Origin of the sequence: Luteimonas rhizosphaericola (genome assembly GCF_029888045.1) — a bacterium.
GTDB lineage: Bacteria > Pseudomonadota > Gammaproteobacteria > Xanthomonadales > Xanthomonadaceae > Luteimonas > Luteimonas rhizosphaericola.
In genome coordinates this window covers 56,336-114,006 of sequence record NZ_JARXRN010000027.1, presented here as the reverse complement: position 1 = coordinate 114,006, position 57,671 = coordinate 56,336, and the positions used below count along the sequence as shown (strand labels likewise).

The following is a 57,671-nucleotide window of genomic DNA, read 5'->3' as shown; positions in this document are numbered from 1 at the left end:
GGTGCCGGCGACCAGCGATTCCACGGTGTGCTGGGCGAAATAGCCGATGCGCAGGTCCGGATGCGCGTAGCGCTCGCCGTCGAGCAGCGGCAGCTCGCCCACCAGGGTCTTGACCAGGGTCGACTTGCCCGCGCCGTTGGGGCCGAGCAGGCCGATGCGGTCGCCGGCCTCGAGGCCGAAGCCGACGCTGGACAGGATGTGCACCGCGCCCTGCCCTCCCCCGTCCGCCCTTCGGGCACCTTCCCCCGCGGGTTGGGGCAGGACATAGCCGCACTCGCCGTGGTTGATGCGCAGCAGCGCGTGCGGCAGCTTCGCCGGCTGCGGGAACTCGATCCGGAACTCGCGCTCGGCGCGCACCGCCTCGGTGCCGGCCAGCTTGGCCAGCCGCTTCATCCGGCTCTGGGCCTGGCGCGCCTTGCTGGCCTTGGCCTTGAAGCGGTCGATGAACTTCTGCAGGTGCGCGCGCTCGGCCTGCTCCTTCTCGTGCGCGATCTGCTGCTGGCGCAGGTGCTCGGCGCGCTGGCGCTCGAACGCGGTGTAGTCGCCGACGTACAGCTTGGCCCGGCCGTCGTTCAGGTGCAGGGTGTGGGTGCACACGCCATCGAGGAATTCGCGGTCGTGCGAGATCAGCAGCAGCGTGCCGGGGTACTTCAGCAGCCACTGTTCCAGCCACAGCACCGCGTCCAGGTCGAGGTGGTTGGTGGGCTCGTCGAGCAGCAGCAGGTCGCTGGGCTTCATCAGCGCGCGGGCCAGGTTCAGGCGCACGCGCCAGCCGCCGGAGAATGAACTCACCGGGCGCCGATGGGTCTCGGCCGGGAACCCCAGCCCGTGCAGCAGCTTGCCGGCGCGCGCCTCGGCGTCGTACCCGTTGAGCTCGGCCAGCCGCTGGTGCGCCGTGGCCACCGCTTCCCAGTCCTCGCGCGCGTTGGCCTCGGCCTCGGCGCGGATCACCGCGGCCAGCTCGACGTCGCCGCCGAGCACGAACTCGATCGCGGCATCGGGCAGCGAGGGCGTTTCCTGGGCGACGCTGGCGATGCGCACCCGGCCGGGCACGTCGACGTCGCCGCGGTCGGGCTCGACCTCGCCGCGGATGGTCGCGAACAGGCTGGACTTGCCGGTGCCGTTGCGCCCGACCACGCCCACGCGCCAGCCGGCGTGCATCGCCAGGTCGACGTCGGACAGCAGCAGGCGCTCGCCCCGGCGCAGGGCGAAATTGCGGAAAGCGATCATGGGGCGCGGATTCTACCGGACCGCGTTCGAACCGGACCGCGGCCGCTTGCGGCACCGCTCATGCCGCACCGACATGAGCAGATGGCCAGCCGCGTTTTGTCGGATACGTGAAGGCGCGGTTAAATGGACCGCCCAACTCCCCCGGAAACGCCCATGACCCGCCATCCCCTGTCCGCGGCCGTGCTGGCCTCGCTGGCGACGCTGGCCTCGATCCACGCGTCCGTGCAGGCGCAGGACGCCGCACCGGCCTCGGCCAACACCCTCGACACCGTCATCGTCACCGGCACGCGCGTGTCCGACCGCACCGTCGCCGAATCGCAGTCGCCGATCGACATCATCAGCAGCGAAGCGCTGCAGGCCACTGGCACGACCGAACTGGCCACCGCGCTGGCGCGCGCCCTGCCCTCGCTGAACTTCCCGCGCCCGGCGCTCACCGACGGCACCTCGGCGATCCGGCCCGCGCAGCTGCGCGGCCTGGCGCCCGACCAGGTGCTGGTGCTGGTGAACGGCAAGCGCCGGCACACCTCGTCCCTGCTCAACCTCAACGGCACCATCGGCCGCGGCTCGGCGCCGGTCGACCTCAACACCATCCCGGTGTCGGCCATCGACCGGGTCGAGGTGCTGCGCGACGGCGCCTCGGCGCAGTACGGCTCGGACGCGATCGCGGGCGTGGTCAACGTGGTGCTCAAGGGCGCACGCGAGGGCGGCAGCCTGCTGGTGCAGCACGGCCGGTACTCGGCCGGCGACGGCGCGCAGTCGCAGATCGCCGGCGACAGCGGCCTGGCGCTGGGCGAGGATCGCGGCTTCCTGCATCTCTCCGCACAGCTCGGCCAGCAGGACGCAACCAACCGCGCCCGGCCCTTCGCCGGCACGCCAGGTCCGACCCAGCCGGCGCTGGGCCAGAAGGCCTTCGTGATCGGCGAGCCCGAGGTGGATGCCGGCGCGGTCGGCCTCAACCTCGACTACGCCCTCACCGATTCCCTGTCGCTGTACGCCTTCGGCACCGCCAGCAACCGCGACATCACCTCGTTCGCCTTCTTCCGCGCGCCGGGCAACCCGACCCAGAACATCCCGTCGATCTACCCGGATGGCTTCCTGCCCGAGATCAACAACGTCTCGAAGGACCGCTCGCTGGTCGCCGGCATCAAGGGATTCACCGCCAGCGGCTGGAACTGGGACCTGAGCCTGAACCATGGCTACAACCACCTGGAGTTCCATACCCGTAACACGCTCAATGCCAGCCTCGGCGCGGACTCGCCGACCTCGTTCTACGACGGCGCGCTGGAAACCACCCAGAACATCGCCAACTTCGACGTCAGCCGCCAGCTCGACTGGGGTCTGGCGTATCCGGCCACGCTCTCGATCGGGCTCGAGGCGCGCAACGAGAAGTGGAACCAGTCGCCGGGCGAGTACGGGTCGTACGCCGATGCCGGCCAGGGGCCCGCGGGTGCGCCGGGCGGCGCCCAGGGCTTCGGCGGATTCGCGCCGGAGGTGTCGGGCGCCTACGACCGCGACAGCTACTCGGCCTACGCCGGCCTGGAGGCCGACGTCACCGAGCGGTTCTCCGGCGGCATCGCCGCGCGCTACGAGGACTACGACGACTTCGGCAGCCAGGCCTCGGGCAAGGTGTCGGCGCGCTACGCCTTCAGCGACGCGGTGGCCCTGCGCGGCACCGTGGCGTCCGGCTTCCGCGCCCCGTCGCTGGCCCAGCAGTATTTCCAGACCGTGAGCACCGTGTTCCTGCCCGGCGTGGCGACGCCGTTCGAGATCCGCACCTTCCCCGCGAGCAGCGCGGTGGCGCAGGCCTTCGGCGCCGAGCCCCTTCAGCCGGAGGAATCGCTGTCCTACAGCCTGGGCCTGGTGCTGCAGCCGGCCGACGGCCTGTACGTGACGGTCGACGCTTACCAGATCGACGTCGACGACCGGATCGCGCTGTCGTCCAACCTCACCGGCGATGCGGTGCGCGCGCTGCTCGAATCGCGCGGCATCTTCGGCGTCAACGGCGGCCGCTACTTCACCAACGCCATCGACACCCGCACCCGCGGCGTGGACGTGGTCGGGACCTGGCGGGTGCCGCTCGAAGCCGGCACGCTGGACCTCACCGGCGGCTACAACCACACCAAGACCGAGATCACGCGCATCGCCCCGAATCCCGAGGAGCTCGAGCAGAGCGGCTTGGACCTGGAACGCATCGACCGGGTCGAGGCGGGGCGGATCGAAGCGGGTTTCCCGCGCAACAAGCTGCTGCTGGGCGGCACCTGGACCGGGCAGCGCTGGTCGTTCACCGCCACCACCACCCGCTACGGCAGCGTGCGCACCACGCCCAACAACCCGGCCCTGGACCAGCGCTACGGCGCCGAATGGCTGCTCGACCTGTCGGCCAGCTACCGTCCCGCGGATCGCTGGACGCTGACGGTGGGCGCGGACAACGTGCTGGACGCGTATCCGGACGAGAACAGCTTCGGCAACTCGACCAACGGGCAGTTCCCGTACAGCAACCTCTCGCCGTTCGGCTTCGGCGGCGCATTCGCGTACGGGCGCATCGGCTACCGCTGGTGAGCGCTTCCGGTCGCGGCGCGGCAATGTCCGCGCCGCGAACCGGCGAAGTGCAGGCATCGCGCGCGCGGACTGCGCGCGCATTTGATCGCTCCTGCGCGATCCGCCAAACTGCGTTCCCGGAAGACTCGAGCTGCCGCGAGCCTCGATGCACCATGACACCGACCTGATCAACATCGTCGCAGTCGGCCTGGCCGTGGCATTCGTGCTCGGCGCGCTGGCCAACCGGCTGCGCATGTCTCCGCTGGTCGGCTACCTCGTCGCCGGTGTCATCGTCGGGCCGTTCACCCCGGGCTTCGTCGCCGACCAGGACCTGGCCAACCAGCTGGCCGAACTCGGCGTGATGCTGCTGATGTTCGGCGTCGGCCTGCACTTCTCGCTCAAGGACCTGCTCGAGGTCAAGGCGATCGCCATCCCCGGCGCGGTCGCCCAGATCGCGGTGGCGACGGCGCTGGGGTGGCTGCTGGCCTGGGGCATGGGCTGGTCGCCGATCAACGGCTTCGTGTTCGGGCTGGCGCTGTCGGTGGCCAGTACCGTGGTGCTGCTGCGGGCGATGGAGGAACGACGCCTGCTCGATACCCGCCGCGGCCGCATCGCGGTGGGCTGGCTGATCGTCGAGGACCTGGCGATGGTGCTGGCGCTGGTGCTGTTGCCGGCGCTGGCGTCGGTGATCGCCGAAAGCGAGACCCTGGCCGACGGCGGCACCCTGCGCAGCATGGCCGGCACGATCGCCGTCGCGCTGGCCAAGACCCTGGTGCAGGTGGCGCTGTTCGTGGCGGTGATGCTGGTGGTCGGCCGCCGGGTGATCCCGTGGACGCTGGAGAAGATCGCGGGCACCGGTTCGCGCGAACTGTTCACGCTCTCGGTGCTGGCGATCGCGCTGGGCGTGGCGTTCGGCTCGGCGGTGCTGTTCGGGGTCTCGTTTGCGCTCGGCGCGTTCTTCGCCGGCATGCTGCTCAACGAGTCGGAGCTGAGCCAGAAGGCCGCCAGCGACTCGCTGCCGCTGCGCGACGCGTTCGCGGTGCTGTTCTTCGTTTCTGTGGGGATGCTGTTCGATCCGATGATCCTGGTCGAGCACCCGTGGCAGGTGCTGGCGACCTTCCTGATCATCGTGGTGGGCAAGTCGCTGGCGGCGTACGGGATCGTGCGGATGTTCCGCCATCCCAAAGGCACGGCGCTGACGATCTCGGTGAGCCTGGCGCAGATCGGCGAGTTCTCCTTCATCCTCGCCAGCCTGGGCGTGGCCTTGGACCTGCTGCCGGCCACCGGGCGCGACCTGATCCTCGCCGGCGCCCTGCTGTCGATCGTGGTCAACCCGCTGCTGTTCGCCTGGCTGTCCCGCCGGCAGGCGCGCATCGACGCCGAGGCCGCCCGCCTGGCCGAGGCGGAGCATCCACCCGAGCCGCCGCCCGTGCCCGCCGACCTGTCCGGGCACGCGATCCTGGTCGGCTACGGCCGCGTCGGCAGCCAGCTGGCCGAACTGCTTCAGCAGCGCGGCGTGCCGCTGGTGGTGATCGAGGACGACGGCGACCTGGTCGCGCAGGCGCGCGCACGCGGCCTGTACGCGGTGCGCGGCAATGCCGCCTCCGAACCGGTGATGCTGGACGCCGCGCCGGAGCGGGCGAAGATGGCGATCTTCGCCATCCCGCAGGCGCTGGAAGCGGGCGAGACCATCGAACGGATGAAGGCGCTCAACCCGACCATCACCGTGCTGGCGCGCGCGCACAGCGACGCCGAGGTCAAGCACCTGCTCGAACACGGCGCCGACGGCGCGGTGCTGGCCGAGCGCGAACTGGCGTTCTCGCTGGCGGAGATGGTGATGTCGACCCCGCCCTACCGGCCCGCGCGCAAAGGTGCCGACGACGACCGCGCGCCGCCGAGCGCGCCCGCGCCCGCGGCGGCCTGAGGCGCTGCCGCACCCACCCGCAGCGCATCCTGCGTGTTGACGGTCTGGACGCAGACGATCCCGACGCTCGAATGGGGCCGGTGGCGCCCTCCATCCGGGCGGCGCCGGCACCGCGTCGCCTGCGCCGGAATGATCGTTCCGGCGCGACGCGCGTGCTCGCGTTCTGCAACCGCGATGCGCGTGCCGGACGCGCCGCAATGCACGCGTCGGATCAGGCGGCCGCCAGCGCCTGCTCCAGGTCCGCGACCAGGTCGTCGAGGTGCTCGATGCCGATGCACAGGCGCACCGTGTCCTCGCTGACGCCGGCTTGCGCCAGCTCGTCGGGCGACAGCTGGCGATGCGTGGTCGAGGCCGGATGCGTGGCCAGCGAGCGGGTGTCGCCGATGTTGACCAGGCGCGTGAACAGCCCCAGCGCATCGAGGAACCGCGCACCTGCCTCGCGTCCACCCGGCAGGCCGAAGGTGAACAGGCCCGAGGCGCCCCCGTCGCGCAGGTACTTCCGCGCCAGCGCGTGTTCGGGATGGTCCGGCAGGCCTGCGTAGTTCACCCAGGCCACCTTCGGATGGGCCTGCAGGTACTTCGCGACCGCCAGCGTGTTGGCGTTGATGCGGTCCATCCGCAGCGCCAGCGTCTCGATCCCCTGCAGGATCAGGAACGCGTTGAACGGCGACAGCGCCGCGCCGGTGTTGCGCAGCGGTACCACGCGCGCACGGCCGATGAACGCGGCCGGGCCGAGCGCTTCGGTGTAGACCACGCCGTGGTAACTGACATCCGGCTCGTTGAGGCGGCGGAAGCGCGCCTTGTGCTCGGCCCAGGGGAAGCGCCCGGAATCGACGATCGCCCCGCCGATGCTGTTGCCGTGGCCGCCGAGGTACTTGGTCAGCGAATGCACCACGATGTCGGCGCCGAAGTCGATCGGGCGCAGCAGGTAGGGCGTGGCCACCGTGTTGTCGACGATCAGCGGCACGCCGTGCGCGTGCGCGACCTTCGCCACCGCCTCGATGTCGGTGATGTTGCCCAGCGGGTTGCCGATCGACTCGACGAACACCGCTTTCGTGCGTTCGTCGATCAGCCTGCCGAAGGAATCCGGGTCGCGGTGGTCGGCGAAGCGGGTCTCGATCCCGAACTGCGGCAGGGTGTGCGCGAACAGGTTGTAGGTGCCGCCGTACAGTGCCGCGGAGGAGACGATGTTGTCGCCGGCTTCGGCGATGGTCTGGATCGCGTAGGTGATCGCGGCCTGCCCCGACGCCAGCGCCAGCGCCGCGATGCCGCCTTCGAGCGCCGCCACGCGCTGCTCCAGCACGTCGGTGGTCGGATTCATGATCCGGGTGTAGATGTTGCCCTGGACCTTGAGGTCGAACAGGTCCGCCGCGTGCTGGGTGCTGTCGAAGGCGTAGGCCACGGTCTGGTAGATCGGCACGGCGACCGAGCGCGTGGTGGGATCGGGCGTGTAGCCGCCGTGGACGGCGATGGTCTCGGGCTTCCAGTTCGGGTTCTGGTCGGGCATCGGTCGGCTCGCTGGGTGGTTGCACGTCGGCCCGCGACGATAGCCCACGCGGCCGGATCGCGGGCACATGGTTTCAGGAACAACGGTTGTCGCGGCGGCGTGCGCCGCGCGAAGGCTTCGACCGGGCGCGCCCCGGTGCGGACGCGTTGCACCCCGATGCGGCTGCGTTCCGGATGGATTGCGCCCCGGATGCGCTGCGCTTGTCCGGGCTACGACGCACGGCGAGGGGCGGCGTAGCCCGGATAAGGCCATCGGCCGCATCCGGGGTGGGATGCGGCCGATGGTCATGCAACGCGGCTCGCTTCGAGCGGGCGCGCCTCGTTACGGACGCATTGCGTCCCGGATGCGCTGCGCTTATCCGGGCTACGAAGCACGGCGAGACGCGTCGCCCGGATGAGGCCAACGGCCGCATCCGGGGTGGCTGCGCCCGGCGTCAGCCGGCGACGAACACCAGGTGCCCGCCCTCGGCGTCCACGCGCACCGTGTCGCCGTTGCCGAATGCGCCCGACAGGATCTTCTGCGCCAGCGGGTTTTCCAGCTGCTGCTGGATCGCGCGCTTGAGCGGGCGGGCGCCGTAGACCGGGTCGAAGCCGACGTTGCCGAGCAGGTCGAAGGCCTTGTCGGACACCTCGATGCGGATGCCGCGTTCGCCCAGGCGCTTCTCCAGTCCGCGCAGCTGGATCCGCGCGATCGACCGGATCTGCGCCTTGTCCAGCGGATGGAATACCACGATGTCGTCCAGCCGGTTGATGAACTCGGGCCGGAAGTGCGCCTGCACCACGCCCATCACCGCCGCCTTCATCTGGGTGTAGCTCTCTGGCGTGTCGCCCGACAGCTCCTGGATCATCTGGCTGCCAAGGTTCGACGTCATCACGATCACGGTGTTGCGGAAATCCACCGTGCGCCCCTGGCCATCGGTCAGGCGGCCATCGTCGAGCACCTGCAGCAGGATGTTGAACACGTCCGGATGCGCCTTCTCGACCTCGTCGAGCAGGATCACGCTGTACGGGCGCCGGCGCACGGCCTCGGTCAGGTAGCCGCCCTCCTCGTAGCCGACGTAGCCCGGAGGCGCGCCGACCAGGCGCGAGACGGCGTGCTTCTCCATGAACTCGCTCATGTCGATGCGCACCATCGCGTCGCTGGAGTCGAACAGGAACTCGGCCAGCGCCTTGCACAGCTCGGTCTTGCCCACGCCGGTGGGGCCCAGGAACAGGAACGAACCGCTCGGACGGTTGGGATCGCTCAGCCCCGCGCGCGAACGCCGCACCGCGTCGGACACGACCTTGATCGCCTCGTCCTGGCCGACCACGCGGCCGTGCAGCGCATCCTCCATCTTCAGCAGCTTCTCGCGCTCGCCCTCGAGCATCTTGGACACCGGGATCCCGGTCCAGCGCGCGACGACCTCGGCGATCTCCTCGGCAGTCACCCGGTCCTGCAGCAGCTTGAAATCCTTGGTCTCGGCTTCCTGCGCGGCAGCCAGCTGCTTCTCCAGCGCCGGCAGCGTGCCGTACTGGATCTCGCTCATCTTCGCGTAGTCCTGGCGGCGCTGCGCCGATTCGAGTTCGAGCTTGGCGGCCTCGATCTGCTCCTTGATCCGGGTGGCGCCCTGCACCATCGCCTTCTCGGCCTTCCAGATCTCCTCGAGGTCGTTGTACTCGCGCTCCAGTGACTCGATCTCGGTCTCCAGGTCGGCCAGGCGCTGCTTCGATTCGGCGTCCTTCTCCTTCTTCAGCGCCTCGCGCTGGATCTTGAGCTGGATCAGGCGGCGCTCCTTGCGGTCGAGCTCCTCCGGCTTGGAGTCGATCTCCATGCGGATCCGCGACGCGGCCTCGTCCATCAGGTCGATGGCCTTGTCGGGCAGCTGGCGGTCGGCGATGTAGCGGTGGCTGAGCGTGGCCGCGGCGACGATCGCCGGGTCGGTGATCTCCACGCCGTGGTGCACCGCGTAGCGCTCCTTGAGGCCGCGCAGGATCGCGATGGTGTCCTCCACGCTCGGCTCGCCCACGAACACCTTCTGGAAGCGGCGCTCCAGCGCGGCGTCCTTCTCCACGTACTTGCGGTACTCGTCGAGCGTGGTCGCGCCGATACAGTGCAGCTCGCCGCGGGCGAGCGCGGGCTTGAGCATGTTGCCCGCGTCCATCGCGCCCTCAGCCTTGCCCGCGCCAACCATCGTGTGCAGCTCGTCGATGAACAGGATGATCTGGCCTTCGTTCTTGGCCAGGTCGTTGAGCACGGCCTTGAGCCGCTCCTCGAACTCGCCGCGGAACTTCGCGCCGGCGATCAGCGCGCCCATGTCCAGCGAGAGCACGCGCTTGCCGCGCAGGCCTTCGGGCACCTCGCCATTGACGATGCGCTGGGCCAGGCCCTCGACGATCGCGGTCTTGCCCACGCCGGGCTCGCCGATCAGCACCGGGTTGTTCTTGGTCCGGCGCTGCAGCACCTGCACGGTGCGACGGATCTCCTCGTCGCGGCCGATCACCGGGTCGAGCTTGCCGCTCTCGGCGCGCGCGGTGAGATCGATGGTGTATTTCTCGAGCGCCTCGCGCGCCTCCTCGGCATTCGCGTCCTTGACGCTCTCGCCGCCGCGCACGGCCTCGATCGCGGCCTCGAGTTTCTGCTTCGTGGCGCCGGCGGCCTTGAGCGCCTGGCCGGCCGGGCCGTTGTCGTCGAGCGCCGCGAGCAGGAACAGTTCGCTGGCGATGAACGCATCGCCGCGCTGCTGCGCCAGCTTGTCGGTGACGTTGAGCAGGCGCATCAGGTCGTTGCCGACCGACAGCTGGCCGGCCTGGCCAGTGACCTTCGGCAGCGCCTCCAAGGCCTCGCCCAGGCGCTCGCGCAGCACTGGCACGTTGACACCGGCCTGCGACAGCAGCGGCCGGGTGCCGCCGCCCTGCTGGTCGATCAGGGCCACCAGCAGGTGCACCGGCTCGATCATGTTGTGGTCGCGGCCGACGGCCAGCGACTGCGCGTCCTGCAGGGCCGCGGTGAAGCGCGATGTCAGCTTGTCCATGCGCATGGGAGGTGCCTCGGAACGGAGCCGGCCACGCGCCGGCGACCACCCCCAGATGCGGGCCGGCGGCCGCGGATGCAAGGGCTGCGGCCGGCGGCGCAGGCCCGCATCCGGACGCGGCGGCACTCGCGCTGCCGCGCCACGGGTCCGCGCCCGACCGGCGTCCGCGCGCTGTCCACGCCCACGCCTGCGGGGACCCTGCCCGTCCCCGCGTCGTCAGCGGTCAAGGAACCGGTGCGCGTGCCGCGGATCGGGGACGCGGCAGGCGCTGCGGACTCCGAACCAGCGATAGCGGTGGCGGGCCACGAGCCGGTATAGCCGGTCGCGCAGCGCGCGCGGCACGATCCGGCCGGCCGCGACAAGCCGCCACCCGCCACCGAGTCCCGACAGCACGCGCACGATCGCGTCGCTGTCGGTGTGCGCGCCTTCGGCGTCGATCAGCAGGAACGAGGCCGGGTCGTCCGGGTCCAGCCCGTGCGCGGCCAGCAGGCGCCGGCCGGCCTCGCCCTGCATGGCGGCGAACCGGTAGCGCCCGCGGAGATCGCGCGCCAGCAGGAAATCCACCCAGCCGTTGCACAGCTCGCACACGCCGTCGAACACGATCACGGCCGTGTCCTGCCCCTGGCGCCCGGCAGGACCGGCAGCTGCGCTCATTCCGGCGCGAGCCAGCCGTCGTAGCGGATCACCCGCCCCGCCAGCGGCAGCCGTGCCTCGACCTCGAAGCGGTAGCGGCCGTCGGCCTCGAACTCCCGACAGCGCACCCCGTCGAACAGCGCCGCCGGCAGTGGAAACAGACCGAACAGCCGCGCGCCGGCTACGGTCCACCAGATCACGCCCTCGTTGGCGTGCAGCGCGAACCGGAACTGCACCGGCCCCAGGCGCTCGCGCAGCAGCCCGCGCCGCAGCACCACGCCCGAACGCAGGTGCGCGCCGCCGAAGTCGCGCGTCCAGGTCTCGCGCCTCGGATCGCAGTCGAATTCGATCCGCAGCGGCACGTCGTCGCCGGCCTTCGGCATTCCGGCGAGCCGCGCGCACAGCCGCGCCAGCGGATTGCGGCCGCGCTCGACCCGCGCACGCCCGGCCCAGGTCTCGCGTCCGCGCACCGAATGCAGCCGGCGCACGGCATCTGGCAACCGGAAAAACGGGGCGCCGAGCGCCTGCTGGAACATGGTGGGCTGCATGCGCGGCATCGGCGGGAAGGGGCGACAGGATAGCCGTTGCCACGCCTGTCGCCGCCGTGTCGTGGCGACAGGCGCGCCGCTACGAGGGAGGGTCGGCGCGGCCCGGCTGCGGCCGCTGCAGCGACAGCGCGCCCAGCAGGACGGCGAGCGCCGCGTACGCTCCGGCGAACTGCCAGGCGATCACCGCGCGGAGTCCGTCCAGCGCCCAGGGCAGGTACACCCCGCCGCGCGGATCCACCGAATGGATCACGCCGAACAGGGTGAACGCCGCGCACAGCAGCAGCACGCCCGCGGCCGCGCGCATCCGGCCCTCGATCATCGCCACCAGCGCGGTGGCCCACAGCATCGCCGTGATGATGAAGCCGTTGCCCAGCGTGACCAGCGCGGCGAGTTCGGCCAGCCCGTGCGTCCCGGTGTCCGCGTAGAGCTGCGCGAACCGCTCCGGCGCGATCCACGCCGGATTGCCCAGCTTGATCGCCAGCAGGTACGCCAGCGAGGGCAGGAAGGCCAGCGCCACCGCCGGCGCGTGCGGCTCGGGTGTGGCGCGGAAGGCCTGCACGGTGATGCCGATGCCGACGTACACGATGATCGGCGCCAGCACCGCCAGCGGCAGCCACTGCACCAGGCCCGCGACCAGCCCCAGCATGCCGCCGATGCCGACGAACAGCCCGGTCAGCAGGGTGTAGCCGCTGCGCGCGCCCATCTGCTTGTAGGCGGGCTGGCCGATGTAGGGCGTGGTTTGCGCGACGCCGCCGCACACGCCGGCCACCAGCGTGGACAGCGCCTCGACCAGCAGCACATCGCGCGTCCGGTAGTCGTCTCCGGCCGCGCGCGCGCTTTCGCTGACGTTGATCCCGCCCACCACCATCAGCAGGCCGAACGGCAGCAGCAGCGGCAGGTAGGGCACGGTGGACCGCAGGCCCTCGATGAAGCCGGTCCCCGGCAGCGGCAGCTGCGGCGACAGGCGCACCGGTTCGGGCAGCGCGAAGCCGGGGAGGCCGAGTCCCGCCAGGCCCAGCCCGTAGTACAGCGCGGTGCCGACCAGGAAGGCGAACAGCACGCCCGGGATCCGCAGTGGCAGCGCGCCGCGCGCCACCAGCGCGTACAACAGCAGGCCGAGCGTCACCAGCCCGACCACCGGGTTGCGCAGCAGTTCCACCAGCGGCAGGAACCCGAGCAGCGTCAGCGCGGCGCCGCCGATCGACCCCAGCAGCGCGGCGCGAGGCAGCACGCGGGTGATCCAGTCGCCGGCGAAGGACAGCGCCGTCTTCAGCACGCCCATCACCACCAGCGACGCCATGCCCAGCTGCCAGGTGGCGATGCCGGCGGCCTGCGCGTCCAGCCCGTCGGCCCTGAACGCGACGAAGGCCGGGCCCAGCACCAGCAGCGCCATGCCGATGCTGGTCGGCGCGTCCAGGCCGAGCGGCATCGCGGTGACGTCGTCGCGTCCCGTGCGCCGCGCCAGCCGGCGCGCCATCCAGGTGTAGGCCAGGTTGCCGAGCAGGACCCCGAGCGCCGTGCCCGGGAACATCCGGGTGAACACCACCTCGGCCGGCACCCCGTAGAGGCCGACCAGCGCCATGGCGATGAAGCCCAGGATCGACAGGTTGTCGACCACCAGGCCGAAGAAGCCGTTGATGTCGCCCGCGACGAACCAGCGCGGGCGGCCGTGGGCCGCCGGTCGTGACATGCGCGAATCCCCCTTGAACGCGCGCCGCCTGGATCACCCGGGCGGCGCGTGCGATGGCTCAGAAGCGCGCGGTGAACTCCACGCCCAGCGTGCGCGGCTCGTTGATGAAGCCGGTGAGGTTGTTGAAGTCGATGCCGCCGACGATGCGTTCCTGGTCGGTGATGTTGCGCCCGTAGGCCGCCAGCTCGTAGTCGCCATCGCTCCACAGGTAGCCCACGCGCAGGCCACCCTCGAGCAGCGACTTGCCGGTGAACTCGATCGACTCGTACAGGAAGAAATTGACCTCGCTGCGGTACACCCAGTCGGTGAACACGAAGAACTCGCCGCTGCCCATCGGCACGCCCCAGCGCGCGGTGAGGTTGTGGGTCCACTTCGGGGCCTGCGGCAGCGGGTTGCCGTCGATCGCCGCCAGCGCGCCGACGCGCGGATCGGTGACCGTGCACGCGGCGCACACCGCCACGGCCAGGCCGGGGTCGTCGATCTCGGTGTCGTTGTAGCCGCTGCCCAGCGTCACCAGCACCGACTCGCCCAGCCACGCCTGCAGGTCGGCCTCGAAGCCGCGCCCGGTCGATTTCTCCGCGTTGAGCAGGATGTTGGCGTTGGCCGCGCCGCCCACCGCGGTCAGCTGCTGGTCCTCGACCTCGTAGTAGAACAGGCCCGCGCTCAGGCGCGCGCGGCGGTCGAACAGGTCGGCCTTGACCCCGAATTCGGCCGAGGTCGAGGTCTCCGGGCCGGCGACCGACTTGCCGTTGAACGCGCCCGCGCTCTGGATGCTGCTGCCGCGGAAGCCGGTGGCGACGCGTCCGTACAGGTTCACGTCCTCGTCGAGCGCGAACGTGGCCGAGACGTCCCAGTTGAGCTTCTTGTCCTCGGGCGAGGCCGACAGGTCGCCGTCGGGCTCCTGCGCGGCCAGCTGTTCCAGCGTGCACTTGCCGGCCAGCACGCAGGCGGCGAAGCCGGTATTCCAGTACTCCTCCACCGTCAGCCGCTTCTCGTCCACGGTGTAGCGCAGGCCCGCGCGCAGTTCGAGCGCGTCGGTGGCCTGCCAGGTGAGCGCGCCGAACACCGCCCAGGCATCGTTGGTCTGGCGGATGCGCTGGTAGCCGTCCTGCGCACTGCCCGCCAGGGTGTCGTAGCTGACGCTGTCGACCCGGTAGTCCTCCTTGAACAGGAACACGCCGGCCTGCCAGTCCAGGGCGCCGCCGTAGTCGGACTCGATGCGCAGCTCCTGGCTCCACTGCGAATGATCGGGAATGCCGTCCGCGGTCTCGGAGGCGAACGGGATCACGCCGGGCCCCGAGTCGGGCAGGAACACGGCGCCGTAGCCGCCATCGATGTCGCCGCGGTTGAACGTCTCCAGCGACTCGTAGCCGGTGATCGAATGCAGGGTGTAGTCGCCCAGCTCCCAGCGCAGGCGCGCGCTCGCGCCCTGGCTGTCGAGCTCGGAGGAGTTCAGGCCGTCCTGGGTCACCACGTCGCGGTCGAAGCCGGCGACGAAGTCGTTCGTGCCCGGCTCGATGATGTTGGCGCGGAACAGGCGCGCGGTGCCATTGAGCCGGCGCGCGTGCACGTTCAGCAGCGCCTCGAAGGCGTCGCCCTCGTACAGCAGCTGCGCGCGCGCGGCGGACTCGTCGTAGCCCTCGAAGCCGTCGTTCGGGCCCGGGTAGTCGTTGCGCACCCAGTTGTCGCGGCGCTGGTAGAGGGTCGACACGCGCGCCGACCAGCGTTCGCCCAGCGCGCCGCCGACCGCGCCCTCGAAGTTCCACATGTCGTCGCTGCCGTAGCCCAGCTGCGCGTAGCCGCCGAACTCCTGCGACGGCCGCACCGAATCGAACTTGACCACACCGGCGGGCGTGTTGCGCCCGAACAGCGAGCCCTGCGGCCCGCGCAGCACCTCGATGCGGTCGAGGTCGAACACCGGGAAGCCCTTGAGGATCGGGTTCTCCTGGACCACGTCGTCGTACACCAGCGACACCGGCTGCGAGGTGTTGAGCCGGAAATCGGTGTTGCCGTAGCCGCGGATGTAGAAGCGCGGGAAGGCGCGGCCGAACGAGGACTCGATGTTCAGGCTCGGCACCCGGCCGGACAGGAAGCGCACGTCGGTGCCGCCGGAGCCCAGCACGTCGAGCGTCTCGCCCGCCACCACGCTGATCGAGACCGGCACGTCCTGGATGTTCTCGACCCGGCGCTGCGCGGTGACTTCCAGCGCGTCGAGGGTGACCGCGTCGACGGGTTCGGGCGGGGTGGCGTCCTGCGCCTGCACGGCAAGCGGCAGGGACAGCGCGAGCGCCAGCGCGGACAGGCGCAGCGCTGGGGACCGGCGAGGCGGGGCCTGGGTCATCGGAGGGTCCTGGCGTGGGGTGGGGGGAGCGCCGTCAGATTAATGTAAAAAAGCCCGTTGCCCGACAGGTCCGCGGCCGGCCCGGAGCGGTTTTCCATCCGCCCCGACCAGGTCCAGGGGGCGTCGGTGGTCCCGCCGGTTGCCGGGAGAGGCGCCACCGCCCGCCATCGCGCAGAGGCGAGTGCCGGAGAGCGGACGTTGGCCGGGTGCGTGCGCGTCGTTCGTGGCCAGACGCGCCCTGGGCATGCGGCGCGGGGCGGTCGACCGCCGCGCCTGCCGGACGCCGTCGCCTCAGGCCTCCACTGGCGCCGGAGGCGGCTCCAGCCAGGCCAGGGTCGCGATCCGCCCGCTGCGGCCGTCGCGGCGATGGGAGAAGAAGCGCTCCGGTTCGGCCAGCGTGCACAGCTCGCCGCCGTGGATGTCCGCCGCATGCATGCCCGCGGCGACGAGCCGGCGTCGCGCCAGCGCAGGCAGATCGGCAAGCCAGTGCCCCGCGCGGGTCGGCACGAACGCGGCGGCGGCCCCGGCATCGTCCACGACGAAGGCCGCGTACACGTCGCGCCCCACTTCGTAGCGTGCCGGCCCCGCGCAGGGGCCGATCCAGGCGACCACGTTCGAAGGCGCGGTGCGCATGGCGGCCAGGGCGGCTTCCAGCATGCCGCGCGACAGTCCCGGCCAGCCGGCGTGGGCGGCGGCGAGCTCGGTGCCGTCGCGGGCCGCCAACACCACCGGCAGGCAGTCGGCGGTGAGGATCGCGAGCACCACGCCGGGGGTCGAAGTGACCGTCGCGTCGGCTTCGGGTTCGTCCGGGTCCATCGCGGCGGAGGGCTCGACGGCCCGCGCGCGCATCACGGCCGCGGCGGCCGCTTCCGCGCCGGGGGGCGGTTGGTCCGCAGGCCCCGCTGCCGCGACAGCGGGCGATTCGACCCGCAGCACCCGCGTTCCATGCACCTGCCTGAGCCAGTGCGGCCAGGATGGCAGCGCGAACCGGGCCACCAGTTCGGCGCGATTGCGCGACACCACCGCGGGGTCGTCGCCCTGCGGCCCGCGGAAGTTGCCCAGGTTGAAACGGTCGAAGGGCGGGAGCGAGTGGCCGGCGCCGTGGCGCAGCGTCGTGAACGCGCGCACGTTGGCCGGCAGCGCCGGGGATGCATCGACGCACCCGCTCACCGCCGCGCGCGCTCCGCCTCGGCGTGTTCGCGCGCATCACCGCGCAGCGCGTCCATCAGCGCGACCAGATCGTCCGGCACCGGCGCGGTGCAGCGCACCGGCTCGCCGCTGGACGGGTGCGCGAACTCGAGTGTCTCGGCATGCAGCGCCTGGCGACGGAATCCGCGCAGCGCCGCGACCAGCGACTCCGACGCGCCCTTGGGCAGCTTGAGCGGACCGCCGTACAGCGGATCGCCCACGATCGCGTGGCGGACATGCGCCATGTGCACGCGGATCTGGTGCGTGCGCCCGGTTTCGAGCCGGCATTCGAGCGCGGTGTGGGCGCGGAAGCGTTCGCGCAGGCGGTAGTGGGTGACGGCCTCGCGTCCGTCCTCGCGCACGGCCATGCGCACGCGGTCGCGCGGATGGCGGTCGATCGGCGCGTCCACGGTGCCGCCCGAGACCAGCGCGCCGGTGACCACCGCCAGGTACTGGCGATGCACGCCGCGGGCGGACAGCTGCGCCACCAGCGCGGTCTGCGCCTGCAGCGTGCGCGCCACCACCATCACCCCGGAGGTGTCCTTGTCCAGCCGGTGGACCACGCCTGCGCGCGGCAGCGACGCCAGCGACGGGTCGCGGTGCAGCAGCGCGTTGACCAGGGTGCCGTCGGCATTGCCGGCACCCGGGTGCACCACGAGCCCCGCCGGCTTGTCGATCACGATCACGTCCGCGTCCTCGTGCAGCACGCGCAGCGGGATGTCCTGCGGCTCGGCCTGCGTCTCCACCGCCAGGCGCACGGACAGTCGCACATGCTCGCCGCCGCGCACCGGATCGCGCGGCCGCACCGGCCTGCCGTCGAGCAGCACGTCGCCCTCACGGATCCAGGCGGACAGGCGCGAGCGCGAGAATTCGGGGAACAGCTCGGCCAGCACCGCGTCGAAACGGCGGCCGGCCGCGGTCTCGGGCACGCGGGCCTCGCGTTGGTCGATGGCGTCTGCGGGGGCTCGGGACATGGAAGGCTGGGGTTCAGGCGCTGCGCCCGGGTGGCCGGGGCGGGCTGGTATTATCCGCGCTTCGTGCCCTGCCTGCCCTGGTGCCCATGTCCCTCCGCCTGTCCCCGCTCCGCCGCGCGATCCTGCTGTTGCTGGTGATCGTCCTGACGACCTCCGGCTGCGCGCGGATCAAGGGCGTGTTCAAGGACGAGGACGAGAACGAGGGGGTGCCGGTGGAGGAGCTCTACGACAAGGGCCACGGGCAGATGCGCAACGGCAACTGGAGCGGCGCCACGGTCACCTACCGCCGGCTGCTGGCCCAGTATCCGTACGGCCCGTACACCGAACAGGCGCTGATGGAGACCGCGTTCGCGCAGTTCAAGATGGGCAACAACGAGGAAGCGATCTCGACCATCGACCGCTTCCTGCGCACCTATCCCACGCACAAGAACACCCCGTACATGTACTACCTGCGCGGGCTGGTGAACTCGAACCGCGACACCGTGTTCCTGCAGCGGGTGTGGAAGCTGGACGCCAGCCGCCGCGACCTGGCCACGCCCAACCAGGCGTTCTCCGACTTCAACACCCTGCTCGAGCGCTATCCCAGCAGCCGCTACGCCGACGACGCGCGCCAGCGCATGGTGGCGCTGCGCAACATGTTCGCCCGCCACGAGATCGAGACCGCGCTGTACTACCTGCGCCGCGACGCCTGGATCGCCGCCACGGAGCGCGCCACCTACCTGCTGCAGACCTATCCTCAGAGCGAGTTCCAGAACGACGCGGTCGCGGTGCTGGCGGCGGCCTACACCGAACTGGGCAACGAAACCCTCGCCGCGGACGCGCGCCGGGTGCTGGAACAGAACGAACCCGGGCACCCGTACCTGGCCGGCGACTGGCCGAACTATCCCTGGACCGTGCGCAAGCTCAACCCGTTCGCGGGCGAGCGCTCGGCGATCGACAACGACGCCCGCGACTGACCGCGCGCCGCCCTCCAGGCCATGCCAGACGCCGCCTCCGGGCGGCGTCTTCGCATCCGGCGCCCGCGAACCGCCGCTGCCGCACCCCTCACGCCCGCACATCCGCCGTAGCCCGGATAAGCGAAGCGCATCCGGGGTCGCCCTCCCCCGGCATCGCGCCCTCAGCGCGGAGCGGCCGAGTCCCAGTCGAACCCGGTCCACCCGTAGCCCGGATAAGCGAAGCGCATCCGGGACCGCCCTCTCCCGGCATCGCGCCCTCAGCGCGGAGCGGCCGAGTCCCAGTCGAACCCGGTCAACCGCGCCAGGCGTTCCGGCGAGAGCACCTCGACATGGTGCTCGCCGTCGATGATCCAGGTCGGGTAGCCGCTCACGCGCGCACTGATGCACTCGAAGGCGACCCCGCCCGTCCGCCCCTGCGGCGAGCATTCGACATACGGCAGGCGCTTGCCCGCCGCGCCGAACAGCCGCTTCTGCTCCGTGCAGTTCGGGCACCAAGAGGCGCCGTAGAAGCGCGCATCGGCCTGGGACAGGTGCTCGGCGAGTGCGCGCAGACGCGGATCCTCGCGCCGCTCCAGCAGGCCCATGGCCGACAGCTGCAGCGCCGCCACCAGGCCCAGCGCCACCAGTCCGCTGCCCAGCCACCACGTCGCCCAGGGCATGCCCGGCGCGCTGTCGGGGCGCGACACGTGCACCAGCACGAAGATCGCCAGCATCAGCGCGAGCGACAGCAGGCACCACGCGCACACGGCCTGCACCGCCACCAGCCCGGCGACGGTGAGATAGAGGCTGATCGCCATGCCCAGGAAGGACAGCCGCGACAGCCGGCGCCAGCGCGTCAGCCGCGGCGCCGGACGCCAGGCCACCCACGCGATGGCCGCGTACAGCAGCGCGCCCCAGGCCGCGATCGGCAGGCCGAGGAAACGCGACCACGCACTGGCCTGCACCAGGTCGCAGCCCGAGCCTTCGGTGCAGAACGCAGGCCCGTCGCCGGACGCGGTCCACGCCAGATAGAGGGTCGGCAGGAGGCCGGCGAGCGACAGCGCGCGCAGCGCGAGGTCCGTGCGGCCCGCCTTCGCCGAGGCCGACGGCGAAGCGGGCGTGCCCAGTGGCCGCGTCTCCGCCGCCCTGCCCTGCGCGCCCCGACGGCGCCCGACTCCACCCTTCCTGCCCATGCCGCGCCCCGTGCTGCAAACAAGCCCGCATTATGCCGTGACGTGCGACGGCGCCGCCGCGCCCCGGTCGCCACGGTCCGCCGGCGGGAGCACTCGCCCTGCGCCGCGCTCAGGCCGGGTAGCGGTTGCTGATCGGGTAGCGGCGTTCGCGGCCGAAGGCGCGGCGCGAGATCTTCGGCCCGGTGGCGGCCTGGTGGCGCTTCCACTCGCTGGTGCGCACCAGGCGCAGCACGCGGTCGACCGTGGCCGCTTCGAAGCCGGCGCCGACGATGTCGTCGCGCGACTGTTCCAGGTCCACGTAGCGGCGCAGGATCGCGTCGAGCACGTCGTAGGGCGGCAGCGAGTCCTGGTCGACCTGGTTCTCGCGCAGCTCGGCCGAAGGCGCGCGCGCGATCACGCCCGGCGGGATCACCGGCGCGCCGCCCACGGTGTTGCGCCACTTCGCCAGGCCGTAGACCTCGGTCTTGTACAGGTCCTTGATCGGCGCGTAGCCGCCGCACATGTCGCCGTAGATGGTGGCGTAACCCACGGCGTACTCGCTCTTGTTGCCGGTGGTCAGCAGCAGCCCGCCGAACTTGTTCGACAGCGCCATCAGCAGCGCGCCGCGCGCGCGCGACTGCAGGTTCTCCTCGGTGGTGTCGGGCGCGTGTCCCTCGAACGTGGTGGCCAGCGCGTCGAGGAAACCGTTGAACGGCGCCTCGATCGGCAGCGTGAGCAGGCGCACGCCCAGCGCGTCGCACTGCTCCTGCGCCAGGTCGTTCGACAGCCCGGCGGTATAGCGCGACGGCATCCGCACCGCGGTGACGTTGTCCGCGCCCAGCGCATCGACCGCCAGCGCCAGCACAATCGACGAATCGATCCCGCCCGACAGCCCCAGCCACGCCGTGGTGAAGCCGTTCTTGCCGCAGTAGTCGCGGATGCCGCGCACGATCGCGCGCCAGGCCAGCGCGTCCATGCTCTCGTCGCCGTCGTCCTGCCACACCACCGGCGCGAACTTGCGCGTGGCCGCGTCGTAGTCCACCACCAGCCACAGGTCGGCGAACGCCGACGCGGCCGGATGCACGGTGCCGTCGGCGTCGGCGACCACGGACGAGCCGTCGAACACCAGCGCGTCCTGACCACCGACCACGTTCACGTAGGCCAGCGCCGCGCCGCTTTCCTTCGCGCGCTCGGACAGCAGCGCGTCGCGCTGCGCGTGCTTGCCGCGCTCGTAGGGCGAGGCGTTGGGCACCAGCACCAGCTGCGCGCCGGCGCGGGCGGTGTCCGCCAGCGGCTCGGCGAACCACAGGTCCTCGCACACCAGCACGCCCACCGGCACGCCCTTGACCTCGACCACGCAGTTGCCGCCGTCGGGATCGACGTGGAAATAGCGGCGTTCGTCGAACACGTTGTAGTTGGGCAGCTCGCGCTTGCGGTAGGTGGCCTCGACCTTGCCGCCACGCAGCACGCTGGCGGAGTTGTACAGGATGCTGCCGGCCGACTCCGGCCAGCCGACCACCGCGACGATGCCGGTCGCGGCCTTCGCCACCTCGCGCAGCGCCGCCTCGCAGTCCTCCAGGAAGGAGGGCCGCATCAGCAGGTCTTCCGGGGGATAGCCGCTGATCGCCAGCTCCGGGAACAGCACGATGTCGGCGCCGTACTCGTCGCGCGCCTCGGCGATCATCGCCGCGATGCGACCGGTGTTCCCGCGCACGTCGCCGACCGGGAAGTCGAACTGCGCCAGGGCGATGCGGAGGGTGTCGGTCATGTCAGATTCCCGAGATCAGCAGGTCCAGCGCGGCCATGATCGTCGCCCGCTCGCCCGACAGGTCGGCCTCGGCCGCCCCCAGGTCCGCGACCTCGGTGGCGGCCAGCAGCGGAACCACCAGCACGTGCGGCTTGCCGTTGACCTCGACCACCGGCGCCAGCGAGGAGATCACGGGCGCCCGGCGGCGCGCGTTCACCGGCACCATCGGCACCACCACCCGGGTGCCGGTCTCCTCGATCAGGTCGCTCTGCACGTTGAGCAGCAGCGGATACACCCCGCGCGTGCCTTCGTCGCGATTGCGGTAGGCGGTGAACTGGTGCATCAGCGCTTGCGGAACATCGGGCTGAACACGCCGTGCTCGGCCACCCAGGCGTTGTAGCCCTCGATGGCCTCGCGGTTCTCCTCCAGCCAGCGCTGCCGCCTGCGGGCGCGCACTTCCTGCTCCAGCGCGCGCTCGAGCGTGGCCGACAGGTTGATGTCGAGCGCCTTGGCCGCGTCGAGCAGGCCCTGGTTGATACTGACGTTGGTGGCGCGCTTGCCGTAGCCGGCATAGTCTTCGCGGATGCGCATGGGATACCTCCGTCGGATGCGCATCCAGCATGCGCACCGCAGCCGTCGGTGTCAATCGGGATTGCGGCGCTGGCCGATCCGCGCGCGGCGCTGTCCGCAGGCAGAAGAAAAGGCCGCCCGGAGGCGGCCTTTGCTCGACACGATGAGGCCTGCGATCAGCCGTTGAGCCGCTTCGCGATCGCGGCGCCCAGGTCGCCCGGCGACTTCACCGTGGTCACGCCCGCCTTCTCCAGCGCGGCGAACTTGCCCTCGGCCGTGCCCGATCCGCCCGAGGCGATCGCGCCGGCATGGCCCATGCGCTTGCCCTTGGGCGCGGAGGCGCCGGCGATAAAGCCGACCACCGGCTTGGTCACGTACTCGGCGATGAACTCGGCCGCTTCCTCCTCGGCGCTGCCGCCGATCTCGCCGACCAGGATGATGCCCTCGGTCTGCGGATCGTCCTGGAACAGCTTCAGCGCGTCGATGAAGTTGGTGCCGTTGATCGGGTCGCCGCCGATGCCGATGCAGGTCGACTGGCCCAGGCCCGCGTCCGTAGTCTGCTTGACCGCTTCATAGGTCAGCGTGCCCGAGCGCGAGACGATGCCCACCTTGCCGGGCTTGTGGATGTGGCCGGGCATGATGCCGATCTTGCACTCGCCGGGGGTGATCACGCCGGGGCAGTTGGGGCCGATCAGCACCACATCGTCGTAGCCCTTGAGCGCGTTCTTCACCCGCAGCATGTCCAGCACCGGGATGCCCTCGGTGATGCACACGATCACCCGGATGCCGGCGTCGGCCGCTTCGAGGATCGCGTCGGCCGCGAACGGCGGCGGCACGTAGATCACCGACGCGTCGGCGCCGGTCTCGGTGACCGCGTCGCGCACCGTGTTGAAGACCGGCAGGCCGAGGTGTTCGGTGCCGCCCTTGCCGGGGGTCACGCCGCCGACGACCTTGGTGCCGTAGTCGAGCATCTGCTCGGCATGGAAGGTGCCCTGCTGGCCGGTGAAGCCCTGCACGATCACCTTGGTGTTCTTGTTGACCAAAACGGACATTGGATGTTTTTCCTGGATTCCTGTTGGAAGCCCTTCCCCGCCTGCGGGGGAAGGGTCGGGATGGAGGCGCGTTGCATCGTTGCCCCCATCCGCCCTTCGGGCACCTTCCACCCGTGAAGGGCGCAATGCCCCGCGACGCAGGGGAAGGACGTGGATGCGTGTCAGGCGGCCTGCTTGACTGCGGCGACGGCCTTCCTGGCGCCGTCGTTGATGTCGTCGGCCGGGGTGATGGCCAGCCCGCTCTCGCGCAGCAGCTTCTTGCCTTCCTCGACGTTGGTGCCTTCCAGGCGCACGATCACCGGCACCTTGACGTCCACTTCCTTGACCGCGGCGATGATGCCCTCGGCGATCATGTCGCAGCGGACGATGCCGCCGAAGATGTTGACGAAGATCGCCTTCACGTCGTCGTCGGACAGGATCAGCTTGAACGCCTCGGTCACGCGCTCCTTGTTGGCGCCGCCGCCCACGTCCAGGAAGTTGGCCGGCTCGCCGCCTTCCAGCTTGATCACGTCCATGGTCGCCATCGCCAGGCCGGCGCCGTTGACCATGCAGCCGATGTTGCCGTCCATGGTCACGTAGTTGAGGTCGTGCTGGCTGGCCTTGACCTCGGTCTCGTCTTCCTGGCGGATGTCGCGCATGGCGACCAGGTCGGCGTGGCGGAAGCTGGCGTTGTCGTCGGAATTGACCTTGCCGTCGAGCACGGCGAGGTCGCCGTTCTTCAGCACCGCCAGCGGGTTGAGCTCCACCAGCGCCAGGTCCTTGTCGTTGAACAGCCGGTACAGCCCCATCATGATCTTGGTCAGCTGGCCCACCTGCTTGGCGTTGAGGCCGAGTGCGAAGCCCATCTCGCGGCACTGGTAGGGCTGCAGGCCCTGCACGAAGCTCACGTTGAGGGTCTGGATCGCGTCGGGGTTCTCCTCGGCGGTCTTCTCGATCTCGACGCCGCCCTCGCTGGAGGCGATGAAGGTGACCGACTGGGTGCCGCGGTCGACCAGCACCGACAGGTACAGCTCCTGCGCGATGTCGGTGGCCTGGGTGACCAGCACGCTGTCGATCGGCAGCGCGATGCCGGCCGACTGGTAGGTCTCCATTTTGGTGCCGAGCATCGCCTTGGCGTACTCGCGCACCTCGTCGAGCGTGCGGGCGAGCTTGACGCCGCCGGCCTTGCCGCGGCCGCCGGCGTGGATCTGCGCCTTGACGACCCAGAAGTCGCCGCCGATGGCCTTCGCGGCGTCCACCGCCTCATCCGGCGAGCGCGCGACGCGCCCGGCCGGCACTGCGATGCCGTAGTCGGCGAACAACTGCTTGGCCTGGTATTCGTGGAAGTTCATGTGGGGTCCGTGCTGGGGAGGATCGCGTCGCGGCCCGGACCCGGAGGCCAGCTGGCGGCACGCGGCCGCATATTCTCGCCGATGCGCCGCCCGCGGGCAAAGCCGGGCGCCAGGCCCCGCCCCGCCGCCGCTCCATGCCTATACTCCGGGCCCTGTTCCCTGGCGCCGAACCCCTTGGCCGCATCCGCCGCAGCCCACCCCGACCAGACCCAGGCGCTCCGCCGCGAACTGTACCTGTTCGCGCTCTACCGCCTGCTCGAATCGGCCCTGCTGGCACTGATCGTGTTCAGCCCGGCCGGCGCGCTGATCGGCGAGATGCACCTGCCGCAGCTGGCGCAGACGGTCTCGACCACGTTCGTGGTGCTGTCGCTGGTGCTGGTGGCCCATGCCCGGCACCTGATGCAGGCCGGCGGACGGCTGCGCGGCGGCTTCTTCCCGCACGTGGTGGTGGGGCTGGGCGTGGACCTGGCGGTGGTGTTCCTGGCCACCCACGCGATGCCGGGCGCGGGGCCCGGGATCGCGCTGATGTTCGTGTTCAACCTGGCCGCCGGCTCCCTGTTCCTGTCGCTGCCGTGGAGCCTGGCCTTCGCCGGCGGCGCCACCGCGGCGATCGTGGCCGAGCACCTGTGGGACCGGATGGAAGGCCTGGCCGAGCGCCCGCTGGCCGAGGTGCTGATGTTCGCCGTGGCCTACTTCGCGGTGGCCGCGCTGATGCACCACCTCGGGCGGCAGATGCGCGCGGCCCAGCGCCTGGCCGACCAGCGCGGCGCCGAGGCGGCGAACCTGGCGGAGATCAACGAGCTGGTGATCCGGCGCATGCGCACCGGCGTGGTGCTGGTGGACGGCGGCGGCCGCATCCGCATGGCCAACGAGGCCGCGCAGCTGCTGCTGCGCGACGACGACGAGCACGACCACGGCATGCACGGCCGGCCGGTGGCGCAGGCCGCGCCCGAGCTGGCGATGCGCCTGGCGCAGTGGCTGCAGGACGGCCAGCAGGTCGACACGCCGATGGCCTGCGGCCCCGACGGGGCCGAGGTGCTGCCCCGGTTCGCGCGCCTGCTGGCCACCAGCGATGCGACTCTGGTATTCCTCGACGACACCTCGATGCTCTCGCGCCGCGCCGAATCGCTCACCCTGGCGGCGATGGGCCGGTTCTCGGCCAGCCTGGCGCACGAGATCCGCAACCCGCTGGCGGCGATCAGCTACGCCACCCAGCTGCTGGAGGAATCGCACGACCTCAACACCAGCGACCGGCGCCTGCTGCAGATCATCCACCAGCAGTGCCTGCGCACCAATGGCATCGTCGAGAGCGTGCTGGGTCTGGCCCGGCGCGAGCGCGCCAAGCCCGAACGCATCGACCTGGTCACCTTCGCCCGGCACTTCATCGAGGACTACCGGCTGATCGTGCCGGAGGACAACGCGCAGCTGCGCCAGACCGGCGAATGCGTGCAGCTGCCGGTGATGTTCGACCCGCGCCACCTGCAGCAGATCGTCACCGCGCTGGTGAACAACGCCGTGCGCTACGGCCACCTGCCCGGCGAAACCCCGCGCATCTCGCTGCACCTGGAAGAAGAAGACCGCGTGCCGCGCATCAGCGTGCTCGACCGCGGCCCGGGCATTCCGGATGCGGTGGCGGCGCAGCTGTTCCGCCCGTTCTTCACCACCTCCGAGCACGGCACCGGCCTGGGCCTGTACATCGCCCACGAACTGGCCCGCGCCAACGAAGCCGACCTCGAATACGTCGCCGTCCCGGGCGGCGGCGCCTGCTTCCGCCTCACCCTCCCGCCGCAGCACGCTCTCCTGCAGCGCTGACTTCCCAAGGGACCATGCGCCAAGCGCGGATGGGGACCGCCCTGCTGTTCCTTCTCCCGTGTACGGGAGCAGGTGCCGAAGGCGCGAAACGCTCGCACCGTCACCCGACCTCACGCGGGCCAACCTCCAGCCCCACACCCCGCTGCCGTTACCGTCATCGGCACCGGCCAACGCCCCGCACCCCCACCCTCGTCACCCACGTCAAAAACTGTCAATATTGGTCACCTTGCGACCGTCGCCCCCTTTCCAATGAACGAAGCCCGCAGCGCCCTGATCGTCGATGACGAGCACGACATCCGCGAACTGCTGGTGCTGACCCTGGGGCGAATGGGCCTGCGGACCGATACCGCCCCCAACCTGCACGCCGCCCGGCAGATGCTCGGCACCGTCTCCTACGACCTGTGCCTGACCGACATGCGCCTGCCCGACGGCTCCGGCCTGGAACTGGTGAGCGAGATCTCCACCCGCTTCCCGACGACACCGGTGGCCGTGATCACCGCCTACGGCAACGTCGAGGCCGCGGTGGAGGCGCTGAAGGCCGGCGCCTTCGACTTCGTCAGCAAGCCGGTCGACATCAACGTGCTGCGCGGCCTGGTGCGCCAGGCGCTGGACCTCAACACCCGCCGCCTGGCCCAGCCCGAGGAAGCCGGCCGCCTGCTCGGCGCCTCGCCGGCGATGGTCAGCCTGCGCCAGACCATCGGCAAGGTCGGGCGCAGCCAGGCGCCGGTCCACATCAGCGGCGAATCGGGCACCGGCAAGGAGCTGGTGGCGCGCACCATCCACGCCCAGGGCTCGCGCGCGGGCGGGCCGTTCATCCCGGTCAACTGCGGCGCGATTCCCTCCGAGCTGATGGAGAGCGAATTCTTCGGCCACAAGAAGGGCAGCTTCACCGGCGCCACCAGCGACAAGGCCGGCCTGTTCCAGGCTGCCGACGGCGGCACCCTGTTCCTCGACGAAGTGGCCGAGCTGCCGCTGCCGATGCAGGTCAAGCTGCTGCGCGCGATCCAGGAAAAGAGCGTGCGCGCGGTGGGATCGCAGAACGAGGTGCAGGTGGACGTGCGCATCCTCTCGGCCACCCACAAGGACCTCGCCCAGCTGGTGGCCGACGGCACCTTCCGCCACGACCTGTTCTACCGCATCAACGTCATCGGCCTGCACGTGCCCTCGCTGCGCGAACGCGCCGGCGACCTGCCGCTGCTGTCCGAAGCGATCCTCGACCGCCTGGCGCGCGCGATGAAGCGCCAGCCGCCCACGCTGGCCAGCGACGCCGTCGCCGCGCTGGAGGCCTATCGCTTCCCCGGCAACGTGCGCGAGCTGGAGAACATCCTCGAGAGGGCGCTGGCGCTCGCCGACGGCAACACCATCCACGCGGACGACCTCCAACTGCCCGCCGCCGTCGGCGCGCCGTCCGCGCGCCCGGGCCTGCCGTCGTCCGCCCCGGCCACGCATGCGCCTTCGCCCGGCGCACCTGGGCCGGGCGCGGACCCGCGCAACCTCAGCCCCTTCGACACCGCCAGCAGCGCCCTGCCCTCGTACATCGAGGAGATCGAGCGCACCGCCATCCAGCAGGCGCTGCAGGAGAACCGCTACAACAAGACCAAGACCGCGGCGGCGCTGGGCATCACCTTCCGTGCGCTGCGGTACAAGCTGAAGAAGCTCGGGATCGACTGAGGCCGCGGCGGCGATCGGCAGCCGCGCCGGCCTTTGGACCAACCTGACGCTCGCGCCGCTGCGCATCGCCACCGTTCGCGACGATTCCATGGCACTTGGTCACCGCGTGCGCCGCCGGCACCCCGTCGCGCGCATGCCGGGCTGCGCACCGCCGCCGCGACGGGTATCACCCTTTTCGCGATGCGGGAGGGGCACCCTGCGCATTACGTCACTTCACGTCACTTTGTGACGTTCCTCGTCGGGTGAACCCGGTCGCAGAACCAGACTGAACAAAACGGAAACCGTGACCGGAACCTAATATTGGAATTCCCTGCCGCCGGGTTGCCGGCTTGGCACGCATCCTGCGTCAAATCCCTCCGCACGTGCGCTGTTGCACGGCTGCCCACAGGACACGGCAACAGCCGGAACGATGGGGCACGTGAAAGTCGACTTGTTATTCAACCTCTAGGGGATACACCATGAAGAAGATGCAGAAGGGCTTCACGCTCATCGAGCTGATGATCGTCGTCGCGATCATCGCCATCCTGGCCGCCATCGCGCTGCCGGCGTACAACAACTACCGCATTCGTTCGGCTGAGAATGCATGCCTGTCGGAAGCGAAGGCTTACGTGAACTCGTGGCTCTCCGCTTCGGTCTCGGATATGACCATCCCGACGTGGACTCCTTCGGCATGCGATTCCCCGGCCACTGGTCAGCTCTCGACCGCGCAGGTCGCCAGCTTCAGCCCCGCCGACCCGGGCGTTGAAGACACGAGCTGCAATGCCGACACGGCCACCTGCTCGATCAGCCGCTAATTCAGCGGTTACCGCGCTGTTCCAAGAGGCCCCTCGTATGAGGGGCCTTTTTGCTGTGCCTCTGTCGGTAACACCGTTTACCGCGCTCTGGTGCCGTTCGTCAGCTAGCCAGGCTCGCCGTCACAATTTGGGGCTCCGTGCGGCGGGCTCAGTTCCAGTGTGGCCCAACAATTGCGTGCGATCGGGTCGGATATACCGTCGTAGGGGACGACAAATATGGAACGCCATAGCAGAGGCTTCACCCTGATCGAACTGATGATCGTGGTCGCCATCATCGCCATCCTGGCGGCCATTGCCCTGCCGGCCTACAACGCCTATCGGGTTCGTTCGGCAGAGAATGCCTGCCTGGCCGAGGCCAAGAGTTACGCCAGCTTCTCGCTGGCCGCGCTACACCAGAACATGTCGCCGCCGACGCCGATCGTGGGCGCCTGCGCGGAGATCGACACGGCGAGCGACTTGGCTACGCCCATCGACGGCACACCACGTGCGCCCGGCAGCCGGACCACTACGTGCGACATGGGTACCGGTAGCTGCTCCCTTAACTGACTTGCCCCCCCGCGGCCGCGCCCGCATGTGCGCGGCGTACCGCGCACAGGACGCTCGCACAGCGCGATTCCCCACGGAATGCTGCAATTGCCCATAATCGGGCATTCAGGCGCCGAACAAAAAAGCACGCATGCCAATTTCCCGCGGCAGATTCCTGCTGATCGCGCTCGTCGTCGCTCTGCTCGGCGGACTTGCGTTTACGCCTGGGCTTCCGGGCGATTTCGTCTTTGACGACCATCCCAACATCGTCAACAACCGGTCGATCCAGCACGACGAGCCGGGGCTCGCGGGCCTGTATAAGGCCATCGCCACACCGCAGGTCTCGGGCAACATGCGGACCCTGCCCACCGTCACGTTCGCGGTGGACTACTGGCGCGGCGGGGGCGCAGACCCGGCGACCTTTAAGACCACCAACATCCTGATCCACGCGATCACCGCACTGGCCCTGGCCTGGCTATTTCACAGTCTGCTCCTGGCGGGCGGAGTGCCCGCGTCGCGGGCCCATTGGGCCGGGCCCGCGCTGGCACTCGCCTGGGCGCTGCATCCGCTGCAGGTGTCTTCGGTGCTGTACGCGGTTCAGCGGCTGCAGACCATGGGCACGCTGTTCCTCGTGTTCGCGTTGATCGCATACATGCGCGCCCGGCGCGCGCAGGTGGAGGCGCAGCCAGCGCGGACCTGGTGGATGCTCACAGCGCTGCTGTGGGTGCTCGCCATGAGCTGCAAGGAGGACTCCGTCCTGCTTCCCGCCTACGCGCTGGCGCTGGAGCTGACCGTCCTGCGGTTCGCGGCGGCCGACACGAAGACGACCCGGCTGCTGCGCAGGGGTTACCTGGCCGGCGTGCTCGCGGGCGCCGTCCTTTATCTCGTCTGGATCATCCCGAATCACTGGCACTGGGAGGCCTACGGCGGCCGCGACTTCTCCACGCCCGAGCGGCTGCTCACGCAAGGCCGCGTGCTGTGTCTGTACCTGTGGCAGATCCTGCTGCCGCTGCCGGGCCACATGCCGTTCTACTACGACTGGATCCAGCCTTCGCGCAGTCTGCTGCAGCCCTGGACCACGCTCCCGGCGCTCGTGCTGGTGCTGGCATTGCTGGCGACGGCATGGTGGCTGCGCACGCGCCAGCCGCTGCTGTCGCTGGGGCTGCTGCTGTTCTTCAGCGCGCACGTGGTCACCAGCAACGTCATCGGGCTGGAGCTGGCGTTCGAGCACCGTAACCACTTCGCCCTGATCGGTATGGTGCTGGCAGTGGGCAGCCTGCTCGCGCTGCTGTGGCAGCGCCTGCGGCTGTCGACATCCGCCGGCACAACGATCACGGTGACGCTACTGGCCGTCCTGGGATCGGCGACCCTGGTGCGCGCGCACGACTGGCGCAGCAACCTGCACCTGCACGAGGCCAGTACCGCCGCCGCGCCCGGCTCCGCGCGGGCCTGGGTGGCGCTTTGCGCCGAGCGCCTGAGTGCCGGCGGTGGTGCAGTGGCCGACAATCCTCTGCTCGATCAGGCCATCGCAGCCTGCGAAGCCGGAACCGTCTCGGCCCCCTATTCGCTCAACAATTTCGCGCTGCTGATCGCACTCAAGAGCCTGCGCGGCGACGTCACGGCGCGGGACTGGCAGCGCTACCGGCAGCAGATCGAAACCGTCCAGATGAGCTGGGACAACCGCCGCTCGATCCAGATCCTCATCTACCGCTCGCGTAACGGCTTGACGCTGGACAGGCAGGAGATGATCGCGACGATCGCGAGCATCGCCGAACGCGCGGCATTCAGCCCGTTCGAGAATGCCTCGCTCGGCTACTACGTCATGAACGACCTGGGGAAGCCGGACAGCGCTTTGCCGTACTTTGCCAGAGCCATCCAGGAAAGTGCTCGCATCGATCCGTTCCCCCTACACCTAGCCGGCGAGCTCGAGGCGCTGGGCAGACCCGATCTTGCGGCAGCCGTAACCGAGCTTGCGGCCTCACGGCACGAGGCTCCGCAGTCGTCAGGTCGGGCCGACTGAGACGCCCTTAGGAGCCATCCGCTCGTCAGGCCCCCTGAGAGGCGACCAATGCGCGCCTCAGCGACCGGGCGCAATCCTCCCAAGCCGGGGAGTCGACCCGGGGGACCGACGGGCTGGAGAGCTGGCCCGCAATCCTGTCGGCCAGCATCGTCACATCCCCCGGTGCGTACAGGCACTCCGGGTTCCGGGCCAGAATCCGCGCCACGTCTCCAAGCGCCGTCGCCACAACCGGAATGTCCATCGACAGCATCTCATACAGCTTCAAAGGGAAGCAGTAGCGACCGAATGCGGAATCGCGGTTGCACACCACGCCTACGTCGAGCGCCGCCAGAAGATCGGGTACCCTCTGGTGGGCGAGCATGCCAAGGTCAATGACGCGAGGATGGTCGCGCCGTGCGGTCCGGTCGGTCGGGCCGGCATGTACGAGCCACAGCTGTTCGTCGTGGCATGACAGCCTCTCGAACGCGTCGAACAGGTCGCTGATACCGCGGTCGGCAGTCAGCGCGCCGGCGGTACCGATGAGCCGGTCTCCCAGCGGCAGCCCTAGCGAGCTCCTCGAAAGCGCCTTGTCCCGTGGCTGAAACAGCGCGCTGCGGACGCCATTGACCACGGTCGCGACCGGGCAGGATGGCTGATAGGTCGCGCGGACGTAGTCGGCCAGCGAGTCACTGACCACGCTCAGCGCCATTGCCTGACGGCATGCCTGCCGGAAGACCGGCGCAAGTCCCGGCAGCCGCGAGAGGCCGAAGCTCTCATAGTTGTCGTAGAGATCGATGACGCACGGGATGCCGTGGCGCCGCGCCCATCGCTCCGCCAGAACGCACTGCAACATGTCCGAGCTCGCCCAGACCACATCCGGCCTCCATCCTGCCGTGACGTCATCGAGCCAGGCTCCATGGCGAGCAAGTCCGAACGGAAGCGCGTCCAGTGAGCGCCAGTCGACCGCCTTGCCCTCGAAACTTCCCGAATCGGGTCCGCCCCGCCGCCGATAGCTGAGCGCACAGATTCTGACCTCATCCCCCAGCGATGCCAGGCCAAGCGGCAGCTCGTACAGCCGACCGAATCTGTCGCTCACCAGATCCTTGCCGGAGTACTGCCGCTTGCAGACGACCAGGACGCGCATCAAGCCCTCGCCTTGGCCAAGTCATGCAGCAGTTCCAGATTGCGTGCCGCGACTTCCGCGATGCGGAACCGTTGTTCGACCAGCAGCCTCGCCTGCCTGCCCTTCTCCAACCATGCATCGCCCGTCTCCGACAGCATCTCCCGCAGTGCCCGGCTCAAATCGTCCGGGTCGCTGGCGGCGCAGACCCAGCCCGCGCCCTCCTGCACGCTCCGGTCGATGCCCCCACAGGATGTGCACAGAACGGGGAGACCGGCCTCCATCGCTTCAAGCGCCGAGTTGGACATGCCTTCGTAACGCGATGGCAGCACGAACGCATCCGCCTCGGCCAGCCGGGCCCTTACCTCGTCCGTGCCCAGCACGCCACCGAAGCGGACGACGCGGCCGAGCCCATTTGAGGCGACAACGTCTGCAATGTACTGCCGAAGTGGCCCATCGCCATAAAGATCGACGGTGCAGCGACCTTCGACCCCATTCATTCCCCGCAGCGCATCGACCAGGAGATCGAGCCCCTTCTGGTGCTCGAATCGCCCCGTCCACATCAGGCGTCTTGGTTGTCCAACATGCGTACGCGCGATCGGCGGCCTGACGTCGATCCCGTTCGGAATGAAGCTGCGACGCGGCAAGCACAGACCCAAATCATCCAGCTCGCTCGCGATCTCGCGATTGATGAGGTTAATCGCCGCGAGATGCCGATTCATCAGCGCCCCCCACTGTGGCCAGAATGGTACCGACCTCAGGAAGCTGGCATCGCCTTGTCCACGCGCGTTGATGGGAACTGCGAGGATCGGCGAACGCCAAAGATCAAGCCGGCGCGCGAGAGACAGGCTGAGCGCTGCGTCTGCAAGACCGCGACAGTAGGCGATATCGAAGCGCTTTCGATGTCGCCGGGCGAACGCGAGCAGCGATGCCAGGTAGGTAGCGCCCTTCGAGATCCGCCCGAGACCGGCAATGGACCGCAGGCGATGCGTCCTCACCTCCGCGACGCCCAGACGGACCACGCCATCGGGGATGCGAAAGCCGGCGACCTCGACATGGGCGCCCATCAGGCACCACTGCTCCACAAGTCGCGCAGTCTGGTGCTCCGCTCCGCCCATGATCCACGGCGGCAGGTTCGCCAGCACCAGAATGCGGAGAGGGCTAGCCATGACGTCGTGCCCACGCCAAGTAGCTCAGGACTGCCCACATCGCGTACGTGGCATCACGCCTGCCCACCAGGTGTGCTGCCCAGACCTGCTCGACATGCGTGCGCGACGGTAGGAAATCGCCCTTCTCGGAAAGCAGTTCCATGGCCCAAGGCCTGAGCGGCCCGCGCAGCCATTCGCCAATGGGCACGTCAAAACCCTGCTTTCTGCGCTTAGCGACTCCGCCGGGCATGCGGCGCGCAAGCAACCTGCGCAGCCACAGCTTTCCGGTTCCCGCGCCGGCGTGACTGTTTGCTGGAAGCTGCCATGACAAGGCCTGGATCCTCGGGTCAAGGAATGGAACCCGTAGCTCGAGGCCTGCGGACATGCTTGCCCGATCCAGCTTCGTATGGATGCCTTCGGGTAGCCCCAGCATCTGATCCACGAAGCGCATGCGCGCGCCCAGTGCGACAAGGCCCGCAGGCGGGGACGGCATTCCCAGCCTCCTGGCCGCATGCAGGCCAAGAGCGGCGGACTCAGGGAACTGAAGGACGCGGCGGTAGTAATCGTCGAAATCCTCCGCTGCCAGGCGCGCCCCCAGACGTCCGCTCGCACGCGATGCACTTCCCGCCGGCAGCAGGTCCGACAGCCGTCGCAATGTCGAGCCTACGGACGTCCGGCCACGCACCCCCAGTCGTCCCATGACACGCCACCAGGCGATCGCGTCAAGGTGGCGCTGGTAGCCTTCGAAAAGCTCATCGCCCCCATCGCCGGTCAGGGCCACCGGCACCTGCTGACGAATTGCCTCCGACACGAGCACAGCCGGGATCTGCGCCGGATCCGCGAAGGGCTCGTCGTAAATGTCGGGCAGTCGGTCTACCAGCGCCAGGGCCGCGCCGGCAGGGCACCGGACCTCCTCATGCAAGGTGCCAAGCGAGCGCGCCACCGCGGCGGCATGCGCAGCCTCATCGACACCGGGCTCGTCGAAAGCGACAGTGAAGGTTCGCACGCTGCCCGGGGCGCGACGCACCATGCTCGAGACGACGAGCGTCGAATCAACGCCACCGGAAAGCATCGCCGCCACCGGCACATCGGCCTGCATCCGCAGGTCGACCGCGTCGTCGAGCAATGCATCGAGCCGATCAAGCGCCTCAATCCCCGACATGCGTTCATCGGGCGTAGAGGCAGAATCCGCCAGCTCATCGAGGCGCCACCAGCGCTCGAGACGCGCCTTGAACTCATTGGCGGTTGGCGCCCTGCGCTCGTCGCCCGGCCGCAGCGCGAGGCAGCAACCGGCCGGCAATTTGAAGACGCCTGGATGGATGCTCAGCGGCGCCGGCACGTAGCCGAACGTGAGCATCCACGCCAGCGCTTCCTGGTCCACGCCTCCCGCCCATGCGCGATGGGCTCGCAGGGCGCGCAGTTCCGAAGCGAACGCAACGCCACCACCGACCCACCCCACGTAGAGCGGCTTTTCGCCAGTGCTGTCCCTTGCAAGCCAAAGCTCCGACGCCTCCCGGTCCCACGCGGCGATCGCGAACATGCCATTGCAACGTCGCAATGTCTCCACGACCCCGAAGCGGGCAATTGCGTCCACCAGCACTTCCGTGTCGGAGTGACCACGCCACGCAGACGAACGTCCGTCGGAAAGCTGTTCGCGGAGCTGGCGGTGGTTGTAGATCTCGCCGTTGAACGTGACGACCCAACGCCCGTCGGCCGACGACATGGGCTGCGCACCGGCATCACTCAGGTCGACGATGGCCAGACGCCTGTGCGCCAGGCCGATGGGCCCCTCGGGGTTCCAGATGCCGTGCCCGTCCGGCCCACGATGATTGAGGGATCGAGCCGCAGCCAGCAGGAATTGGGAGCGCCCAGATGCCGTCGCCGAAAGGAACCCGCTAATTCCACACATACGCGTCCCAGCTTCGCTAGTATTTCTCAAGCCTAACGAGAACAACGTCGGGCAATGCGCACCCAGCGTATCTCTCGCGCCGAAGCTGTTGACTGACCTCAGCAACCAGCCGTGTTGGTTTGGTAGCGACGAAGCGCAAGACGTTCATAGCTTTGGAGAGCGCGGAAGCTCGCTTGGCCGATTCACCGGCCTGCAGTACAAGACTTCTGAGAACCCTGGCAGGCAACGGTGCCGCCTGGGGCACGCTGAGCCGCAGCCCCATCCCCAGTCGGTCTCCCAGAACGGTCAACGAGCGGAGTGACCACCTAGTAAGATGGTGTGGAGGCATGTTGAAAGGGTCCGGCCAGGCATGCTCGTAACTCATCGGACTAAGCGGCACGGAGAACATGATAATTCCCCTTTGATTCAAGCAATCCCTTGCTCGTTCGAGCACGTCGATTGGATCAGAAACATGCTCGACAACGTGGAATAACGTGATCACGTCAATGCACAGGTCGTGCAAGCCGACCGTCGATAGATCGCCGTGATACACGTCAAGTCCACGTGCCCTTGCTGCTTCTACCACGTCAAAGTTTTGGTCGAAGCCCTGAGCCGCAACTCCCGGAATTTCTGCGATCTGTTCGAGAAAGCGACCCTCGCCACAGCCCGCATCCAGTACCGATATCGGTCCATCTTGGGCCATCTCGCGCAGGAGACTGGCCGCCTCGTTCCATTCCCACCGATGCTTGGGGTAGCGGAAGTTAGCTGACGTCAGCCACTTGTAGAATCTCTCCCCGGGATCCGCCATCGGCATAGCGAACTCCAGACCACAAGACCCACAACGCGCTATATGCTGCGCTAACCCCGTCCAGTGTAGTGGTTCCGTTCCCAATGCATCCGCCATCGCCGCCAAGGAGCGCCCTTCGAGAGGATGCTCGACCCGCTCCGCGCTATCACCGCACACCGGACAAGGCTCGGCCATACTCATACTTCCAAGGACGCCAAGCGTACGCGCGCAAAGCGGAATAACGAAATTTGAGAAGTCATCTGGACGCTAGCTCCAATCTCTACGATTGAGAGCGGACACTTCCCTTGGCTTTCGACAGGACGCTTCCACCCCATTGCCCCCGTGCCACACGTTGACTTCTTCGGCCCCCAAGGATCCCAAGAATCTACGCAGGCTTCGGGCAGTCCTCCGATGCTTGTATACGTCGGTCATAGCATCGTGGGTGTCCAGCAACATCCATTCGTAGTACATCTGCCGGTTCGTCAGGCCGAAATGAGGGTAATAGTTGACGACCGGATTCAAGCGGCTGAGGAGGAACTGGATCGGATAGTTTTCGCGGTACTTCCATATCAGCGGAAACCACCTGTCCACTACACGTTTCACCGCATCGAAGCGCTTTTCACGCGGCAGGCTCAGAAAGTATCGGCGATACACGATCCCCGCCGTGCCTAGTGGCGGAGGCAGGTAGTTCCTAACTTTTGCCCTGTAATGGTCGAATACGAGACGCCCGCCCGGGCGGACCCGCGACCAGAGCGCGCGCAACGTCTCCTCTGGATCGGGGGTGTGCTGTACGACTCCCAAACATACAACCAGATCGTAGGCTTCACGAAGGAACGGCATCTGCCTCACGTCCGCCTGCACCAGGCAAAGCTTGGGATGCGCGCCATTATTGGCAGCGTTGGCCGCGACAGCTCCGGAGTAGTCGAACGAATCCAGCGTCGCGCCTGACTGCAGCAACAGCTCTGTGAACCTGCCTGCGCCGGACCCAGCCTCGAGCACCAGCTGGCCGGAAAGCTCGGCAAGGGGATGCCCCAGGCATCGTTCGAGCCGATCTCGCGACAACGTCAGGCCGGTTGCGGAATCGAGCTGAGTGCGCGGGAACCGCACCCATTGCTCACCGAACGCTTGGGCGTAGTTCTCTGCAGGCACGAACCGGGGGACGCCGGCCAGAATTGGGTATCGCTGTCCCTGCGCGGAGACAAGTTCTTCACCATCGCGCGATAGCGGCCGGCCCTCGATCGGATCGACCAGACGAGAAGACGTCGCGTCCATCATTGCCTATCCAACAGATTTGTTGTTGCGCTCTCCGTCGCGGGGAGAGGTCTGAGCACATAGCCATGCGTCGACCTTCCCAGAAAGCGTGCCAGCCCCCGCCTTGCCGCCGATTCGAGGCGTGTCAAGAGCAGCATCGTCCCGGTATGAAACAGCTCGCACTGTTCGTTATGCGCGGGCGTCCATGCGCTATGCCGGAACGTGCGCTGCCACCAAACGGGCGAGAAGTACCAGGCTTCCGCCATAAGAGTTCCCCTTTCATCGCGACGACCCGGAATCACGAGCGACATCGAATCGCGACGTTCGGCATGCGCCCGACTCTCAACTCCTGAATGACACCGCCTTGGTCGCCCGCCTGAGATCAGCTGCCAACTGCGCTTCAGCATCCAGGGCGCACGCGCCACCGTGGTCCAGATGCACCAGGCATGAGTTGGCACTAGGTGGACGGCAATGCCGTCTTTCCGAAGAACACACCTCACGTCGGCCAGCAGTCCATCAAGACCCTGCACATGCTCAAGCACACTGGAACTGACGACGACGTCGAAAGACGCATCGGCGAACGGGAGGTTCTTCCCATCGTACATAGAGATAGGGTAGGCGTTGTCCGCATATGCACTCGTGTCGATGTCGATGGCCGAGACGCGATGGGCGCGCGCTGCCAGACCAGCGGCTTGGCGGCCGCTTTCCGCTCCAACGTCAGGCACATCGAGATGCTGCTCGGAGGGCTCGAAACGCTGGATGAGTTCGACAATTGATTCCGACTCCCGATCCCTGATCACGTGGATATGGTCAAAGTCCATTCGGTGCTAATCCATCGGCACGGCGGCGCGAGAGTCCCGCCAACAGGACAACGCCAACGCAAGCCATCATCCACTCGGCAACCAGCAGCGCGCGGAGCGCGCCGGCTAGTCCCTCTTCCGGCATCCAGACAAGCATCAGGGAGGTCATCATCACAAGCCCCGAGAGTTCCAGACCCACCCGTAGCCCCTTGCGGCCGCAGCCCAGCATCATGTTGCCGGCCAGCATTCTCAGGCAATACGCGGGTACCCACCAGCCAAGCAATCCGCCCAGTGGCACGATGCCGGCGAAACCTTCCCCGAGCACGACGGGCAGGACCGGTATTATGAGGCAGGCAAGCAAGCCGGCGCCAAAGCCATACAAGAACACCCCGCCAAAGAGGAGGACGACTTTCCGAGTCGTGAGGGGCCTACCTCCGCCAGCCCTGAACAGCCTCGGCATGATGGTGGTCGTCAGTGTCTCGACGGGCAGCGCCGCGATGGAAGCGAGCCGATAACCCGCCGTGTATTCCCCTGCGATAGCACCTCCTCCCGCATACATGGCCGCGGTCTTGTCCAATGAGGTCAGTGCCAGCCCGCTCGCCCACAGCGATGAGAAGCCGAAGCCGGATCTGAGCTCCCTGATTCCGGTCCGACGTGTGTACCGCGGCAGTCCGAGCCGAAGGTGCGCAGTTGCCCAGACCCAGAGGACGGCGCCCAGGGTCGCGACGGCGTGGATCAGGGCGTAGGCCGACAGGCCTGATGTCGGCGCGACCATCAGATACACCAGCGCCGCCGCCACCCGTGCCAAGGACAAGGCCACCGGAACCGCGGCCGCTTCGCCCATTCTGCCGAGGGATGCGTAAGCAAACGCCACCTGGGTGCACAGCGGCGCAAGCACGACCTCGGCAATCCCAATCGACAGTACGGCGACCATAGCCGTCTCGGACTGCAGCGCAAGCGAAGACAGCAAATAGATCGCAAGCAGGACCGGACCGCTCCACGCCAGCGTCATGCGAACCAGCGGCCAATGAGCGGGGAGTTCCCGGTGATCGCGCGCAACCTCCTGATAAAGGCGCAGCCCCATGCCGAAGGCCGCGAACCCACCCAGCGCAAGCCCCAGCCCGGCAAGACCAGAGAAGGTGCCATACCCATGTGGCCCCAAAGCGCGCGCGAGAAGCAGTACCCACGCCAACTGGGTGACAAGTCGGGCAGCATTCCACACGAGCACCGTGGCAGCGCTTCTGGCTAGAGGCTGCATCCACGAGGCGGGTCGCGGGCGCCAAGTCATGAATCGGCCGCGATGTAATCGAGCCGAGCCCCGTAGGCGGCCGCCCTCACTTCCCAGTCGAACCCGGCGATGTCTTCACCGAGCGGAGATCCCCCCGCGTCCAACGCTTTCAGCACTGCTTGGGAGATCGAGGTGGGATCACCGGGTACGGCCTCGTACGCCGCCGCGCAGGATACGAGCAGGGCGCGGGTCGCCGGCAAGTTGGACGCCACAACGGGACAACCACAGCCAAGTGCCTCTATCAGGACCAGCCCGAGGCCATCCTGATCCCCCGATCTGGCTTCCACGAACGGGGCGACGAAAAGCGCCGCCCGCCGATAGAGGCCCGGGAGGTCTATCTGGGCGATGGGGCCGAGAAACTCCACTGAATCCTCCATGCCCAGCCGGGCCACCTGCTCGCGCCTTGCTTCCATATCCGGCCCGAAGCCAGCAATCGTCAGGCGCACGTCCGGGCGTTTCGATCGGATGAGCGGCATCGCATTCAATAGGTGCTGCAAGCCCTTCTTCTCGACCAGCCGGCCTACGAAGAGGATTTCGGATCGGGACCTGGACACGGACGGATCCGGACGGAACCGTCCTTTCAGATCGACGCCCATTGGCTCCACGCCAACACGGTCCCGGTCGCCTCCCAGCTGAGCGATCTCGGCCAGCATGCCCTCGCTGACCACGGTCACGTCTGCCGCCTCCCGAATCACGAGCCTCTTGATGGCCGGAAACGGCCACGCGCGCAAGGCAAACAGGTCGGCACCGTGCGAGGTCACCAGGAATGGCAGCCCTCGACGCCCCAGCTTGGAGAGCAGTACGGCGACCAAACCCTGCGGCACCAGCCAATGCGCATGCACCACATTGATACGCCGGCGCCGGACCAGGCGCCACGCGCACCATGCCTGGGCCAGCACGAAGCCCGGAACCAACGCACATTTCCACTTCGCACGCCTGAGGTTGGCGACAACGCCACCGTCGTTGACCAACGTTTCCCATGCCTCCGGCGCGTAGCGGTAACGGACGACATCGACGCCGTCCATCGTTTCCTCCACAGGGACTCCGGGTGCATGCGGGCAGAGTACGGTCACACGAAAGCGGCCGGTCATCCTTCGGGCCAGCTCATGCACGAAGCCGGGTTCGGGGTCCCCGGACCACCTGGGGTAGGTGGAGGCCAGGACCAGCAGGCCGGGCTTGCGGTCTTGCGGCATGGCTGCGCTCCGTCAGGTCGCGACTACGACGGGCCTGCGTTCGCGCCGCACCAGCCGTGGCCAAGGCGGCCGCGCCTCAGCCCGCGCCACAGCACGGGAAGTCCCGGGCTTGCCGTGTCGAACAGGCCGCATCATAGCGTTTCGTCCCGACGCCGCGCCTGCAGCGAGCTGGACGCGGCCATCAGCGCGCCGACCGCAGCGATCAGTTCCAGCGACCTGAAGGGAATCGAGTATCTCGGTTCGGACTGGAATACCCAATACACGCCGGTTACATATAGTAGGAAGGCCGCCAACGCCACCGCATCCGGCACGACTAAGCGCCACCTCAGGGCGACGCCGAAGCAGAAGGCCGCCGCCAGGAAGAAGAGCCAAGGGTTGAGCGCGTACGCGATCGCCGAGCTGGCGCGGTAGAAGGCATTGGTCCGGTAGGCCGATGCGGTTGCCGGAGACACGAACACATCGCCCTGCCCTATGCGGATACTCCAGTCCCAGAGTAGGTAGGGTTTGGTGGCGTACCAGCGGGCGTACTTCAGCGGGTCGGCCTGCATCCGCGACAGCGCACCTCGAAGTCCCGCCGCAGGCGTGGCGTGCAGCAATGCAATCTCGTCATTGATGCGCTTCTGCACCTCACAGGCGCCGGGGTCGCCATAGATGCAGGCGCGCCATGAGTCGTGGTATTCGGGCCAGGATCCCTGGATCAGGTTCTGGGATGCGCGGCCCGACGACGTACTCGTCACCGTCCCGGCCTGTTCGATCTGCATGCCGCGCACCGCCCAGGCTACGGGCAGCAGGAGCGAACCGAGCAGCAGCGCCACCGCCGCGCCGCGCCCCGCCTTGCCGGTGATCCACAGCAGCACCGCCACGACCGTGGCGGCCGGCAGCAGTACCGCGCTGACAAGCCCCGCCGTTCCGGCGACCAGCCCTGCCAGCAAGCCTCCGCGCCAACTCCGGCCGAACGTCACCAGCAGCCACAGCCAGAGCACCGAAAGGAAGCCCGCCAGGGTTTCGGTGAGGAAGTAGCTGGTGATGGCGATGCTGTGCGGCCAGAGCGCCATCAGGATGCCCGCCGCCGCGAGCCACCGGGTCGCCATCCAGCGCCGGCCCAGTGCCAGGGCAAGTCCGACCGTCGCCGCACCGAGCACGGCCTGCAGCTGCAGCAGTAGCGGATACCAGGCTTCCCCGCCCAGCAGCCGCATCAACGTCGAAACGAGGAGCGGGTAGCCCGGGTCGCGATAGCTGTCGGGAACCAGGGGCTCATCCGAGCCGGGCCTTGCGGAGGAAAACACGCCGTGTTCGGCCAGGTTGGAGGCGTATGAGAAATAAGCCGCGGCGTCGCCGCGGATTGGCCCGTCGATCACGACGGTTTCCACGTAGTACAGCCTCGCCAGCAGGGCCAGCAAAGTACAACCCGCAACTACCAGGCACTGACGGAAGGCGACGGCCGGATGCGGTTTGCCAATGCCAGCCAGGGAGTGACCTCGAAGCACCTGTGCAGACATCGGCACTAGGGATCCCGCTTGTAGGTCAGCGCTGTGATCTGTTCCGAGACAAGTCCGATCAGGAAAATGATCACCGCTGCGCTGAACAGCAGAGCGCTCATGTTGGTGAACCGCCCCTGCGTGCTGAATGTATAGCCGTAGTAGCCGACCCCCAGCAGGAAAAACGCTAACGCAGCAGGAGCAAACAGCTTCAAAGGCGAATAAAGCGTGGCGATGCGGAAGATGATCAGCAGAAACCGGATGCCATCCTTGATCGGCCTGATATGACTGCTGTTGCCGACACGGCGCGCCACATCGACGGGAACGTAGTCCACGGCATAGGCGCTGCGGAAAAACGCCATGGTGCTGGTGGTGGGATAACTGAACCCGTTCGGCAGCAGATGCAGGAATTCGCGGAAGCGATCCGCCCGTGCCGCACGGAATCCAGACGTCAGGTCGTCGACCCGATGTCCAGTCATCCAGCTGGCGAGCCGGTTGTAGAACCTGTTCGCCAGGCCTCTTCCCGCGCTGGCCTGCCCTCCGGCACCGCGGGCGCCCACGACCATGTCGTAACCTTGTGCCAGACGCTCCAGCAATCCTGCGACCTCGGCGGGGTCGTGCTGCCCATCGGCATCCATGAATACCAGGATCTCGCCGGTAGCGGCGCGGGCGCCGCGTTTGATGGCCGCCCCGTTCCCCATCGAGTACGGACTCGACAGCACCCTGGCGCCGAACCCGGCGGCCACGGCCGCGGTATCGTCGCTGGAGCCGTCGTCCACCACGATCAGCTCGGCGTCGGGTTGGGCCGCCCGCAGGCGTGGCAGCGTCTGGCGCAGGCCTTCGGCCTCGTTCTTGGCAGGCAGGATGATGGATACGTGCATGGACTCCCCTCGTGCCGCCAAAGGGTAGCCGAAACCGGGACGGCAGGCCCCCACTGTGAGGGCGGACCGTGCGGCCGGTCGCTTTGGCACATGAAATGCTTGCGGTACAGTCGCCCCACCTGAGGAGGTCACCATGAACGCTGTCGCCACCCCCAACCTCGTCGGCATCACCGGCATCGCCCGCCGTCTGGTCATGGACGGGGCCCTGGACGAGGCAGCCGCCCGCGAGGCGCTGGACAAGGCCACGACCGAGCGCAAGCAGGTGGCCGCCTACCTGCGTGAGCACAAACTGGTCACCGCCGCCCAGATGGCCGCGGCCAACTCGATGGAGTTCGGCATGCCCGTCTTCGACCCCTCGGCCATGGACGCCTCTTTCAACGCCGTGAAGCTGGTGAGCGAGGATCTGCTGAACAAGCACCACATCCTGCCGCTCTACAAGCGCGGCGCCAAGCTGTTCGTGGCCACCTCCGATCCCACCAACAGCCACGCCCTGGACGAGATCAAGTTCCACACCAACCTGGTGGTGGAGCCGATCCTGGTGGACGAGGACGCGCTCCGGCGCACGCTGGAACTGTGGATGCAGGCGTCCGACGCCTTCGGCGACGCGCTCGAAGATGCCGACGGCCTTGAAAACCTAGATGTCGATGCTGGCGACGAAGAATCCCGCGATGCCGGCGCGGATGGCAAGCAGGACGATGCGCCGATCGTCAAGTTCGTGAACAAGGTACTGATCGATGCCATCAAGCGCGGCGCCTCCGACATTCACTTCGAGCCCTACGAAACCGACTACCGCGTGCGACTGCGCGTGGATGGCATTCTCAAGCAGTCGGCCAAAATGCCGGTCAAGCTGCAGTCCCGTGTCACCGCGCGCCTCAAGGTCATGGCACAGCTGGACATCGCCGAGAAGCGCATCCCGCAGGACGGCCGCATCAAGCTCAACCTGAGCAAGACCAAGCAGATCGACTTCCGCGTCAGCACCCTGCCCACCCTGTTCGGCGAGAAGGTGGTGCTGCGTATCCTCGACGCCAGCGCGGCCAAGCTGGGCATCGACAAACTGGGCTACGAGCCCGACCAGCAGAAGCTGTTTGAAGACGCGATCCACAAGCCCTACGGGATGGTGCTGGTCACCGGCCCCACCGGCTCGGGCAAGACGGTCTCGCTGTACACGGCCCTGGGCATCCTCAACAACGAGGAGCGCAACATCTCCACCGTGGAAGACCCGGTGGAAATCCGACTGCCGGGCGTGAACCAGGTGCAGCAGAACGAGCGCCGCGGCATGACCTTCGCCGCCGCCCTGCGCAGCTTCCTGCGCCAGGATCCGGACATCATCATGGTCGGCGAGATCCGCGACCTGGAAACGGCCGAAATCGCGGTCAAGGCAGCCCAGACCGGCCACATGGTGCTTTCCACCCTGCATACCAACGACGGGCCGCAGACCATCTCGCGCCTGATGAACATGGGCATTGCCCCGTACAACATCACCAGCTCGGTGACCCTGGTGATTGCCCAGCGCCTGGCGCGCCGGCTGTGCGAGAAGTGCAAGAAGCCGGTGCAGATCCCGGACAATGCGCTGCTGGCGGAAGGCTTCACCGAGGCCGAGATCAACGAGGGCTTCACTGTCTTCGAGGCCGGCGGCTGCGACGACTGCACCAACGGCTACAAGGGCCGCACCGGCCTCTACCAGGTGATGCCGATGACCGACGAGATCGCCACCATCATCCTGGAAGGCGGCAACGCGCTGCAGATCGCCGAGGCAGCCCAGCGTTCCGGCGTGCGCGACCTGCGCCAGTCCGCCCTGCTCAAGGTGAAGAAGGGCATGACCAGCCTGGCCGAGATCAACCGGGTGACGAAGGACTGATCCTTACCGGCCGGGATCGCCCGCGGCGGCCCCGGAATCCCAGCACCGGCGGGGCGGAGGCGCCCGGCCCCTGACCACGCTCCAAACCCTGCGCGCCGTCACAGAGTTGAATTTCACTTCCCTTCGTAAGCAGTTACCATGCAAGGGAATTCGCCCGGTCGGGGAGGCCGGGCACACCCAGGGGATATTGCGATGGCCGTGACCCGTTCCGCCGCCAAGACCGCCACGCGTGGCGCCGCCAAGCCTGTGCGCGAAGGCGTGAACATGCCGACCTTCGTCTGGGAAGGCACCGACAAGCGCGGCAAGAAGATGAAGGGCGAGCAGCAGGCGCGCAACGCGAACCTGCTGCGGGCGGAACTCCGTCGGCAGGGCATCCAGCCGGGCGTGGTCAAGGTCAAGCCCAAGCCACTCTTCGGCGGAGCCGGCAAGACTGTTTCCGCCAAGGACATCGCGGTCTTCAGCCGCCAGCTGGCGACGATGATGAAGTCGGGCGTGCCGATCGTGATGGCGCTGGAGATCATCGGCAACGGGCAGAAGAACCCGAAGATGAAGAAGATGGTCGACGACTTGCGCATCGAGCTGGAGTCGGGTTCTTCGATCTACGAGGCGATGAGCAAGTATCCGGTGCAGTTCGACGAGCTGTACCGCAACCTGATTCGTGCCGGCGAATCGTCCGGCGCGCTGGAAACCGTGCTCGAGACCATCGCCACGTACAAGGAGAACATCGAATCGGTCAAGGGCAAGATCAAGAAGGCGATGTTCTATCCGATCGCAATCATCGGCGTGGCCATCCTGGTCTGCGCGGTGCTGATGATCTTCGTGGTGCCGATCTTCAAGGAGCAGTTCGCGAGCTTTGGCACTGAGCTGCCGGCGTTCACCAACCTGGTGTTCGGTTTCTCCGCCATCCTGGTCAAATGGTGGTGGGCCATGCTCATCGTCGCGCTCGCCGCCTTCGCCGCGTTCATGTACACGTACAAGCGCTCGACCAAGCTTCAGCACACCGTCGACCGTCTGATGCTGAAGATTCCCATCATCGGCCAAGTGCTGCAGAACTCGTCCATCGCCCGGTTCGCGCGTACCCTCGCGGTGACGTTCAAGGCCGGCGTGCCGTTGGTCGAGGCCATGGACAGCGTTGCCGGCGCCACGGGCAACCGCGTGTATACCGATGCGGTCCTGCAGATGCGCGACGACGTGGCGGTGGGCTATCCGCTGAATATGGCGATGAAGCAGGTGGGCATCTTCCCGCACATGGTGGTGCAGATGACCGCCATCGGCGAGGAAGCCGGCGCCTTGGACGCCATGCTTTTCAAGGTGGCCGAGTTCTACGAGGAAGAGGTGAACAACGCGGTCGACGCCATCTCGAGCCTGATCGAACCGTTCGTGATGGTGATCATCGGCACGATGGTCGGCGCCATCGTGATCGCGATGTACCTGCCGATCTTCAAGATCGCGTTGACCGTGATGGGCTGACGCCGGATGGCGTATCTCGACCAGAACCCCGCGCTCGGCTATCCGCTGGTGGCCGGGCTCGGGCTCCTCGTGGGCAGCTTCCTCAACGTGGTGATCCTGCGCCTGCCGCGGCGCATGGAATGGGAATGGAACCGCGACGCGCGCGAGGTGCTCGGCGAGCCGGAGCTGTACGATCCGCCCCCGCCCGGCATCGTGGTTGAGCGCTCGCACTGCCCGCATTGCGGGCACCAGCTGTCGTGGTACGAGAACATCCCGGTGTTCAGCTGGCTGGCGTTGCGCGGTCGGTGCCGCAGCTGCAAGGCGCCGATCTCGGTCCAGTACCCCCTGGTGGAACTGCTGACCGCGGTGCTGTGCGTGCTGTGCGTGTGGCGCTTCGGCTTCGGCTGGCAGGGCTTCGGCGCCTGCGTGCTGACCTGCATGCTGGTGGCGCTGTCGGGCATCGACCTGCGCACGCAGCTGCTGCCCGACTCGCTCACCCTGCCGCTGATGTGGCTGGGCCTGATCGCGGCGCTCGACAACCTCTACATGTCGGCCAAACCGGCGCTGCTGGGGGCGATCGCGGGCTACGCGAGCCTGTGGTCGGTGTGGTGGGTGTTCAAGCAGGTCACCGGCAAGGAAGGCATGGGGCACGGAGACTTCAAGCTGCTGGCGGCGCTCGGCGCCTGGGTGGGGCTGGCGGGCGTGCTGCCGATCATCCTGCTGTCGTCGGTGGTCGGCGCGCTGATCGGCTCGATCTGGCTGGCGGTGAAGGGCCGCGACCGGGCCACCCCGATCCCGTTCGGGCCGTACCTGGCCATCGCCGGCTGGATCGTCTTCATGTGGGGCGAGCAGCTGATCGGCCTGTACCGCGGCTACGCGGGGATCTGAGCCTGCTTCGCCGTGCGTTCCGTCTCCGCGACGGAGCGCTCTCGATGTGCCTTCCCCGCTCTTGGAGACCATTGCGTCCTTCAGGATGCAGGGCGGTCCGAAGGGTTGGATGCGGGCGCACGCCGGGCGGCACCTGGTGGGCTGGAATTGGCGGCGCCGCCAGGACGGCCGCACCCGCGCTGGATAGCTTTCCGTCTCCCGCTGGGCGGGAGACGGTGGCCCGAAGGGCCGGAAGGAGGGCGCGACTGGCAACGCGGCTTGAGCCCATCTCCGACACCGACTGGGCGGTCGCCACCGCCGCAGGCACAATCGGCACATGGCCGACTACGTGGTGGGACTGACCGGAGGCGTCGCCTCTGGCAAGAGCGAGGTGACGCGACGCTTCGAGGCGCTGGGGATCACCGTGGCCGATGCGGACCTGGCCGCGCGCGATGCGGTGGCGATCGGCAGCGCGGGCCTGGCCGAAGTGGTGGCGGCCTTCGGCGCGGACGCGCTGGCGCCCGACGGTTCGCTGGACCGCCCGGCGATGCGGCGCCGCGTGTTCGCCGACGACGCCGCGCGGCTGCGGCTGGAGGCGATCATCCACCCGCGCGTGCGGACCCTGCTGTACGCGACCTGCGCCGCCGCCCGCGGCCCGTACGCGATCGCCGCGATTCCGCTGCTGGCCGAAGTGCTGCCGGCGTCCGCTGCGCCGCCGTCCCCCTCCCCCGCGGCGGCGACCCAGCCCCCGCCTGCGATGCAGGCGGTGTCCGGGGCGGCGCCGGCCTATTCCTTCGGACCCGAGGCCGGGGCGGTCGCGGACGCGCCGGGCTGCGCGCCCCACGCCCCCCTGGCCGCCGCCACCGGCACCGGCCGCGACGCCTATCCCTGGCTGCGGCGGGTGCTGGTGGTCGACGTGCCGGTCGCGGTCCAGCGTGCACGGCTGCTGGCCCGGGACGGCATCGACGCGGCACTGGCGGACCGGATGATCGCGGCCCAGGCCACGCGCGCGCAGCGGCTGGCGATCGCCGACGACGTGCTGGTCAACGACGGGCCGCTGGACGCGCTGGACGCCCACGTCGCGGCGCTGGACGCGCGCTACCGGGGCCTGGCTGCCGCTAACGGCTGAGCCGCCGCGCGGCAGGCGTGTCGGCTGGGCGAGCGCCAGGCTTCAGGCTGCGACGCCCGCCGGGGATTCGCCGACCGCTCCCGCCCACAGCCCCCGGATCGCCGCCACGCCCTGCGCGCCATGGCTGCGCGCGGTGGCGATGTCGTCCACGCCCAGCCCGCCGATCGCGTACAACGGCAACGACACCCGTTCGCGCAGGGCCTCGAAACGGGCCCAGCCGATGCCCGGCTCGCCGGGATGGCTCGGCGTGGCGAGCACCGGCCCGAGGATCGCGAAGTCGCAGCCCAGCGCCTCGGCCAGCGCCAGTTCCTCCGCGTCGTGGCAGGAGGCCGACAGCAGTTGCCCGACGGGAACAGGCCGGGACTCGCTCACCCGCAGCTGCGCCGCGGGCAGGTGCAGGCCCACGCCCGTCGCGCGCGCGAGCGCCGCGTCGCCATTGACCAGCAGTTGCGCGCCGGCAGCCTCGCAGTGGCGGGCCGCGCCCTCGAGCAGGCGACGGCGGCGGTCGTCGGCCACGCCGTGCATGCGGAACTGCACCCGGGACACGCCATTCGCCACCGACGCGGCCAGGGCGTCGAGCCACGCCCCGTCGTCGACGCCCGGCGCGGGCGTGACCAGGCAGCGGTCCGGCTGCAGCAGCGCGGCGACCACCGGATGGTCGGGCGCGGGCATGTCGTAACGCGCCAGGCGCTGCGGCTGCACCCAGGCCAGCGCCTGGCCCTCGCAGCCCTTCGGCGTGCCGCGCCAGGCGCGGATGCGGCGCACGTCCAGGTGCAGGCGTCGGCTCGGGGTGCGGTGCGGCACCACCATCAGCGGCGCGCCGACCTCGACCTCGATGCCGAGCTCCTCGTGCAGTTCGCGTGCGAGCGCCGCTTCGGGCGTTTCGCCCGGGTCCACCTTGCCGCCCGGGAATTCCCACAGGCCCGCCAGTTCGCGGCCCGGCGCGCGGCGCGCGAGCAGGATCCGCCCTCTTGCGTCGGTGATGACGGCGGCGACGACATGGATCGACGGTCGCTGCGGCGGATCGTCGCCGGGCGTCCGGCCGGTGGCCTCCGGCCGGGTCACGCCAGCGACCCCGACGCAGCGGCGACGGCGGCGCGCGGCGGGACGGGCGCCGGTCCCGGGCACTCCCGGCGCAATGTCATTGGCCTCGCGGCACCGGCGCACCCCGCCGGCGGGAGCCGCTCGTCAGGCCAGCTGTCCATGGCAGTGCTTGTACTTCTTGCCGCTGCCGCAGGGGCACGGATCGTTGCGGCCGATCTTCGCGCCGTCGCGCACGATCGGCGCCTGGCCGCCCTGCTGGTAGTCCGGCTCCGCGGCTTCCTCGTCGGCGCCGAAGCCGCCGGCGCTCTCGTGCTGGAACTGCGCCTGGCGCAGCCGTGCCTCCACCTGCGCCCGTTCCTGCGCCTCGATCGCGGCCACCTCCGCCTCGCTGCGCACGCGCACGCGCGCCAGCAGGGTCACCACCTCGCGCTTGACCTTGTCCAGCATCTCGCTGAACAGCTCGAACGCTTCCTTCTTGTACTCCTGCTTCGGCTGCTTCTGCGCGTAGCCGCGCAGGTGGATGCCCTGGCGCAGGTAGTCCATGCGGCCGAGGTGCTGCTTCCAGTTGTCGTCGAGCACGTTGAGCATGATGTGCTTCTCGAGCGCGCGCATCGTCTCGGCGCCGACCTGGGCTTCCTTCTCGGCGAACACGCGGTCCAGCGCCTCGCGCACATGGTCCTGGATGCCCTCGGCGTCCAGCTCCTTGCGCTCGGCGGCCATGCGCTGCAGCTCCAGCCGCACGCCGAACTCCTGCTCCAGCGTCGACTCCAGGCCCGGCAGGTCCCACTGATCGTCGATCGACTCGGGCGGGACGAAGCGCTCGACCACCTCGGCCACCACGTCGCCGCGGATGCCGTCGATGTTTTCCTGCACGCTCTCGGCCTCGAGCAGTTCGTCGCGCTGGCCGTAGATCACCTTGCGCTGGTCGTTGTTGACGTCGTCGAAGTCGAGCAGGTTCTTGCGGATGTCGAAGTTGTGGGCCTCGACCTTGCGCTGCGCGTTGGCGATCTGCTTGGACACCAGCGGCGACTCGATGATGTCGTCTTCCTTCAGGCCCATCCGCGCCATGACCCGCTGCACCCAGTCGGCGGCGAAGATGCGCATCAGGTTGTCTTCGAGCGAGAGGTAGAACCGGCTCGAGCCCGGGTCGCCCTGGCGGCCGGAACGGCCGCGCAGCTGGTTGTCGATGCGGCGCGACTCGTGGCGTTCGGTGCCCAGGATGTGCAGGCCGCCGAGCGCGACCACCTCGTCGTGGCGCTTCTGCCAGTCCTCGCTCACGCGCGCCTTGTCGGCCTCGGTCGCGCCCTCGCCCAGCGCGTGCAGTTCGGCCTCGAGCGAACCGCCGAGCACGATGTCGGTACCGCGGCCGGCCATGTTGGTGGCGATGGTGACCGCCTTCGGGCGGCCGGCGTTGGCGACGATGTGCGCCTCGCGCTCGTGCTGCTTGGCGTTGAGCACCTCGTGCGGGATGTTCTCCTCGCGCAGGAACTTCGACAGCAGCTCGGAGACCTCGATCGAGGTGGTGCCGACCAGCACCGGCTGGCCGCGCTCGTAGCAGTCCTTGATCTCGGCCGCGACCGCGCGGTACTTGCCGTTGCGGTTGAGGAACACCGCGTCGGGATGGTCGACGCGGATCATCGGCCGGTGGGTGGGGATGACCACCACTTCCAGGCCGTAGATGCTGTTGAACTCGAAGGCCTCGGTGTCCGCGGTGCCGGTCATGCCCGAGAGCTTGCCGTACATGCGGAACAGGTTCTGGAAGGTGATGCTCGCCAGCGTCTGGTTCTCGCGCTGCACCGGCACGCCTTCCTTGGCCTCGACCGCCTGGTGCAGGCCGTCGGACCAGCGCCGGCCCACCAGCGTGCGGCCGGTGAACTCGTCGACGATCACCACTTCGCCGTCGCGCACGATGTAGTCGACGTCGCGCTGGTAGATCGCGTGCGCGCGCATCGCGGCGTTGAGGTGGTGCACCACGTGGATGTTGTGCGGGGCGTACAGGTCGTCGCCGGCCTCGAGGATGCCGGCCTTGTGCAGCAGCTCCTCGGCGTGCTCCTGGCCGGCCTCGGACAGGTGCACCTGCTTGCCCTTCTCGTCGACCCAGAAATCGCCCACGCCATCCTCGACTTCCTGGCGCTTGAGCGAGGGCACGATGCGGTTGACCTTGATGTACAGCTCCGGCGATTCGTCGGCCGGACCGGAGATGATCAGCGGCGTGCGCGCCTCGTCGATCAGGATCGAGTCGACCTCGTCGACGATGGCGTAGTTCAGGCCGCGCTGGTAGCGGTCGGCCTTGGACATGGCCATGTTGTCGCGCAGGTAGTCGAAGCCGAACTCGTTGTTGGTGCCGTAGGTGATGTCGGCGCCGTAGGCGGCGTGCTTGTCCGAATGCGGCATGCCCGGGTAGACCACGCCCACGCTCAGGCCGAGCCAGTTGTAGAGCCGGCCCATCTGGGCGGCGTCGCGGCGGGCGAGGTAGTCGTTCACCGTTACCACGTGCACGCCCTTGCCCTCGAGCGCGTTGAGGTAGCACGGCAGGGTGGCGACCAGGGTCTTGCCCTCGCCGGTGCGCATCTCGGCGATCTTGCCCATGTGCAGCACCATGCCGCCCACCAGCTGCACGTCGTACGGGCGAAGGCCCAGCACGCGCACGCTGGCTTCGCGGCAGACGGCGAAGGCCTCGGGCAGCACCTTGTCGAGCGATTCGCCGTTGGCGACGCGCTCGCGCAGTTCGGGGGTCTTGGCCTGGAGTTCGGCGTCGGACAAGGCCTGCATCTGCGGCTCGAGGGCGTTGATCTTCTTGACCACGCCGCCGAGTTGCTTGACGAGGCGGTCGTTACGGCTGCCGAAGACGCTGGTGAGCAGGCGATTGAGCATGGATGTACCGGAAGGTGGGCGGGACCGGGGCGCGCGCGGCGCGCTCAGCCGGCAAATGAAAAAGGGCGCAGAGGCGCCCTTTTCGATGGCAACGCGCATTGTACCGTGGAGGCGCCCCCGGGCGATTTCAATGGGCGCCCAACGCATCCCGCAGCCGCCCCGATGCCGAACGCGTCGCCACGCGAGACGCGGGCGAACCACCCGCCCGGTCGTCAGGCCGAGCCGTATCCAGCTTCAGACCGGAGTCCGTCCGCGCCCGGAACGGGCCTAGCCATCGACCGATCGTCGCGCCAAGCCCGACCTGCCGGCACTCGCGACACCAGCCACGGGCCGGCGGCGACGTCCTGGACCAGTCCGCCTGCCACCAGACAGCCCCTGCCTTAACTCCGTCGCCGGATCCTGTGCCTGCCCCGGCACGCCGGCGCCTGAGCGCCGGACTGCCAGCCCCCCAGCCTCAGCCCCGCTTTGCGCCCATCTCGCCCAGGAACTTGCGCGGGTTGTGCACGCGCCCGTTCTCCCAGACTTCGAAATGCACGTGGGCGCCGGTCGAGCGCCCGGTGGAGCCGGCCTTCGCGATCTCCTGTCCCACCCGCACCAGGTCGCCGACCTTCACCGTGTTGCGCGAGTTGTGCGCGTAGCGGGTGACGAAGCCGTTGCCGTGGTCGACCTCGACCACGTTGCCGTAGCCGCTGCGCACGCCGGAGAAGCTGACCACGCCGTCGGCGACCGTCATCACCGGATCGCCGGTGGTGGCGTCGAAATCGATGCCCTTGTGGAACTGGCTGCCGCCGCCGAACGGATCGGCGCGGCCGCCGTAGCCGGAGGTGATGTAGCTGCTGGCCACCGGCGAGCGCGACGGCATGGCGTTGCGCTCGAGCTCCTGGTCGAACAGCAGCGCCTCGAGCACCGAGAGCTGGCGCCCGGCCTGGCCGAACTGCGCATCGACGTCGTCCAGCCCGTCCACGAGCTGCCGCGCCGCCATGTCCTGGCTGGTCTCGGCACCGCCCAGGGCGACCGGCTTGTCGAAATCGAACTCGCCGTCGCCGAGTTTGGCGATGCGGGTCAGGCGGTCGCCCAGCGCGTTGAGGCGGTTGGCCTGCGCCTGCAGTTCGCCCAGGCGCGCGGCCAGGGCGTTGACTTCACGCTGCGCCTCGCGGCGGGTGGACTCGAGCGTTTCCGCCTGGCCGGACACCTGCTGCTGCAGCTGGTTCACCGTGGTGGCGTTGAGCGCGCCCCCCATGATCAGGCCGGAGCCGACGAGGACGATGGCGGCAGCGAGCGGCTTCTGGACCAGTCGTGCCTGCAGGCGTCGGCCGAGCGAGTGGAGCGTCGACAGCGTCTGCACGGAGAGTGTGTGTAGAGTCATATACCTGATGTCTGATTCCTTGCCACGGCGGTCCAGTTCGCCAAAGGTGCCGCCGGGTACGGATCGCTCCGCGACCATGCAGACGGCGCTCGATGCACTGCTGTCCGGTACCGCCGGAGATCCGGTGCGCCATGCCCTCGGGCTCGATGCACTGGACCGTCAACTGCGCCCCCTCCTGCCTCCGGCGCTGGCGCCGCACGTGCGGCTGGCCAACGTGGTCGATGGCAGGCTGGTCTTCCTCGTCGATTCGCCCCTCTGGCACGCCAGGTTGCGCCTGGCGGCCAGCGAATTGCTCGACGCTGCCCGCTCCATCGGGCTGCAAGTGCGCGAGGTCGCCATCAAGGCGGCCAAGGAACCGTTCCAGTCCCCGGTCACGCGTCGCGACCCGGCGCCGCAGGCGGCACGGGGCACGGGCCGGTCCGCCGCGACGGACGACGCGTTCCGCGCGGCGCTGGCGGCCCTGGACGGACCCGCACCTCGCGAGACGCCGGGCGACTGAACGCCACCCCGGCCTCCGCGTGGACGGTTCCCGGCTTCCTGCCGGCCCACGCGGACACGGCATGCTATCGGCCGCATCCATGTGAAACGTTAACGGTCCGCTCGGGAAAGACTGCGATTTCGTTAGAAAAAAGTTATATCCGCGCATTCACCGCGTGAAATGTGATGTGTGCACGGTTTCGCAGCCGATGGTGCGATTCGCCCTCTATTTGGCCGGATTCGAGGCTCGCGCGCGAACGGCAGCCAGGTGCGTCATCCGGGGCGGATCACGCGCGCCGGCCGGCCCGCGAGGGCGGCGAACCGCTGTGAAATGGCGAGTGCCACGTCGCTCGGCCGCGGAGTCTCCGGGGCCGCCAACCGTGGCCGCGGGCGCCAGCCCTTGACGGTCAGGCCGTCAGCGGCGCGCCGTACGCGACCGGCGCGGGTGCGGCCTGCGGGAAGGTGATTTCTTCCCAGGCGCCGCGATCGGCCAGCAGCGCGCGCACCAGCTTGTTGTTGAGCGCGTGGCCGGACTTGTAGCCCTCGAAGGCCCCCAGGATCGGGCGCCCGGCCAGGTACAGGTCGCCCACGGCGTCGAGGATCTTGTGGCGCACGAACTCGTCGGCGTAGCGCAGGCCGTCGTCGTTGAGCACCCGGAACTCGTCGAGCACGATCGCGTTGTCCATCGAGCCGCCGAGGCCGAGGTTGCGCTCGCGCATGTATTCGAGGTCGCGCATGAAGCCGAACGTGCGCGCGCGGCTGACCTCGCGGATGTAGGCCTCGGTGGAGAACTCGATCTGTGCGCGCGACTGCGACTTGGGAATCGCGGGGTGGTTGAAATCGACGGTGAATCCGAGGCGGTAGCCGGCATGCGGTTCGAAACGCGCGATCTTGTCGCCCTCGCGCACCTCGACCGGGCGGGTGATGCGGATGAAGCGCTTGGGCGCGTCCTGCTCCACGATCCCCGCCGACTGCAGCAGGAACACGAACGGACCGGACGAGCCGTCCATGATCGGCACCTCGGCCGCGGACAGCTCGACGTACAGGTTGTCGATGCCAAGCCCCGCCAGCGCCGACATCAGGTGCTCGACCGTCTGCACGTTGGCGCCCTCGCGGCTCAGGCCCGTGCACAGGGTGGTTTCGCTCACCAGCTCGCCGGCCGCCGGGATCTCGACCACCGGCTCGAGGTCCACGCGCCGGAACACGATGCCGGTCTCGGGCGCGGCCGGGCGCAGCGTGAGGAACACCTTCTCGCCGCTGTGCAGGCCCACGCCGGTAGCGCGGATCACGTTCTTGATGGTGCGTTGCTGCGACATCGGGTCACGGCCTGTGGCGGACGGGGCTCCCCGGATGGGGGCAACGGCGCAGATTATCACCCTGCGCCCTGAACTGAACGAAAGCAGGGCGGTGCGACGCTGTGTCCGAAAAATCCGCCGCGCCGGGCCGGCCGCGGCGGTGGAATCGGACATTGCGCGGCCATGGTGGCGTCATCGGGCGTGCAAGGATCTCCCGTTCCCGGCTGGATCGATGGCGCGCCGCGAAGGACCCCTACGCGCCTCCGCTGCCCCCACCCGCCTTCGGCCCCTTCCCCCCGCGAGCGGGGAAGGGAATGCAGAGTGCGCAGACCGGGAGGTCAGCAGAGGGACGCCGGGGAACGGCGCGGAGGTCAGTCCGCCTGGCGGCGCAGGAAGGCCGGGATGTCGAGGTAGTTGCTGTCCCCGAAATCGGCCACCTGCGGCGCGGCGGTGGTGTCGCCCGATGCGCTGCTGCGGCCGCGCAGGCCCGCGGCGATGCTGCTGCCCGGGTTGAACGCCTCGGTGGTGTCCTCGACGAACATGCCGGTGGTCCCGTCGCGCTTGCCGGTGTTGATCAGCTGCACGTGCGGGCGGCGCGCGACGGCGTCGGTCTGCACGTGGTCGGCGTGGCGGCCGCTGTGGCGCACGGCCGCGCGGTTGAGGCCGGTGGCCACCACGGTCACGCGCACGTCGTCGGCCATGTCCGGGTCGAGCACGGTGCCGATGACGATGGTCGCGTCCTCGCTGGCGAAGTTCTCCACCGTGCGGCCGACTTCGTCGAACTCGCTCATGGTGAAGTCCGGGCCGGCGGTGATGTTGACCAGGATGCCGTTGGCGCCGGCCAGGTTGACGTCGTCGAGCAGCGGGTTCTGGATCGCCGCCTCGGCCGCGGCCTGGGCGCGGTCGTCGCCGCGGGCATGGCCGGTGCCCATCATCGCCAGGCCCATCTCGGACATGACGGTGCGCACGTCGGCGAAGTCGACGTTGATCAGGCCCGGGCGCACGATCAGGTCGGCGATGCCCTGCACCGCGCCCAGCAGCACGTCGTTGGCGGCGCGGAAGGCCTGGATCATGGTCGCGTTGCGGCCGAGCACGGTGATCAGCTTCTCGTTCGGGATCGTGATCAGCGAGTCGCAGTGCGCCGACAGGTCCTCGATGCCCTTGAGCGCCACCTGCATGCGGCGGCGGCCCTCGAACGGGAACGGCTTGGTGACCACGGCGACGGTCAGGATGCCCATCTCCTTGGCCAGCTGCGCGACCACGGGCGCCGCGCCGGTGCCGGTGCCGCCGCCCATGCCGGCGGTGATGAACACCATGTCGGCGCCCTGCAGCGCGTCCATGATGATCTCGCGATCCTCGAGCGCGGCCTGGCGGCCGACTTCGGGGTTGGCGCCCGCGCCCAGGCCCTTGGTGACATTGGTGCCGAGCTGCAGCTGCAGCTTCGCGCCGCAGTTCTTGATCGCCTGCGAGTCGGTGTTGGCGGTGATGAACTCCACGCCGTCCACGCTGCTGCCGACCATGTGCGCGACCGCGTTGCCGCCGCCGCCGCCCACGCCGATCACCTTGATCACGGCGTTGGGAGCCATCTTTTCCACGAGTTCGAAATGTGCCATGTCCTTGTCCTCTCTAGTTATTGATTGTCGTGTCGTGCCGGGGTGCCGCAAACCACTGAAAAATCACACGTCGCCTTCGTCGTCGTCTCGTCCTGTCGCCGCGCGCGTCGCAGGTCCGGGGGCGCATCAGAACTCGCCCCGGAACCAGTTGCCCATCTTCTTGAGCAGGCTGCCCGCCTTGCCGGCCGGCAGGGACGGACGTCGCGGATGTTCGATCTGGCTGCCCATCAGCAGCAGGCCCACGCCGGTGGCGTGGACCGGGTTGTTCACCACTTCGCCCAGGCCGGTGACGTGCTGCGGGATGCCCACGCGCACCGGCATCTGCAGCATTTCCTCGGCCAGTTCGACCACGCCTTCCATCTTCGCGGCGCCGCCGGTGAGCACCATGCCCGCGCGCACGTGCTGCTCGAAGCCCGAGCGGCGCAGTTCGGCCTGCACCATCTCGAAGATCTCCTCGTAGCGCGCCTGCACCGCCTGCGCCAGCGACTGCCGCGGCAGGCGGCGCGGCGGACGGTCGCCCACGCTCGGCACCTGGATCGATTCCTCGCTCGTCGCCAGCTGCGCCAGCGCGCAGGCGTAGCGGACCTTGATCTGCTCGGCCTCGGGCGTGGGCGTGCGCAGCATGTGCGCGATGTCCTCGGTGACCTTGTCGCCGGCGATCGGCAACGACGCGG

General features: G+C 68.9%; 43 protein-coding genes and 1 pseudogene (2 of these 44 running past the window's edge). 13 read left to right on the top strand and 31 right to left on the bottom strand.

Going from position 1 to position 57,671, the window contains the following annotated elements; translation table 11 throughout:
* On the bottom strand, window positions 1-1,230 hold the 5' portion of the coding sequence (locus QFW80_RS12560) for an ABC-F family ATP-binding cassette domain-containing protein (protein ID WP_280602320.1). 678 nt of this gene lie to the left of the window's left edge; 1,230 of the gene's 1,908 nt are visible here — the first part of the coding sequence; the start codon lies at window positions 1,228-1,230; the stop codon falls past the left edge of the window.
* A gap of 153 nt (window positions 1,231-1,383) precedes the next feature.
* On the opposite strand from QFW80_RS12560, the gene QFW80_RS12555 reads away from it, so the two are divergent.
* Window positions 1,384-3,789, top strand: coding sequence for a TonB-dependent receptor plug domain-containing protein (locus QFW80_RS12555; RefSeq protein ID WP_280602319.1), 2,406 nt, complete (start codon window positions 1,384-1,386; stop codon window positions 3,787-3,789).
* Between the two features lie 145 nt (window positions 3,790-3,934).
* Window positions 3,935-5,692, top strand: coding sequence for a YbaL family putative K(+) efflux transporter (gene ybaL, locus QFW80_RS12550; protein WP_280602318.1), 1,758 nt, complete (start codon window positions 3,935-3,937; stop codon window positions 5,690-5,692).
* Between the two features lie 211 nt (window positions 5,693-5,903).
* Here ybaL and QFW80_RS12545 read toward each other — a convergent pair whose 3' ends face one another.
* The 8 genes from QFW80_RS12545 to rluD all read right to left on the bottom strand — a co-directional run bounded on the left by QFW80_RS12545 (window position 5,904) and on the right by rluD (window position 17,583).
* Entirely contained in the window at window positions 5,904-7,199 is a 1,296-nt protein-coding gene (locus tag QFW80_RS12545; RefSeq protein WP_280602317.1) for an O-acetylhomoserine aminocarboxypropyltransferase/cysteine synthase family protein, read from the bottom strand.
* A gap of 433 nt (window positions 7,200-7,632) precedes the next feature.
* Window positions 7,633-10,215 carry an ATP-dependent chaperone ClpB gene (gene clpB / locus QFW80_RS12540; RefSeq protein ID WP_280602316.1) on the bottom strand — a complete coding sequence of 861 codons (2,583 nt, stop codon included), beginning with the start codon at window positions 10,213-10,215 and terminating at the stop codon, window positions 7,633-7,635.
* Between the two features lie 210 nt (window positions 10,216-10,425).
* On the bottom strand, window positions 10,426-10,878 hold the full coding sequence (locus QFW80_RS17595) for a thiol-disulfide oxidoreductase DCC family protein (RefSeq protein WP_425603577.1): 453 nt from the start codon (window positions 10,876-10,878) through the stop codon (window positions 10,426-10,428).
* Complete coding sequence (locus QFW80_RS17590) at window positions 10,860-11,390, bottom strand: DUF4166 domain-containing protein (protein WP_425603574.1); 531 nt, start codon at window positions 11,388-11,390, stop codon at window positions 10,860-10,862. Before QFW80_RS17590 ends, QFW80_RS17595 begins: the two co-directional genes overlap by 19 nt.
* A 79-nt stretch (window positions 11,391-11,469) precedes the next feature.
* Window positions 11,470-13,080 (bottom strand): hypothetical protein, encoded by a 1,611-nt coding sequence (locus tag QFW80_RS12530; RefSeq protein ID WP_280602315.1) that lies wholly within the window; start codon window positions 13,078-13,080, stop codon window positions 11,470-11,472.
* A gap of 58 nt (window positions 13,081-13,138) precedes the next feature.
* Window positions 13,139-15,421 (bottom strand): TonB-dependent receptor, encoded by a 2,283-nt coding sequence (locus QFW80_RS12525; RefSeq protein ID WP_280602314.1) that lies wholly within the window; start codon window positions 15,419-15,421, stop codon window positions 13,139-13,141.
* A gap of 291 nt (window positions 15,422-15,712) precedes the next feature.
* Entirely contained in the window at window positions 15,713-16,591 is an 879-nt protein-coding gene (pgeF, locus tag QFW80_RS12520; RefSeq protein WP_280602313.1) for a peptidoglycan editing factor PgeF, read from the bottom strand.
* On the bottom strand, window positions 16,588-17,583 hold the full coding sequence (rluD, locus tag QFW80_RS12515) for a 23S rRNA pseudouridine(1911/1915/1917) synthase RluD (protein WP_280602312.1): 996 nt from the start codon (window positions 17,581-17,583) through the stop codon (window positions 16,588-16,590). The genes pgeF and rluD overlap by 4 nt, the downstream gene beginning before the upstream one ends.
* A gap of 86 nt (window positions 17,584-17,669) precedes the next feature.
* On the opposite strand from rluD, the gene QFW80_RS12510 reads away from it, so the two are divergent.
* Window positions 17,670-18,539: an outer membrane protein assembly factor BamD gene (locus QFW80_RS12510; RefSeq protein WP_280602311.1), complete on the top strand. Its 870-nt coding sequence runs from the start codon at window positions 17,670-17,672 to the stop codon at window positions 18,537-18,539.
* Between the two features lie 257 nt (window positions 18,540-18,796).
* On the opposite strand, the gene QFW80_RS12505 is transcribed toward QFW80_RS12510, so the two are convergent.
* The 6 genes from QFW80_RS12505 to sucC all read right to left on the bottom strand — a co-directional run bounded on the left by QFW80_RS12505 (window position 18,797) and on the right by sucC (window position 24,390).
* The gene (locus QFW80_RS12505; protein WP_280602310.1) at window positions 18,797-19,711 is read right to left on the bottom strand and encodes a vitamin K epoxide reductase family protein; all 915 of its coding nucleotides are present in this window, start codon (window positions 19,709-19,711) and stop codon (window positions 18,797-18,799) included.
* 109 nt (window positions 19,712-19,820) lie between these two features.
* Complete coding sequence (locus QFW80_RS12500) at window positions 19,821-21,458, bottom strand: NAD+ synthase (RefSeq protein ID WP_280602309.1); 1,638 nt, start codon at window positions 21,456-21,458, stop codon at window positions 19,821-19,823.
* Between the two features lies 1 nt (window position 21,459).
* Window positions 21,460-21,780: a CcdB family protein gene (locus QFW80_RS12495; RefSeq protein ID WP_280602308.1), complete on the bottom strand. Its 321-nt coding sequence runs from the start codon at window positions 21,778-21,780 to the stop codon at window positions 21,460-21,462.
* Window positions 21,780-22,028: a type II toxin-antitoxin system CcdA family antitoxin gene (locus QFW80_RS12490; protein WP_280602307.1), complete on the bottom strand. Its 249-nt coding sequence runs from the start codon at window positions 22,026-22,028 to the stop codon at window positions 21,780-21,782. Before QFW80_RS12490 ends, QFW80_RS12495 begins: the two co-directional genes overlap by 1 nt.
* Window positions 22,029-22,183: 155 nt before the next feature.
* A complete protein-coding gene (sucD, locus tag QFW80_RS12485) occupies window positions 22,184-23,059 on the bottom strand; it encodes a succinate--CoA ligase subunit alpha (RefSeq protein WP_280602306.1) in 876 nt (291 codons plus the stop codon).
* A gap of 161 nt (window positions 23,060-23,220) precedes the next feature.
* Window positions 23,221-24,390 carry an ADP-forming succinate--CoA ligase subunit beta gene (gene sucC / locus QFW80_RS12480; protein WP_280602305.1) on the bottom strand — a complete coding sequence of 390 codons (1,170 nt, stop codon included), beginning with the start codon at window positions 24,388-24,390 and terminating at the stop codon, window positions 23,221-23,223.
* A 174-nt stretch (window positions 24,391-24,564) separates the two neighbouring features.
* Between sucC and QFW80_RS12475 the strand changes: the two genes are divergently transcribed.
* From QFW80_RS12475 to QFW80_RS12455, 5 genes and pseudogenes are all read left to right on the top strand, one after another.
* On the top strand, window positions 24,565-26,202 hold the full coding sequence (locus tag QFW80_RS12475; protein WP_280602304.1) for a sensor histidine kinase: 1,638 nt from the start codon (window positions 24,565-24,567) through the stop codon (window positions 26,200-26,202).
* 249 nt (window positions 26,203-26,451) lie between these two features.
* A complete protein-coding gene (locus tag QFW80_RS12470) occupies window positions 26,452-27,873 on the top strand; it encodes a sigma-54-dependent transcriptional regulator (RefSeq protein WP_280602303.1) in 1,422 nt (473 codons plus the stop codon).
* Window positions 27,874-28,331: 458 nt separating this feature from the next.
* A pseudogene (locus QFW80_RS12465) lies at window positions 28,332-28,440 on the top strand (prepilin-type N-terminal cleavage/methylation domain-containing protein); the annotation flags it as partial.
* Between the two features lie 443 nt (window positions 28,441-28,883).
* Window positions 28,884-29,213 (top strand): prepilin-type N-terminal cleavage/methylation domain-containing protein, encoded by a 330-nt coding sequence (locus tag QFW80_RS17585; protein ID WP_425603573.1) that lies wholly within the window; start codon window positions 28,884-28,886, stop codon window positions 29,211-29,213.
* Between the two features lie 130 nt (window positions 29,214-29,343).
* A complete protein-coding gene (locus tag QFW80_RS12455; protein ID WP_280602302.1) occupies window positions 29,344-31,212 on the top strand; it encodes a hypothetical protein in 1,869 nt (622 codons plus the stop codon).
* A gap of 25 nt (window positions 31,213-31,237) precedes the next feature.
* Here the strand turns inward: QFW80_RS12455 and QFW80_RS12450 are convergent, their stop codons facing one another.
* The 10 genes from QFW80_RS12450 to QFW80_RS12405 all read right to left on the bottom strand — a co-directional run bounded on the left by QFW80_RS12450 (window position 31,238) and on the right by QFW80_RS12405 (window position 43,025).
* The gene (locus QFW80_RS12450) at window positions 31,238-32,335 is read right to left on the bottom strand and encodes a glycosyltransferase family 4 protein (protein WP_280602301.1); all 1,098 of its coding nucleotides are present in this window, start codon (window positions 32,333-32,335) and stop codon (window positions 31,238-31,240) included.
* Window positions 32,335-33,456 carry a glycosyltransferase family 4 protein gene (locus QFW80_RS12445; RefSeq protein WP_280602300.1) on the bottom strand — a complete coding sequence of 374 codons (1,122 nt, stop codon included), beginning with the start codon at window positions 33,454-33,456 and terminating at the stop codon, window positions 32,335-32,337. Before QFW80_RS12445 ends, QFW80_RS12450 begins: the two co-directional genes overlap by 1 nt.
* Window positions 33,457-33,472: 16 nt before the next feature.
* Window positions 33,473-35,368 carry an asparagine synthase (glutamine-hydrolyzing) gene (asnB, locus tag QFW80_RS12440; protein ID WP_280602299.1) on the bottom strand — a complete coding sequence of 632 codons (1,896 nt, stop codon included), beginning with the start codon at window positions 35,366-35,368 and terminating at the stop codon, window positions 33,473-33,475.
* Window positions 35,369-35,384: 16 nt separating this feature from the next.
* Window positions 35,385-36,161 (bottom strand): class I SAM-dependent methyltransferase, encoded by a 777-nt coding sequence (locus QFW80_RS12435; RefSeq protein ID WP_280602298.1) that lies wholly within the window; start codon window positions 36,159-36,161, stop codon window positions 35,385-35,387.
* A gap of 240 nt (window positions 36,162-36,401) precedes the next feature.
* Window positions 36,402-37,409, bottom strand: a complete 1,008-nt coding sequence (locus QFW80_RS12430; RefSeq protein WP_280602297.1) for a class I SAM-dependent methyltransferase — start codon at window positions 37,407-37,409, stop codon at window positions 36,402-36,404.
* Window positions 37,406-38,206, bottom strand: coding sequence for a methyltransferase domain-containing protein (locus QFW80_RS12425; protein WP_280602296.1), 801 nt, complete (start codon window positions 38,204-38,206; stop codon window positions 37,406-37,408). Before QFW80_RS12425 ends, QFW80_RS12430 begins: the two co-directional genes overlap by 4 nt.
* Window positions 38,196-39,413 carry an oligosaccharide flippase family protein gene (locus QFW80_RS12420; RefSeq protein ID WP_280602295.1) on the bottom strand — a complete coding sequence of 406 codons (1,218 nt, stop codon included), beginning with the start codon at window positions 39,411-39,413 and terminating at the stop codon, window positions 38,196-38,198. The genes QFW80_RS12425 and QFW80_RS12420 overlap by 11 nt, the downstream gene beginning before the upstream one ends.
* Window positions 39,414-39,469: 56 nt before the next feature.
* Window positions 39,470-40,666 (bottom strand): glycosyltransferase, encoded by a 1,197-nt coding sequence (locus QFW80_RS12415; protein ID WP_280602294.1) that lies wholly within the window; start codon window positions 40,664-40,666, stop codon window positions 39,470-39,472.
* 131 nt (window positions 40,667-40,797) lie between these two features.
* The gene (locus QFW80_RS12410) at window positions 40,798-42,066 is read right to left on the bottom strand and encodes a hypothetical protein (RefSeq protein ID WP_280602293.1); all 1,269 of its coding nucleotides are present in this window, start codon (window positions 42,064-42,066) and stop codon (window positions 40,798-40,800) included.
* A gap of 104 nt (window positions 42,067-42,170) precedes the next feature.
* Window positions 42,171-43,025 (bottom strand): glycosyltransferase family 2 protein, encoded by an 855-nt coding sequence (locus QFW80_RS12405; protein WP_280602292.1) that lies wholly within the window; start codon window positions 43,023-43,025, stop codon window positions 42,171-42,173.
* A 133-nt stretch (window positions 43,026-43,158) separates the two neighbouring features.
* Between QFW80_RS12405 and pilB the strand changes: the two genes are divergently transcribed.
* The 4 genes from pilB to coaE all read left to right on the top strand — a co-directional run bounded on the left by pilB (window position 43,159) and on the right by coaE (window position 48,328).
* Window positions 43,159-44,883 carry a type IV-A pilus assembly ATPase PilB gene (gene pilB / locus QFW80_RS12400; RefSeq protein ID WP_280602291.1) on the top strand — a complete coding sequence of 575 codons (1,725 nt, stop codon included), beginning with the start codon at window positions 43,159-43,161 and terminating at the stop codon, window positions 44,881-44,883.
* 192 nt (window positions 44,884-45,075) lie between these two features.
* Window positions 45,076-46,353 carry a type II secretion system F family protein gene (locus tag QFW80_RS12395; protein WP_425603576.1) on the top strand — a complete coding sequence of 426 codons (1,278 nt, stop codon included), beginning with the start codon at window positions 45,076-45,078 and terminating at the stop codon, window positions 46,351-46,353.
* A 6-nt stretch (window positions 46,354-46,359) separates the two neighbouring features.
* Window positions 46,360-47,220 carry a prepilin peptidase gene (locus tag QFW80_RS12390; RefSeq protein WP_280602290.1) on the top strand — a complete coding sequence of 287 codons (861 nt, stop codon included), beginning with the start codon at window positions 46,360-46,362 and terminating at the stop codon, window positions 47,218-47,220.
* A 316-nt stretch (window positions 47,221-47,536) separates the two neighbouring features.
* On the top strand, window positions 47,537-48,328 hold the full coding sequence (gene coaE, locus QFW80_RS12385) for a dephospho-CoA kinase (protein ID WP_280602289.1): 792 nt from the start codon (window positions 47,537-47,539) through the stop codon (window positions 48,326-48,328).
* Window positions 48,329-48,370: 42 nt separating this feature from the next.
* Here the strand turns inward: coaE and QFW80_RS12380 are convergent, their stop codons facing one another.
* The 3 genes from QFW80_RS12380 to QFW80_RS12370 form a co-directional block, all read right to left on the bottom strand.
* Window positions 48,371-49,393 carry a Nudix family hydrolase gene (locus QFW80_RS12380; protein WP_280602288.1) on the bottom strand — a complete coding sequence of 341 codons (1,023 nt, stop codon included), beginning with the start codon at window positions 49,391-49,393 and terminating at the stop codon, window positions 48,371-48,373.
* A 123-nt stretch (window positions 49,394-49,516) separates the two neighbouring features.
* Window positions 49,517-52,246 (bottom strand): preprotein translocase subunit SecA, encoded by a 2,730-nt coding sequence (gene secA / locus QFW80_RS12375; protein WP_280602287.1) that lies wholly within the window; start codon window positions 52,244-52,246, stop codon window positions 49,517-49,519.
* Between the two features lie 454 nt (window positions 52,247-52,700).
* Window positions 52,701-53,612: a M23 family metallopeptidase gene (locus QFW80_RS12370; RefSeq protein ID WP_280602286.1), complete on the bottom strand. Its 912-nt coding sequence runs from the start codon at window positions 53,610-53,612 to the stop codon at window positions 52,701-52,703.
* Window positions 53,613-53,688: 76 nt separating this feature from the next.
* Here QFW80_RS12370 and QFW80_RS12365 point away from each other — a divergent pair, with 76 nt between their 5' ends.
* Window positions 53,689-54,111 (top strand): DUF721 domain-containing protein, encoded by a 423-nt coding sequence (locus tag QFW80_RS12365; RefSeq protein ID WP_280602285.1) that lies wholly within the window; start codon window positions 53,689-53,691, stop codon window positions 54,109-54,111.
* 385 nt (window positions 54,112-54,496) lie between these two features.
* On the opposite strand, the gene lpxC is transcribed toward QFW80_RS12365, so the two are convergent.
* The 3 genes from lpxC to ftsA form a co-directional block, all read right to left on the bottom strand.
* A complete protein-coding gene (gene lpxC, locus QFW80_RS12360; RefSeq protein WP_280602284.1) occupies window positions 54,497-55,405 on the bottom strand; it encodes a UDP-3-O-acyl-N-acetylglucosamine deacetylase in 909 nt (302 codons plus the stop codon).
* 350 nt (window positions 55,406-55,755) lie between these two features.
* Window positions 55,756-56,997: a cell division protein FtsZ gene (gene ftsZ, locus QFW80_RS12355; protein WP_280602283.1), complete on the bottom strand. Its 1,242-nt coding sequence runs from the start codon at window positions 56,995-56,997 to the stop codon at window positions 55,756-55,758.
* Between the two features lie 126 nt (window positions 56,998-57,123).
* Window positions 57,124-57,671, bottom strand: partial view of a cell division protein FtsA gene (gene ftsA, locus QFW80_RS12350; RefSeq protein ID WP_280602282.1) — the 3' portion only. Its footprint extends 688 nt past the window's final position; only the last 548 of its 1,236 coding nucleotides appear in the window; its start codon lies off the right edge, out of view — the gene reads right to left on this strand; it ends in the stop codon at window positions 57,124-57,126.

Excerpts from the sequence above, each read along its gene's own strand:
- QFW80_RS12555 (WP_280602319.1), top strand. The coding sequence starts at position 1,384 with ATGACCCGCCATCCCCTGTCCGCGGCCGTGCTGGCCTCGCTGGCGACG.
- ybaL (WP_280602318.1), top strand. The coding sequence starts at position 3,935 with ATGCACCATGACACCGACCTGATCAACATCGTCGCAGTCGGCCTGGCC.
- QFW80_RS12545 (WP_280602317.1), bottom strand. The coding sequence starts at position 7,199 with ATGCCCGACCAGAACCCGAACTGGAAGCCCGAGACCATCGCCGTCCAC.
- clpB (WP_280602316.1), bottom strand. The coding sequence starts at position 10,215 with ATGCGCATGGACAAGCTGACATCGCGCTTCACCGCGGCCCTGCAGGAC.
- QFW80_RS17590 (WP_425603574.1), bottom strand. The coding sequence starts at position 11,390 with ATGCAGCCCACCATGTTCCAGCAGGCGCTCGGCGCCCCGTTTTTCCGG.
- QFW80_RS12530 (WP_280602315.1), bottom strand. The coding sequence starts at position 13,080 with ATGTCACGACCGGCGGCCCACGGCCGCCCGCGCTGGTTCGTCGCGGGC.
- QFW80_RS12525 (WP_280602314.1), bottom strand. The coding sequence starts at position 15,421 with ATGACCCAGGCCCCGCCTCGCCGGTCCCCAGCGCTGCGCCTGTCCGCG.
- rluD (WP_280602312.1), bottom strand. The coding sequence starts at position 17,583 with ATGTCCCGAGCCCCCGCAGACGCCATCGACCAACGCGAGGCCCGCGTG.
- QFW80_RS12510 (WP_280602311.1), top strand. The coding sequence starts at position 17,670 with ATGTCCCTCCGCCTGTCCCCGCTCCGCCGCGCGATCCTGCTGTTGCTG.
- QFW80_RS12505 (WP_280602310.1), bottom strand. The coding sequence starts at position 19,711 with ATGGGCAGGAAGGGTGGAGTCGGGCGCCGTCGGGGCGCGCAGGGCAGG.
- QFW80_RS12500 (WP_280602309.1), bottom strand. The coding sequence starts at position 21,458 with ATGACCGACACCCTCCGCATCGCCCTGGCGCAGTTCGACTTCCCGGTC.
- QFW80_RS12495 (WP_280602308.1), bottom strand. The coding sequence starts at position 21,780 with ATGCACCAGTTCACCGCCTACCGCAATCGCGACGAAGGCACGCGCGGG.
- QFW80_RS12490 (WP_280602307.1), bottom strand. The coding sequence starts at position 22,028 with ATGCGCATCCGCGAAGACTATGCCGGCTACGGCAAGCGCGCCACCAAC.
- sucD (WP_280602306.1), bottom strand. The coding sequence starts at position 23,059 with ATGTCCGTTTTGGTCAACAAGAACACCAAGGTGATCGTGCAGGGCTTC.
- sucC (WP_280602305.1), bottom strand. The coding sequence starts at position 24,390 with ATGAACTTCCACGAATACCAGGCCAAGCAGTTGTTCGCCGACTACGGC.
- QFW80_RS12470 (WP_280602303.1), top strand. The coding sequence starts at position 26,452 with ATGAACGAAGCCCGCAGCGCCCTGATCGTCGATGACGAGCACGACATC.
- QFW80_RS17585 (WP_425603573.1), top strand. The coding sequence starts at position 28,884 with ATGGAACGCCATAGCAGAGGCTTCACCCTGATCGAACTGATGATCGTG.
- QFW80_RS12455 (WP_280602302.1), top strand. The coding sequence starts at position 29,344 with ATGCCAATTTCCCGCGGCAGATTCCTGCTGATCGCGCTCGTCGTCGCT.
- QFW80_RS12450 (WP_280602301.1), bottom strand. The coding sequence starts at position 32,335 with ATGCGCGTCCTGGTCGTCTGCAAGCGGCAGTACTCCGGCAAGGATCTG.
- asnB (WP_280602299.1), bottom strand. The coding sequence starts at position 35,368 with ATGTGTGGAATTAGCGGGTTCCTTTCGGCGACGGCATCTGGGCGCTCC.
- QFW80_RS12435 (WP_280602298.1), bottom strand. The coding sequence starts at position 36,161 with ATGCCGATGGCGGATCCCGGGGAGAGATTCTACAAGTGGCTGACGTCA.
- QFW80_RS12430 (WP_280602297.1), bottom strand. The coding sequence starts at position 37,409 with ATGATGGACGCGACGTCTTCTCGTCTGGTCGATCCGATCGAGGGCCGG.
- QFW80_RS12425 (WP_280602296.1), bottom strand. The coding sequence starts at position 38,206 with ATGGACTTTGACCATATCCACGTGATCAGGGATCGGGAGTCGGAATCA.
- QFW80_RS12415 (WP_280602294.1), bottom strand. The coding sequence starts at position 40,666 with ATGCCGCAAGACCGCAAGCCCGGCCTGCTGGTCCTGGCCTCCACCTAC.
- QFW80_RS12405 (WP_280602292.1), bottom strand. The coding sequence starts at position 43,025 with ATGCACGTATCCATCATCCTGCCTGCCAAGAACGAGGCCGAAGGCCTG.
- pilB (WP_280602291.1), top strand. The coding sequence starts at position 43,159 with ATGAACGCTGTCGCCACCCCCAACCTCGTCGGCATCACCGGCATCGCC.
- QFW80_RS12395 (WP_425603576.1), top strand. The coding sequence starts at position 45,076 with ATGGCCGTGACCCGTTCCGCCGCCAAGACCGCCACGCGTGGCGCCGCC.
- QFW80_RS12390 (WP_280602290.1), top strand. The coding sequence starts at position 46,360 with ATGGCGTATCTCGACCAGAACCCCGCGCTCGGCTATCCGCTGGTGGCC.
- coaE (WP_280602289.1), top strand. The coding sequence starts at position 47,537 with ATGGCCGACTACGTGGTGGGACTGACCGGAGGCGTCGCCTCTGGCAAG.
- secA (WP_280602287.1), bottom strand. The coding sequence starts at position 52,246 with ATGCTCAATCGCCTGCTCACCAGCGTCTTCGGCAGCCGTAACGACCGC.
- QFW80_RS12370 (WP_280602286.1), bottom strand. The coding sequence starts at position 53,612 with ATGACTCTACACACACTCTCCGTGCAGACGCTGTCGACGCTCCACTCG.
- QFW80_RS12365 (WP_280602285.1), top strand. The coding sequence starts at position 53,689 with ATGCAGACGGCGCTCGATGCACTGCTGTCCGGTACCGCCGGAGATCCG.
- lpxC (WP_280602284.1), bottom strand. The coding sequence starts at position 55,405 with ATGTCGCAGCAACGCACCATCAAGAACGTGATCCGCGCTACCGGCGTG.
- ftsZ (WP_280602283.1), bottom strand. The coding sequence starts at position 56,997 with ATGGCACATTTCGAACTCGTGGAAAAGATGGCTCCCAACGCCGTGATC.